Origin of the sequence: Klebsiella sp. Lac1, from assembly GCF_009825425.1 — a bacterium.
GTDB classification, from domain to species: Bacteria; Pseudomonadota; Gammaproteobacteria; order Enterobacterales; family Enterobacteriaceae; genus Klebsiella; species Klebsiella electrica.
Genome location: NZ_VJZJ01000001.1, coordinates 3,077,813 through 3,135,483 on the forward strand (window position 1 = coordinate 3,077,813; position 57,671 = coordinate 3,135,483).

The following is a 57,671-nucleotide window of genomic DNA, read 5'->3' on the forward strand; positions in this document are numbered from 1 at the left end:
GGCGGTACAGTATCAGGTGAAGCAAACCGGTTTCGACCTGCAGCTTGACCCGGTAGATGCGGGGATTTTTGCGAGCCGCACGGCCAGTAACGACTATGACATCGCCTCCAACTTCTTTGTCCGCCCTGAGCCGGATATTTTGCGGACCGTCTTTCATTCCTCTTTCATTCCTCCTCAGGGCAACAACCACGCCCGGGTGAATACGATCGACGATAAGCTGGAACGCGCCGTGGGTGCCGGCGAAGAGGAGCGCAAACGGCTGTACCATGAGATTCAGCATCAGGTCATCGACCAGGCCTATGTCGTCCCGTTGTATATTCCCGCTTTCCAGCTCGGTTTATCCCGAACTGTGCATGGCGTTAACTGGGCCACCAATGCCAAACCGAACTTCTATGATGCCTGGATTAGCCGTTAGTCTTAAGGGAGGTGCTAAGCGCCTTCTGACGATTGTCGCGGTGCTGTGGGGCGCCGCAACACTGACGTTTATCGCCGTGAAGCTCATCCCTGGCGATCCGGTGTCGATTATCATCGGCGGCGGGGATGCGGTTGTCGATCCGGCGTTTCGCGCGGAGTTAATCCGCAAATTTGGTCTCGATCAGCCACTGTGGGTTCAATATCTGCGTTACTGCGGCCAGGCGCTCAGCGGCGATCCCGGTATCAGCTATCAGTTTCGCCAACCGGTAGTGTCAGTGATAGGCGCCGCATTAAAACAAACTCTGCCCCTGGCGCTCAGCGCGCTGGTTCTGGCGTTGACGCTGGCCATCGTTAATGCGCTGGCGACGTCCGGCCGCCAGCGCCGGCTACGCGGGCTGCTGTCCGGCGTGGAGCTGATCCTGCTCAGCACACCGGTATACTGGATAGGTATTCTGCTGCTCACTATCTTTAGCTTTAAGCTGCAATGGTTTCCGGTTACCGGCAACGAAGGCATTGCCTCATTGGTACTGCCTGCTCTCACCCTAAGCCTGCCGCTGACGGCCATATTCAGCCAGGTGCTGCGGGATGGTCTGGAAGAGGCGCTGGCGCAACCCTTCGCCTTGACGGTACGCACTCGCGGCGTCAGCGAAACCAGGTTACGCCTGCTGCATGCCTTACGCCACGGCGCGCTGGCCCTCTCGACGCTCACCGGGACATTACTGGCTGGCGTACTGGGGGGATCGATTCTGACAGAGACGGTGTTTGGGCGCGCCGGTATCGGCCAAATCACGCTTCTCGCTATCGAAAACCGCGACATGCCATTGGTTCTTGGGATAGTGATGTTTTCCGCTTTTCTGTTTGTCGTCATTAACCTGATCCTCGACGCGCTGTATTTGCTTATCGACCCGAGGCTAGGCGTCAAGGAGTCTACCGATGAGCAGTAATTCTCTGAAGCTACCGCAATGCCGACGGGCAGCTTATCGCAGCCCCTGGCTGACGCCGGGTACATTGCTTCCCGCAATGATCGTCGTGCTACTGTTACTGGCGGTATTCTTCCCGGCGTTGTTGACGCCCCATGCGCCAAACGATATAGACTTCGCCGCAGTATTACAGCCTCCCAGCCTTACGCACTGGTTTGGCACCGACCAGCTCGGGCGCGATGTGTTTGCCCGCGTGGTGTATGGCACATCGCTGTCCTTGTCTATCGGCGTCGGCGCCACTCTGCTGGCCTGTGCGGGCGGTATTGTGCTCGGTACGGCCGCTGCGCTGGGGCCACGAATTTCACGCCAGCTGCTGGTACGTTTGCTGGATATTCTGCTCGCCTTTCCTGAGCTCCTGCTGGCATTACTGGCTATTGCCGTATTGGGCCGCGGCCCGGAAAATACGTTGTTTGCCGTCGGCCTGGCCGCTATTGCTGGCTATGCGCGCCTGGTACGCTCTCAGGTATTACAGGTCAAACTGTCCGGCTACGTCCAGCATGCTGTCACCCTGGGAGAATCCCCCCTGACGATCATCGTGCGCCATATTATTCCTAATACCATCCGTCCACTGTTGATTCTGGCGACTATTGGTATCGGACAGGCGGTACTCGCCGCCTCCGCCATGAGCTTTCTGGGTCTCGGGGTGACACCGCCCACCGCGGAATGGGGCGCGCTACTCTCCGAAGGCCGCAACTTTCTGGACAGCGCTCCCTGGGTCAGCCTTTTGCCAGCCAGCGTCATTGCACTCTCCGTCATCTCCATCACGCTCCTGGGGCGTCGTTTGCAAACTCTTCTGGCCAAAGGCAGCCTGTAAATGGACTATCCATCCGCGCTTTCACCTCTGCTACGCGTAGAGGATCTGCACGTCAGCTTCCCGTCAAAGCAGGGCGTAACGGACGCCGTCAAATCGCTCTCTTTTACCGTCAACGCCGGAGAAATCCTGGCGCTGGTTGGCGAATCGGGTTCCGGCAAATCAGTCACCGCGCGAACGCTGGTCGGGCTACCGGGTACAGGGGCTCAGGTTCAGGCTCATGCCATCGAACTGCTGCGTCATGACGGTGGCGTTGATGATTTACTCACCCGCGACAGCAAAACCTGGCAGCGTATACGAGGGCGGGAGATAGGTTTTGTTCTGCAGGATGCCTTGACGTCGCTCGATCCCTTGCGCCGTATCGGGCAGGAGGTCGCCGAACCGATACTGACCCATCGCCTGTTGCCGCGCGTCAAGGTGGCGGAGCGGGTTCAGACGTTGCTGACTGACGTGGGTATTGCCGATGCAAAAAATCGGGCGGCGCAATATCCGCACCAGCTTTCCGGAGGATTGCGCCAGCGCGCGCTGATTGCCTCCGCGCTGGCGGCCGGTCCTCGCCTGTTAATTGCCGATGAACCGACCACGGCCCTCGACGCGACGGTACAAAAACAGGTGCTGAACATATTCAAAATGCTGGCCGAAGCCGGACACGGCATCCTGCTGATTACCCACGATTTGGCCGTCGTGGCCGATATTGCTGACCGCGTCGTTGTCATGCGCAACGGTAGCCAGATTGAACAAGGAACGACGCGAAACGTCTTGTTCGCACCGCAGCATCCCTATACCCGGCGACTACTGGCCGCCGTACCCACCGCCGGCACACGGGGACACTGGCTTTCCGGTCAGGACCCACTCGGCGCGACGCTTCTCCCTGAGCCGTCGACAGCAACAGACGACAGACAAGCGCCTGTGCTGAAGGTTAACGATGTTTCCGTCACCTTCACTTTACCTGACGGTATGCCGTTACGCGCGGTGAATCGGGTTTCATTGGCGGTGGCCCGCGGTGAAACGTTGGGTATTGTGGGAGAGTCCGGCTCGGGGAAAACAACCCTCGGGAAAATGGTGCTCGCCCTGCAGAGTCCGGACGAGGGAGAGATCCAGCTACTGGGCTCCCCCTGGAGTAAGCTCCCCGAGCGCGAACGACGTCCTCGCAGAGCGCGGATTCAGACAATTGTGCAGGACCCGCTGGGTTCGTTCGATCCTCAGTACAGCGTTGAACAGCTGCTTGAGCAACCGCTGCGGCTACATTTTCGCCTCAGCGCCCGTCAGCGCCAGCAGCGAATCGAGGAGCTGCTCTCTCTGGTCGGGCTGAGCCCCGATTTACTGCCGCGCCGTCCAGTCTCTCTTTCCGGCGGCCAGCGGCAACGCGTATCTATCGCCCAGGCACTGGCAAGCGAGCCCGACCTGCTGGTATGTGACGAACCGGTATCAGCCCTGGACGTAACCACTCAGGCCCAGGTTCTGGATCTATTGATCTCTTTGCAGCGCAGACTGCATCTTTCGATGCTGTTTATCTCCCATGATTTGGGCGTGGTGCAGCATATGAGTCACCGGATCGCGGTGATGAAAGCCGGTGAAATTGTCGAAACCGGCACCGTCGAGCAGATATTTCAACAGGCGCGTCATCCCTATACCCGATTATTACTGTCATCGGTGATACGTGAGCCTGTCGCCCCCCAGGTTCATAACAAAACGCCCCCGACCATCAAGGCCGAGGGCGGTTAAGATGTCAAAAACCCGCTATCCGGTGAAACGCAGTACCGCTCCACTTAAGTGAACGGCATTGCGGCAGATGCGGGCTTTGGGGTTTTCATGCGGGCAAATAGCTTATTTGCTTTTCTTGATGTGTTTAATCAAGCGCTTACGCTTACGCATCTGATTCGGCGTCAGGGTATTGCGTTTGTTGGCAAACGGGTTTTCCCCTTCTTTGAACTGGATACGAATCGGCGTACCCATTACGTCCAGCGACTTGCGGAAGTAGTTCATCAGGTAACGCTTATAGGAGTCCGGCAGGTCTTTGACCTGGTTACCGTGGATGACCACAATCGGCGGGTTATAACCACCGGCATGGGCATATTTCAGCTTCACGCGACGACCACGCACCAGCGGCGGCTGATGATCTTCTGCCGCCATGGTCATGATACGGGTCAGCATCGCCGTCCCGACGCGACGGGTCGCGCTGTCATACGCTTCGCGTACGGATTCGAACAGGTTACCTACGCCGCTACCGTGCAGCGCGGAGATAAAGTGGATGCGTGCAAAGTCAATGAATCCCAGACGGAAGTCCAGCGTCTCTTTAACCTGCTCTCTTACTTCCTGGCTCAGGCCATCCCACTTGTTGACCACAATCACCAGCGAGCGGCCGCTGTTGAGGATAAAACCAAGCAGAGAAAGATCCTGGTCGGAAATCCCTTCACGCGCATCGATAACCAGCATCACTACGTTGGCGTCTTCAATCGCCTGCAACGTTTTGATGACCGAGAATTTTTCGACCACGTCGGTAATTTTACCGCGCTTACGTACGCCCGCGGTGTCGATGAGCACGTATTCACGTTCGTCGCGCTGCATCGGAATATAGATGCTGTCGCGCGTGGTACCCGGCATGTCGTAGACCACCACGCGGTCTTCGCCCAGGATACGGTTGGTCAGCGTGGATTTACCGACGTTTGGACGGCCGACAATCGCCAGCTTAATCGGCAGATCTTGCGGATTGAAGTCATCTTCCGGCTCTTCAGCTTCTTCACCGTTCTGTTCCGCTTCAAACTGCGCCCAGTATGCCGCATCTTCATCGACTTCTTCTGACGGGTCGATCGCTTCGGCCCACGGCAGCAGAACGTGCTCCAGCAGGCTGGTCACGCCGCGACCGTGAGACGCAGCGATCGGATGGATATCTCCGAGGCCCAGCGACCAGAAGTCGGCAATCGCCTGATCGGCATCAATGCCGTCGGTTTTGTTCGCCACCAGGAAAGTCGGCTTTTCGCGCGAGCGCAGATGTTTGGCGATCGCGGTATCGGCAGGCATCAGCCCCGCGCGCGCATCGACCATAAACAGCACAACGTCCGCCTCTTCAATCGCCAGCAGCGACTGTTCAGCCATACGGGTTTCAACGCCGTCTTCTGTGCCATCGATACCGCCGGTATCGATACAGATAAATTCACGACCTTCAACTTCAGCACGACCGTACTTACGGTCACGAGTCAGCCCCGGAAAATCCGCGACCAACGCATCACGAGTGCGCGTCAAACGGTTGAAAAGCGTGGATTTTCCAACATTAGGGCGCCCGACAAGCGCGACCACAGGTATCATGTTAAATGCCTCTTACAAATTGCTATGCAACGTCGATTTAACGACGTTTTTAAAAAAGTCAAAACGGCCCCTGTCTGCCAGGAGCCGTTTCTCAATTCGCACTATACCCGTTGTCTCTTAGTGAACTTCGCTGCCGGCCGCGTTGCCAGTCGTTGCGAAGAAACTCAAGAGCCGCGGGTAAGCCGCCACGACTAACGCGTAATTGAATACAGCGTGCCGTCGGTTGCCTGGATCAGCAGTCGACCATCGGCTACTACCGCGTCGGTACGGAAGCCGGAGCTATCCACTTTCTGCTGGGCCACAAAGTGACCATCTTCCGGGTTCACCCAGTGCATATAGCCTTCGCTATCACCGACCACCAGGTTGCCATTATACAACACCGGCGCGGTCAGCAGGCGATGCAGCAGATCGCTCTGCGTCCACAGCGTCACGCCACCTTCGGTGGAGAGCGCCAGGATGCGGTCATTCTGATCGACGAGGTAGATACGGTTGCCGTCAACGATAAAGTCATTCACGGAACCCAGCTCACGTTTCCACATGATCTGGCCGCTGCGCAGATCCAGCGCGGTCAGGTTGCCGTTATACGCCAGCGTGTATGCCACACCGTTGACGATAACCGGGGTCGTATCGACGTCATTCAGACGATCGATTTCCGTCGGCCCGGTCGCCTGGGAGATACGCTGCTGCCAGATAATCTGCCCTTGCTGCATCAACACGGCGCTCACGCGACCGTTATCACCGCCAACGATGGCTGCGCCATAGGCGGTCGCCGGGGCGGATTCACCGCGCAGAGACAGCGCCGGCATATCCAGGTTAACGGTCCACTTCACCGCCCCATCCGCTTCATTCAGCGCCTGCAACTGACCGTTACTGGTGTGCACCAGAACCATGCCGTCGCTGACAACCGGACGAGAAATCGCTTCACCCGCAACGCGAGCCTGCCACGCCACGCTACCATCGCTGGTATTCAGGGCGAACAGCTGCGCTTTTTCGCTGCCGATATAGACATGGCCGCCGGAAACGGTGACGCCGCCAGAGAGCAGCGCAGGCGTGCGAGAGAACCAGCCGTCTTTTTCAGCCAGGTTAACCGACCACACCTCTTTGCCGTCGGCAGCGTTCAGCGCTTTGACGGTACCCTTACGATCGGCCGCATAGACGACGCCGTCGGCAAAAGCCGGATGCAGGTTAGAATAGAAATCGCCGATACCATCGCCAACAGAGGTACTCCAGGACGTGGACGGCGTAAACTGATTTTCCACCGTCGGCAGCGGTGACATTTTCACCACATCTTCTTCGCTGTTAAACAACGAACAACCGCTTAATAAGGTAACGGAAAGCAGCCCTGGCAAAAGTAATTTACGCAATTGCATCGAGTCCCTCTCAGATGGACAGATTATTTATTTTCATACGCATCATTTCGCTGAGCGCAGGTGAAGCATCGCTTTTCACACCCGCTTCCCAGGCCGCGCGAGCGCCTTGCTTATCGCCTTTGTTGAGCAGAATCTCACCACGGAGATCGGCGACAATAGCGACCCAGCCTTCACCTTTAATACCATCAAGGGTTTTCAGCGCTTCATCAGGTTTTTTCAGCTGTAGCTGCACACGCGCAAGACGCATATTGATAACCGACTTCAGGTTATCATCCGATGCGGCGGCCAGGCCCTGCTGAAGCTGCTTTTCGGCATTTTGCAGATCGTTGTTATCGACAAAACGCTGGGCCAGCTCCAGAGAAGCAAACGCGCCGTAGCTGTTTTTGCTATCGGCAGCAAATTTTTCCGCCGAGCTCAGCGCTTCCGGCGTGTTTGATTTGAGCGCGGAAATGGCGTTTTCATAGGCTAAAGAGGATTCTCTCGCCGTATCCTGCTGATGAGAACTCCAGTAGCGCCAGCCAACCAACGCGCCAATCCCTAAAATCACACCGACGGCCAGCGCCTTGCCATTTTCGGCAAAGAAACGCTTGAGCGCATCGACCTGATCGTTTTCGTTGTTATACGTTTCCACGCAGTCCTTCTCCTGACTAATGATTCCCGGGAGATTACCCCAGAAGTGCGCGCAAATGCGCAGCAACGCTATCCTGCGTTACGGTAGTTTGCTCACCTGAGCGTAAATCCTTCACTACCACGTTTCCGTCAGCAATTTCTGATTCACCGACCACCAGAGCAACGCGAGCGCCCCATTTATCCGCGCGGGCAAACTGTTTCTTAAAGTTGCCACCGCCGTGGTTGGTCATCAGCTTAGCGCCGGGCAGCTCATCGCGAACCCGCTCAGCCAGACGCATCGCTGCAGACTGGGTATCGGTTCCGGAAGCCACCAGGTATATATCGACAACAGGATCGGCTTTAAATTCCGGATTGACCGCCTGAACCAGTAAAACAAGACGTTCCAGCCCCATCGCGAAGCCTACGGCTGGCGTCGCACGCCCGCCCAGCTGCTCTACCAGACCATCATAACGACCACCGGCACAGACCGTTCCCTGGGAACCGAGGCTGCTGGTGACCCACTCAAACACGGTACGGTTATAATAATCCAGCCCGCGCACCAGACGCTGGTTGACGGTATAGCGAATACCGGCATCGTCCAGCAGGGCACACAGCCCGGCGAAATGCGCTTTGGAGTCTTCATCCAGATAGTCGCCCAGCGCAGGCGCGTCGTTGAGCAGCGCCTGCACTTCCGGGTTTTTGGAATCCAGGACGCGCAGCGGGTTGGTATACATGCGGCGTTTGCAGTCTTCGTCGAGCTTATCTTTAAACTGCTCAAGATAGGCGACCAGCGCATCGCGGTAGGTCGCGCGCGCTTCCAGCGAACCGATGGAGTTCAGCTCCAGCGCAACGTGGTCAGCGATACCCAGCTCACGCCACCAGCGGGCGGTCAGCATGATCAGCTCGGCATCGATATCTGGGCCCTGCAGGCCAAAGACTTCAACACCCATCTGATGGAACTGGCGATAGCGCCCTTTCTGCGGACGTTCGTGGCGGAACATCGGCCCGACGTACCACAGACGCTGTTCTTGATTGTACAGCAGACCATGTTCGATGCCGGCACGTACGCAGCCCGCCGTCCCTTCCGGACGCAGCGTCAGGCTGTCGCCATTGCGGTCCTCAAAGGTGTACATCTCTTTTTCAACCACGTCGGTCACTTCGCCGATCGCGCGTTTGAATAACGGGGTCTGCTCTACAATCGGCAAACGGATTTCGCTGTAACCGTAGCTGCCGAGCACCTGTTTCAGTGAGCCTTCAATGCGCTGCCAGAGAGCGGTCTCGCCCGGCAGATAATCGTTCATGCCACGGATGGCTTGAATGTTCTTTGCCACGTTTATTCTCTTTATCTATATACAAAAATGAACCCCGACGCCGCGCGTCTGCGGGTTCAATCATACACGGGAAGTGATACACCGCCCCGGATTATTTCTCTTCAACCTGCTGAACATTGATGCGACGCGCTTCATCAAGCATCGAGGCTTTAGCACGGATTCGCGCTTCCAGCTGATCGATCATATCGTCGTTGTCCAGCCTGTCTTTACGCACGCCATCTTCATAGAGGCCGCTTTTTTTATTGCCGCCGGTCACGCCAAGCGTTGAAACCAGCGCTTCGCCCGGACCGTTCACCACGCAGCCGATAATCGAAATGTCCATCGGCGTAATGATGTCTTCCAGACGCTGCTCCAGCGCGTTCACGGTGCCGATCACGTCGAACTCCTGACGCGAACAGGTCGGGCAAGCGATGAAGTTGATCCCGCGGGCGCGGATGCGCAGGGATTTCAGAATGTCGAAACCCACCTTGATCTCTTCCACCGGATCCGCCGCCAGGGAAACGCGCAGGGTATCGCCGATCCCTTCAGACAGCAGCAGCCCCAGACCGATCGCCGATTTCACCGCGCCGCTGCGGGCGCCGCCGGCTTCAGTGATCCCAAGGTGCAGCGGCTGATCGATCTGCTTCGCCAGCAGGCGATAGGACTCGACAGCAAGAAACACATCCGACGCTTTTACGCTGACTTTGAACTGTTCGAAGTTGAGACGATCGAGATGATCGACATGGCGCATAGCGGATTCCAGCAGCGCCTGCGGCGTAGGTTCGCCGTATTTTTCCTGCAGATCTTTTTCCAGCGAACCGGCGTTAACGCCGATACGGATAGGAATATTTTTATCGCGGGCGCAATCAACCACCATGCGGATACGTTCTTCGTTACCGATGTTACCCGGGTTGATACGCAGACAGTCCACACCGTACTCCGCCACTTTCAGGGCGATACGGTAGTCAAAGTGGATATCGGCGACCAGCGGGACGTTGACCTGCTGCTTGATGAGCCTGAACGCTTCCGCCGCATCCATCGTCGGAACGGAGACGCGGACGATATCCGCGCCAACGCGCTCTAAGGCTTTGATTTGGTTTACCGTCGCAGCCACATCGGTGGTGCGAGTATTGGTCATCGACTGTACGGCGATGGGCGCGCCATCGCCAATCGGCACATTCCCAACGTAAATACGTTTTGATTTTCTACGTTGAATCGGAGCCTGGTTATGCATGAAAAATCTCCCGCGTTACCCGTCTGTTACTGCGCCGGTGATGTTTCGGCATTAAGGGTCAGACGCGCAACCTGGTTAGTTCTGATAAAACGACTTAAATCGACGGGTTTACCCAGATACTGAATCTGTACCGCTGCCGGCGCACCAATTTTCAGTTTATAAGGCGCCTGACCGCTCAGGTTCAGATTACCGCCTTTACGTTGCAAACCGCTGAACAGTTTCTTGCCGGTGGCATCGCTCACTTCCAGCCAGCAGTCGGCAGAGAAATTCAGGACCAAATCCTGGGCCGCAGCGGCCGTAGCGGCTGCGTTAGCCGGAGCGGTTGGCAGTGGAGAAGTCGGCGCAGCGGCAGCCGGCGCGCTATCCACATTCGCCTGAGATGGCGCCACAACGGCGTTATTATTAACCGGTGCCTGGGTAGAGGCCGTCGGTGCAGTTGTGGTATCAACCGGCGCGCTGTTGGCGGTGCTGTCCGGCGCCGTGTTGCTGGCACCGGTATCCAACGGAATACTCTGGCTGCTGTCGCCCGCATTCAGCTCAGCGCTTGACTGGTCGGCCATCGAGGTAATCTCTTCCTGCTGGGCCTTATGGTCTTGCCACCACCAGGCGCCGCTGAGGCCAATGACCACAAACAGCACCAGCCAGGTGAAACTCATCAGCCAGCCGTCACGCTTTTTACGGCGTTTTCCCAGCGAGAAACTCTGCATCGGCGCGACTTTCGCCGCACGAATCGGGGCCTGTTTTGCCATCATTGGCAGCAGTTCATCTTCCGGAATGTGCACAAGGCGCGCATAGGAGCGGATGTAACCGCGCAGGAATGTTGAGGCCAGGTCGGCAGGCGCCTTGTCGTCTTCAATATCACGAACCGTGGAAACTTTCAGGCATAAGCGCTCCGCCACCGCTTGCTGGCTGAGTCCGAGTTGTTCACGGGCATGACGTAGACGCGCGCCCGTCGTATTTGCTTGTTGATGGTCTTGAGTGGCTTCAGTGTTCATTCGACAACTACTGGTACGTGAATTTAAAGTTCAGCGCCGGTTAAACCCGCGCCGCGAAACATCTGCTAAACGTCATACGAAAAGTATAAGTCCGTATGACCCACTATCACAGATACTTATCAATATTGAATGCTAAGCGGTTGTAGTGCCGCTACATACTGCCTCAAAGTCGACAAAAACGCACCGTAATTATTGCCCGAATCCGCGTATTTCGCCTGGCGATTAGGCATAAATCCGCAGCGCATGCTTCATGCCATGCGCTGCGTCATTTATCAGACCGTCTTCACATCAATGGCTTCGCCCTGCATGCGTTTACGCAGCGTACGTTTGGTCCGGTCGATAACGTCGCCGGCCAGCTGCCCACAGGCGGCGTCAATGTCATCGCCGCGCGTTTTACGCACGATAGTGGTAAAGCCATATTCCATAAGCACCTTGGAGAAACGGTCGATACGGCTGTTGGAGCTGCGGCCATACGGCGCCCCCGGGAACGGGTTCCAGGGAATCAGGTTGATCTTGCACGGCGTATCTTTTAACAGCGCCGCCAGTTCATGGGCATGCTCGGTACCATCGTTGACGTGATCGAGCATGACGTACTCAATGGTGACGCGACCCTGGTTGGCGTTGGACTTCGAAATATAGCCGCGGACCGAATTCAGGAAGGTCTCAATGTTATATTTCTTGTTGATCGGCACGATTTCATCACGAATCGTATCGTTAGGCGCGTGCAGGGAAATCGCCAGCGCCACGTCTATCATATCGCCGAGCTTATCCAGCGCCGGGACCACGCCTGAAGTAGAAAGCGTCACGCGACGTTTCGACAGGCCAAAACCGAAATCGTCCAGCATGATTTCCATCGCCGGGACGACGTTAGTCAGGTTCAGCAGCGGCTCGCCCATCCCCATCATTACCACGTTGGTGATCGGACGTTGACCGGTAATTTTGGCCGCACCGACGATTTTCGCCGCGCGCCATACCTGGCCGATAATTTCTGAAACCCGCAGATTGCGGTTAAATCCCTGCTGCGCCGTCGAACAGAATTTACACTCTAATGCGCATCCTACCTGCGACGAAACGCACAGCGTCGCACGATCGTCTTCCGGAATATAAACCGTTTCCACGCGCTGATCGCCGACGGCAATCGCCCATTTAATGGTCCCGTCGCTGGAGCGCTGCTCCTCAACGACTTCCGGGGCGCGGATCTCCGCGACTTCCTTCAGCTTGTTGCGCAGCACCTTGTTGATATCGGTCATATCATCAAAGTTGTCGCTGCAATAGTGATACATCCATTTCATCACCTGATCGGCGCGGAAGGGTTTTTCATCCATGTTTTTGAAAAACTCGCGCATCTGCTGACGGTTCAGGTCCAGCAGGTTGATTTTGGCATCGTTGTTCGGCACCGTCAGAGCGGCGGTATCAGGTGTGACAATATGTTCAGACATAATCTATTCCGGCCTCGTTGTTACACGTTATGGCCCCAGGAGGGTTGAAAAAAAGAAACGCCCCTATGAACGAGTGCTCGTCCAGGGGCGTTGCATTGTACAAATTCTGCTGCATCAATACCACGTTTGCACGCGGCAATGATGAAAAAATCTGTTACTGCGTACTTAATCCTCTATGGCTTTTCGATTGTCGAAAAGACGAGGACCAGACTCTCCAAAGTATTTCAGGTCACGGCGAGGCGGCAAGTTCGCGCCCCCCGGGAACATAGATAGCTATGTTCCCGGGGGGTGCGAATGACGCCAACAAAGCAGTGGCCTGAAAGACGCAGGAGATTAGCGAGTGCGCGGGCAAACCTCGCCTTCTGCAAAGAAGAACGCGATTTCGCGAGCCGCAGACTCAACGGAATCGGAACCGTGGGTGCCGTTCTCGGTGAAGCTGTCGGCGTAGTCTGCGCGCAGAGTGCCTGCCAGCGCGTTGTCCGGGTTGGTTGCGCCCAGCAGGTCACGGTGACGCTGAACGGCGTTTTCGCCTTCCAGAACGGAGACCACGATCGGGCCGGAAGTCATGAACTCAACCAGGCCGTCGAAGAACGGGCGACCTTCGTGCTCAGCGTAGAAACCGCGAGCCTGTTCAACGGTCAGGTGCAGCATTTTGGTGCCGACGATTTTGAACCCTGCTGCTTCAAAGCGGGAAAAGATGCCGCCAATAACGTTTTTTGCCACCGCGTTTGGTTTGATGATGGAAAAAGTACGTTCAATAGCCATGATTACCTCTAATAAAATGTTCTGTTGTTGCGCATACGATCGTATGGCCTGGCGCGCATTATAATGAGCAACACCGGCGCTGCCTATGGATGAAGGTAACATTTTGTTAAAATAAGACGAGTTTTAGCAACACATAAAGCAGGGGATTGGGCATTTAGCGCTATTGCAGCGTAAAATTCGCCGTCGCCACCTGGCCACTCTCGTCCATGACCACCAGTTGATAACTGTCGGGCCGCTCCAGCGGCAGCGTCGCACTGGCACCGGCGGCGGTCTGTGGTTCACCATTGAGAAACCACCAGCGCCGCCCTTCGCCACCGGTGGTCTGCAGCGCCAGCATGACCCGCGTCGTTCCCGGTAAACGTTTAATCACCGCCCCCTCACGCACGCCCGACAGCACCAGCGGTGCCACGTCCGTCGCCTGCGGCGGCGGGCAGTCCGGCGAAACCGGGCCTGAACGGGCAGCCCGCCGCTCCGCAGGGGGCAGCCAGGGCTCCAGCGGCAGCGGCCAGACATCGATTATCTTCCGCACGGCGCCGGGACAATCCGCCGCCACCCGCCGCCCCTGCCCATCTAACCAGACAGGGAAGCGAATACCGCGCCCCTCTTCCTGGCCCGGCAACAGCAGCGTCGGCGGCTGGCTGTCATCCAGCAGCCATGTCGCCAGTCGACGTCGGCAGTTACTATCGCCTGGCGCCAGATTCTGCCCGCCAGGCCAGCAAATCGTTGCCGCGCTGACCGTCTGCGGACGCGGGTCGGTAGGCAGACCGCCGCGCCCCGTGGCCGGGCGCGCCAGCAGCATATTATTGACCTGGTTCAGCAGAGGTACCGCGCTGGCAAAACCAAACTGCCCCACCACCGGAGTGCCGTCAGGCCGCCCGGTCCAGATGCCGATCAGGTAGCGGGCATTGACGCCAATGGCCCAGGCATCGCGATAGCCGTAGCTGGTGCCGGTTTTCCACGCCAGCGGAACCACCTGCACCAACGAAGCGTCCGGTACCGGCTGGGCTTCGCCCGCCAGTATTCGCCGGATTATCCATGCCGCGCCCGGCGACAACAGCGGTCTTTCCACCAGCGGGGCGTCCGGCGTCATCCGCAATCGCGCGACCTTGCCATGACGGGCGAAGGCGCTGTATCCAGCCACGATATCTTCCAGCTTTGTCCCCGCCCCGCCGAGGATCAGCGACAGGTTGGGTTCCGCGCCGGTCGGTAATATCAGCGGCAAACCGGCATTGCGTAAGGTGGCGGCGAAGCGCTTCGGCCCGTAGGCTTCAAGCACCTGAACCGCCGGAAGGTTCAGCGAACGCACCAGTGCTTCGCTGGCGCTGACCGGGCCATGAAAACCGCTGTCAAAATTTCCGGGACGGTAGTCGCTAAAACGGCGCGGCACATCCTGTAATAAAGAGGCCGGATGAATAAGCCCGTCATCCAGCGCCATACCGTAGACAAACGGTTTTAAAACCGACCCCGGCGAACGAACCGCCGAGACCATATCGATATGTCCGAAGCGGCTATCGTCGGAAATATCCGCCGAACCGACCCAGCCCCGCACTTTCATATTGGTATGGTCGACGACCACCATCGCCAGCGAGCTACGCGGCGGCAGGCGCGATTTCCAGTTGAGCGCCAGATCTTCCAGCTGCCGCTGGAGCCCGGCATCGAGCGTCGTCACCACTTTCTCTTTGCGGCTGCTCGCCAGTATCCGACGGGAAAAAAGCGGTGCCAGCTGCGGCATCTGTCGTGGAAACAACCATACCGGTTCTTCAATCGCTTCCTGTACCGCCTTAGCGGGCCAGACGCCCTGGCTGCGCATCCGCGCCAGGACTTTATCCCGCGCGGCCTGAGCCCGCTGCGGCCAGCGATCGGGACGTAAACGACTTGGCGCCTGCGGCAGCACGGCCAGCAGCGCCGCTTCGCCATAGCTGAGTTGCGCGGGGGGTTTGCCGAGATAGGCCCAGCTGGCAGCGCCAATCCCCTGCAGCGTCCCGCCAAAGGGAGCGCGGTTAAGATACAGCGTCAGGATCTCGCTTTTTGATAAATGCCATTCCAGCTGCAGCGCGCGCCAGAGCTGGCGCAGCTTGCCGCCGAAGGTGCGGGGATGAGGATCGAGCAGCCTCGCGACCTGCATGGTCAGGGTGCTGCCGCCGGAGATGACTCGCCCGGCGGTCAGGTCCTGCCAGGCCGCGCGAAAAACCGCAAACGGATTTACGCCCGGATGCCGCCAGAACCAGCGATCTTCATACTGGATCAGCGCCTGCAGATAGCGCGGCGACACATCATTGAGAGCGACCGGATAGCGCCAGACACCCTGCTGATCGGCAAAGCGCCACAGCGGCGTGCCATCTTCCGCGGCCACCACCCGGGCCGGTGCCACCTCCTGCAGCGGTAACGGCCACAGACGATCCGCCGCCAGCACCGCCAGCCATAGCATCACGATCAACACCGCCAGCCAGCGCCAGCGGCGTTTTACCTGTCGCAACGCCCGCATTTACGGGGTAACAGTCAGCGGGCCGCTGGCCGCGCCGGTCGCCCGCCACTGCGGAATATACATCGACTCCACCTGCGGCTGCGGAACCTGATATGTTCCCGGCGTGACCGCGCGCGCCAGGTACACCAACGTCACCGGCTGCCCTTCGTTAATCGCCACGGCGGCGACGAAGCGATCGTCACGGAACTCGATATGTTGAATATCCGCCTGCTGCATCTGGCTAAGCAAGTTCTGCACCGCGTCGCCGTTCTCCTGCAGGCTGGCGCTGCTGTTCGCCAGGTTCTGGTTTTCCAGCTCCAGTCCCGCCGGCAGCAGGTCCACCACCAGCGCATCCGGAACGTTGCGTTTGGCGGTGACCTCCAGCTTCACCAGCACCAGCTCGCCGCTACGCAGCGAGGTCAGCGATTTCTGCTGACCGCGGGTGTCAAAGATTTGACGTTCAATACCCAGAACGTTCCCCGTGGCCTGCGGCGCAGCGAGCGGGTATCCGCTGCTGTCAAGACGCAGCCAGAGCGGTCGATCGCCGGTATTGCTGACCTGCAGGGAGGCCAGTTGTTCAGCGCTCAGGTTGCGGGTCTGCGCTTTATCCGCCGAGAGCGGCTGCGCCTGTAGCGACGTTTGCGCCTGCCAGTTGCCGGGTAAATCCTGTAATGTCCGGCCAGCCAGGAACAGCGCGTTAGTCTCCTGGGTTGAAAGCCAGCGCTGACCGTAGGCCTCTTCCGCGAGGTTGCTCAGTAAGGTGTTCTGCGCATCCGGCAGCAGTTGGTTCTCCTCCAGCAGGGCCAGCTTCAGCGCATCGTCGCGCAGCGCGCTACCATAATCGCCCAGCCAGCGATCCGTATCCTGACGCGGCGTGCTCATCGCCAGCGTCAACGCCTGCTCAGCGCGCGGCGCATCGCCCATCGCTTTGAGGGCGATACCCAGTTGCAGCAGAGGCAGGCCAGAACGCGCCTGCTCATGACGGCTCCAGATTTCGCGTAGGGCGCCAAGGGGCGCTTTTTGCTGACGGGCCAGCACCAGGGCCGCATAGGCCTGAGCGGCGAAACGGCTGGCCGCCGCGTCATCGCTGTAGCGAACGGTCATCAGCCCCGGTTCCTGCAGATAGCGCAGCAGACGCTGGTTACCGTTATTCATCGCCTGAGCCGGTACGCTATAGCCCTGCTCGCCTGCTCTCACGAGGAAATCCATGGCATAGGCGGTCAGCCAGTACTCTTCCGGCCCTTCTTTGTCCCACAGGGCGAATCCGCCATCGTCACGCTGCATATGCAGCAGTCGGGAAATACCGATGTCCACCGCCGCACGACGTTTTTCATCGCTGTCGCCGACGATACCCAATGCTTTGAGCTGCGCGGCATTGGTGTAAAGCGACGGGAACAGTCCGCTGGCGGTCTGCTCCAGGCAGCCATAAGGATAGGCTTTCAGGTCGCGAATGTAGCGGGCGAGATTTAGCGGCGGCTTCCCGCTGAACACCAGTTGCCCCTGCAGCGTCGCCGGCGAGAAGCCCTGCGTTTGCCCGACAGGCGCCTGCCAGCTTTCCCCCGGTTGCAGCACCACGCCGTTATTCACGGTCTGCGCCGGGAAGGCCGGACGCACGCCAATTTTCCACTGTTTGCGCATCGGGGTGAAGGTCTCGCCCGGCAGGGTCACGCCGGTAATCGTGGCGTTCACCTGACCATCGCCGAAGCCATCGCGGGCACTCACCGGGACAAACAGCGTGCTGCGCGCGCCGGGCGCCAGCTGTAGCGGAGGAATGGCCGCGCCATCGAGCTGCAGCAAACCGCTGGCGCTCAGCGCGACATTCAGCGTTTGCGGCTTGTCGGTGAGATTACGCAGATCCAGCGCCAGCCGGGTTGCGTCGCCGCTGGCAAGGAAGCGCGGCGTATTCAGATCGGCAATCACCGGCGCGGCCACCACCACTTTCTCGTCGCTGCTGCCAAAATCATCGGCGGTCCACGCCTGCGCCATCACCCGCAGTTCGCCGTTGAAATCGCCAATCGGCAGCGTCACCGCCCCTTCGCCACGCTCATCCAGTACCACCGGCTGCGCCTGCTGGGCAATAATCGTGACGTGGTTAACCGGCGGTTTTCCGCCGCGTTTGAGTTCGTCGCCGTCGCCGCCGAAACGCAGGCTGGCGAGACGCCCCTGCCCTTCAATCACCTGACCGTAGATATCATAAATATCCGCGCCGTAACGTTTCTGACCAAAGAAGGCATCCCACGGATCCGGAGTGGCGTAATCGGTGATGTTCAGCACCCCGCTGTCTACGGCGGAGAGCAGCACATTGACCTGTTTCGGCACTTCCCCCTGCGCCACGCTGGCTTTGATTTTCACCGTCAGCGGCTGATTCGGGCGCATTTTTTGTGGAGCATCCAGCGCCAGCGTCAGGCGCCGATTTTCATCGCCCAGCGGCAGGTGCAGCAGGCCAACCGCCCGTTTCGGCGTCGCCGAGCGGGATTTATCTCCGGGGCGAATCACCAGGGTGCTGAGGTAGAGATCGTGACGGTTCCAGGTTTTATCGACCGGAATCGACAACTCCATGCCATTCGCCGGGACGTCAATTTCCTGCCACCACAGCGGCCCTTCGCTCGATTCTACCATCGCATAGCCTTTCCCCGCCGCCGGGGCGGCGATATGCAGTTTGATGGTGTCGCCGGGTTTATAGGCGGCTTTGTCCAGCTTCATGGTGACCCGATCCGGACGCGCTGCGCCTGTGCCATCGCTGTTATCCTGCCAGCTGTAGCCCGCCCAGAAGCGCACGCTGCTGATGACGTCATCGGGGCCTTTCACTTCCAGGCGGTAGGAGCCCCACTCCACCGGGAAACTCACTTTCGCCGTTTGCCCGGCCTGCAGATCCAGAGATTGTTCGCCTTCCTGCAGATCTTTTTGATCGAACTGCGACTGCCAGCCTTCGCTGTCAGACCAGTTCCAGTAGTAGTCGCGGCGCTCGCGAATCAGCCGCACCTGTAGCCCAGAGACCGCTTTTTTCTCGCCTTTGGCATCGGCATAAACAATCTCAAACGCCGCGGTGCTGTTTTCATCCACCACCGGCTGTTTCACCGTTGTGTCGGTGCGATAGTCGTAGACCTCTTTGAGGGCAAACTCCGGGCGAATGCCTGGCAGCGTATCGGCAGGCCAGATCGGCTGCTGCACGGTGCGGGTAACCGGTCGGCCGCCCGATTCCAGCAGGCTGGCCTGTAAAACCACCTGCAGCGGCGAATGGCTATCCTGCCACTGGCTAGCGGTGGTGACGTCGGCATGGCCTTTTTCATCCAGCGTCGTCTGGACTTCATCCAGGCTGCGGGAGAGGTTTTCTTCGGCAATATCACCAAACTGGAAGCCCGGCAGCGCCGCAACCGCATCGCGCAGCGGGCGCAGGAACAGTTTCCCCTGTAGCTGATTGCCGCTGGCCGGGGCGCCATACAGATAGGCGCCGACGACGCCGAAGTGCACATCGGCATCCGTGGCCAGCGGCGCGTTTTGCGGCGTCAGATTCAGTGCCATCCGCTCAGGCATAAAATCTTCAACGTGGAAATCCCACTCGCGCGGCTGATTGTCGCCGGTACTGGCGCGGATATGCCACATCCCGGTCGGTGCCCCGCTATCAAGCGGCCAGGTAAACTGATACAGACCATTGACCGGTTTGCTGACCAGCGAGCGGATCACCTGCCCGTCCGGCTGCACCACGTCGAATTTCACCGGCTGCTCGGCCAGCGGCTTGCCGTCGCCGTCACGAAGCAGCGCGTTAAGGATGACCGTTTCTCCCGGGCGATACAGATCGCGCGGACCGAACATAAAGAACTGCTTGCTGAATCCCGGGGCGCCGGCAATCGAGAACTCGGCCAGATCCAGAGCGGGAAGTTTGAGATCCAGCAAGGTGGTCTGCCCGTCTTTTCGCGCCAGCAGCAGCGCCGCGTCTTTATCATTAGTTTGCAGAGTCACATGACCCTGGCCGTCGCTTTTTGCCTCGGCGAGGGTTTGCCCTTTCGCATTCAGCAACAGCACATCGATACCAGATTGCGCCGCACCGTCCTCCAGGCTCTGGGTAAAGACATCCAGCCGGTTGTGATAACGGTGCGCCGATACGCCGATATCGCTCAGCGTAAACAGCGTCGCGGCGTTGCTATAGCTGTAGCGCCCCGCCGGGTTCATCACCGCAACGTAGACACCCGGCTGCTGCAACGGCTTAATATCGGCCAGCGGCAGCAGCAGTTTCTCCCGCGTATTGCGCGCCGGATTGAGATCGAAACGCCCGGTATAGACCAGATCGGCCATTTTCAACAGCTCGTCAGACTCCCAGTTACTCAATGAGTTACGGTATTCCCACTGGCTGACGAAAGCGGACAGCGACTCCGGCTTGATACGGAAAAAGTTGACGTCGACATTGTCGACGTTGAGCGCCATGACCGGCAGCCCGGCGATCACTTTGCCCGGCAGCAGCGAGCCGCGACTGGCGAAACCGACGCTCGGGGCAATATCGCGGGTGGTAATGGTTTTTTCAAAATGGCTATCGAAGGTCGCCGCGTTCAGCGCACTCAGCGTCGGGTCAACGGTGACAATCAGTTCGCGTTTCGGCTCAAGATGGCGTAGCCGCAGCGCTTTCAGATCCGGCGACAGTTCCCAGGCGCCATCCACCTTGCCGCTTTTTTTATCGACAAGATGCACGCTGCGTGAGAAATCCTGATCGGGATTAAGCGGTACAGAGAAGGTGAGCACCATCGCCGCCGCGCCGTCCAGCTGGAGTTCCGAGGCGTCCAGCAGCGTCAGCGCTTTACCTTTGCTTTTTTCCGCCAGTGCCGCCAGCTGCGCGCTGTCCGGTTTTGTCGCGCCTGTTTGCGCAGCGGAAGAGTCAGCTGGCGAGACGGCCTGCGGTTTACCGCTGTCATCGCATCCGCTGAGAGAGAGTGCCGTCAATAGCGCCAGCGACAGCGCCGCTAAACGAAATGGTTTCATCCTTTAACCCCTTGGCCAAAACAGCCAGTGCCTGTAGTGAACTCATTATTATGCGCTAACGCTGGAATTACCAACAGCCACCCTGCCAGAATATGACTATCACTATTTTATCCTCCATGACCGCGTCGCAACTTCGTCCTCCATAACTTGTCAGGCACCGAGAAAACGTCGACAATTCATTGATTGATGAATAATAAAACGGAGTCTCCATGTCTACCTCGTTTTTCGTCGCCGCTGACTGGTTAGCGGAACATATTGATGACCCGGAAATTCAGATTATCGATGCGCGAATGGCGCCAGCAGGCCAGGAAGCCCTGCGCGATATGGATGCAGAATATCGCGCGGGCCATATTCCCAACGCCGTATTTTTCGATATTGAAGCGCTCTCCGACCACACCAGTCCGCTGCCGCACATGATGCCGCGAGCGGAAGCCTTCGCCGTCGCAATGCGCGAGCTGGGGGTCTGCAGCGATAAACATCTGGTGGTTTACGATGAAGGCAATCTCTTCTCCGCCCCGCGCGCCTGGTGGATGCTGCGCACCTTTGGCGTCGAAAATGTCTCGATTCTCGCCGGCGGCCTGGCCGGCTGGCAGCGCGATGAACTGCCACTCGAACAGGGCATTGCCGATATTGCGGAAGGCGAATTTGACGGACGCTTCGATCCGCAGGTGATCAAACGGCTGACCGATGTGCTGCTGGTCAGCCATGAGGGATCGGCGCAGATCGTCGATGCGCGTCCGGCCGCGCGTTTTAATGGTCAGGCGGATGAACCGCGTCCGGGGCTACGTCGTGGCCATATTCCCGGCGCGCTTAACGTGCCGTGGAGCGATCTGGTGATTAACGGCGAACTGAAAACCGTGGATGAGCTGAATGAGATTTTCATTCGCCAGGGCGTGAATTTCGAGCGACCGATTATCGCCAGCTGCGGCTCCGGCGTCACGGCGGCGGTGGTGGTGCTGGCGTTGACCACGCTCGGCGTTAACGGCGTGTGCCTGTACGACGGCTCGTGGAGCGAATGGGGCGCCCGCACGGATTTGCCCATCGAACCGGCGCAGTAACCGTGAATATTCCCGGATTGCGGCGTACCGCCTTATCCGGGCTACACCAGGGCACTAAACCGTAGCCCGATGTGATGGACACCTCCCACCTTACGGCATCAGAGTGCCAGACTGAGGTGTTAACTTCAGAGTCCCGGAGGAGGTGTCCATTATGAATATTAAACGTATTGGTCTCGACCTGGCTAAAAATATCTTCCAGATACATGCCGTGGATCACCATGAACAGGCTGTCCTGCGTAAAACCCTGCGCCGTGACCGCATGATGGCCTTTTTCTTTCAGCTCTCCCCGTGCCTTATCGGTATTGAAGCCTGCGCTGCCGCCCACTACTGGGCCCGCGAGCTGACCCGGATGGGACATACCGTGCGCATTATCCCTCCGCAGCGGGTTAAGCCTTATCTCAAAGGCCAGAAAAATGACGCCAACGATGCGGAAGCTATCTGTGAGGCTATCAGCCGCCCGGGAATGCGCTTCGTGGCCGTCAAAACGGAAAGGCAGCAGACGCTGCAGGCAGAGCACCGCGTCCGGGCCAGGCTGATCCGTGCCCGGACAGCCCTGAGCAATGAGATGCGGGGCCTGCTGGGTGAGTTCGGTCTGGTCCTGCCTGTGGGGATAAGACAACTGCGTAAGGCGTTGCCGGAGATACTGTCGCAACAGGAACAGTGGGATGACCGCTTTATCCGCCTGCTGGGAGAGTTGGCGGAAGAGTTGCAGATACTGGATGAGCGGGTCGCCCGGCATGACAGGCGGCTTGAGCAGTCGGCGCGGGATGATATCCGGATAAAAAGGCTGCTGACAATAGAAGGCATAGGTCCGGTGGTGGCCAGCGCGCTGGTGGCGGCGGTTGGGGATGGCAGACAGTTCAAAAGTGGCCGGGAGATGGCGGCGTATCTGGGGCTGGTTCCCCGGCAGCATTCCAGCGGCGGGAAAGAGCGGCTGGGACATATCAGCAAGCGGGGAGACAGCTACCTGCGGACACTGATAATCCACGGTGCGCGAGCGGTGCTGAATGCGTGTCAGAATAAAACCGACAGACGCAGTCAGTGGCTGCAGGCGTTGTCGGAAAGGCGAAACCGGAATATCGCGACAGTGGCGCTGGCGAACAAGAATGCGCGAATAGCGTGGGCGATACTGAGCGGTGAAAAAGAGTACCATGGACAACAGGGTGCCGGTTAACCGGTGTCCTGTTGTCCATGCAGTAAAAGAGCAGTAACCAGCCGTGAGTATGCGGTCAGCAAAGCGTGATGAGTAACAGGTAAGACCGGCATCTGTCATTCCGACTTGTCCGAAGGCTCCCTGGTAAACAAAGCCGCTAGCCCGAATGGAAACAGATGCGCAGATAACATCATGGCCCGGATACGACGGTATCGTAAGAGAGGCCGGATATACGAACGCAACTTACCCCGTTACACAGAATGCAGAGATGGCTTGCATAACGGGAGGTGTCCATATACGGGTAAGGCATAGCCGCTACCCGGGAAAGAGTTAAATAATGCGGTTCTGTTTAAAGTCGCGCAGGAAACTGCCCCAGCGCTTTTCATAAAATGGCGTGATATGGGCAATCATAAAATGGCTGATCCCCTTCTCGCCTTCCACCACCTGACAGATATCAATCGGCTCATCGCCAGGTAACGTATCGGTCGCCACGCTGCCGGTCGCCTGGATAACCTCTTCGATATCACCTTCGGCTTCAATACCGATCAGCAGGTTTGCCGGCGCATCAGCGCTATCTTTAATCGAGCAAAGAAACGCCCGCCTGACGGTCTTCAACGTTTTAAACAGCGTGGTCAACGAGTCAATCATCTGCGCTGGCGGCTCGGCGACTTCAGACAACAGCAGCGACTCGCCGCCTTCGAGCACGGTTTGCGTGCTGAGCGGGCTGCCCTCTTCCCCCAGCAGATGGCGGATCTCATTGGGCATAAACTCTTTACCGGTTGCCAGCTTTGCATTGAGGAACAGCGTTTCGCCGAGCGTCATCGCAAACAGCGTCCGTGCCGGCATCACCACGAACGATTGTTCATCTTCAACCGCCTGCTGCAGCGCTTCCAGAGAAGTGAAAAACGGAATCACCGAGGCGCCATCGTCTTTCTCCCAGTGCTGCAGATCGACGGCACTCTCTTCGACAATCTGCTCGCCTTCCGCCGCCGCTCCCGGAACCCACACGGTGGACTCCAGCAGCGTACGGAAAAATGCCGGGCGGTGGCCCGGCTCGGTCGCCGCCTTTTCCAGCAGGGTTTCTAATTCATTTTTAGTTTCGGACATAGTTTGGCTACTTCACAATTGCCCGGCGGCGCTACGCTTGCGCGGGCCTACGGGTTCTGTAGGCCGGGTAAGCGTAGCGCCACCCGGCAAAAAAAGATTACTCGGCCGTCAGCAGATTCGCTATGGTACGCACGCCGAGGCCGGTAGCGCCGGCAGACCACTGCTCAACCGCCGCTTTACGATAGGTCGCCGAGCAGTCGATGTGCAGCCAGCCCTGATGATAATTTTCAACGAAATGCGACAGGAAACCGGCTGCGGTGCTGGCGCCAGCCGGATAGGCCGCGCTGCCGGTGTTGTTCAGTTCGGCGAAGTTAGACGGCAGTTGACCACGGTGGAACTCGGCCAGCGGCAGGCGCCAGAAGGCTTCATTTTCCGCCTGCGCGCTCGCCAGCAGGCGGTTAGCCAGCGGGTCGTCAAAGCTGAACAGCGCATGGTAGTCGTTGCCGAGCGCGGTTTTCGCCGCCCCGGTCAGGGTGGCCGCATCGATGATCAGCTCAGGTTTCTGCGCCGAGGCGTCAATCAGGCCATCCGCCAGCACCAGGCGGCCTTCGGCATCGGTGTTCATGATTTCCACGGTCTTGCCATTGCGATAGCGAATAATGTCGCCCAGTTTAAAGGCGTTACCGCTGATCAGGTTGTCTGCACAGCACAGATACAGCTTCACGCGTTTGTTCAGGCCGCGGGTAATCGCGAACGCCAGCGCGCCGGTAACCGTTGCCGCGCCGCCCATATCGGATTTCATCGAATCCATAAACGCGCTTTGTTTGATGCTGTAGCCGCCGGAATCGAAGGTGATGCCTTTCCCGACCAGGCAAGCGTACACCGGGGCTTCTTTATCGCCGGTTGGGTTGTAATCCAGCGCCAGCAGCACCGGAGGACGCTCGGAGCCACGGCCAACGGTATGCAGGCCAAGATAGCCTTGCTCGCGCAGGTCTTCGCCTTTTGTAATACGGTAAGTCACGTTGTCGCAGGCGACGCTGCACAGCAGATCGACCGCGCGCTGAGCCAGCTGTTCCGGGCCAAGCTCTTCCGCCGGCGCGTTAATGGTATCCCGCACCCAGTCAATAATCGTCAGCCGATTGTCCAGCTCGCTTTTCTGCGCGTCGTCCAGCGCCGGCCATTCCACCTTGCGGCTGCCCTTCGGCCCTTTGTAGCCGGCCCAGAATGCCCACGCGCGGTCAGTATCCCAGCCTTCGCCGCTCAGCGCGACGTGCTTGATCCCCATCCCGTCGACTTTACGCGCCGCGCGCTGAATCAAACCGAGGTCGTCTTTACCGTTCAGATGCAGGGTGATGCCGTCATTATTAATGCTGTAAGCCGCTTTTTCTCCCCAGCGCGCGTCGGCAGGTTGGGTCGTCAGCGTAATCTTCATGGCTTCGGTCATTTTATCTTTATCCTTATTTGGCAAAGGAGCCGCATTTGGCAAAAGGGCCGCCAAAAGGCAGCCCATATTATTTTTCCGCTGATTCACGCTGCAGGAGAAGGCGCTCAGCCGCTCATTCCCCGGACTCACAGATAACTGTGCGGCGGGAGTGAGCAACCACGACCCACGCATCTGCGGCGTGAAGCATGTTACGGAAATTATTCTGCTTCATCTAACCAGACTAGCAGAATCGCCTCCAGAATTTTTTCATTGGATGCGGTCGGATTGTCATCAAACTCTTCCAGCTCGCAAATCCACTGATGCATATCGGTGAAGCGCACGGTTTTCGGGTCGAGATCCGGGAAGGCGTCATACAGCGCTTCACCAATTTCACGACTATCGGTCCATTTCAGTCCCATATTAATGCTCGCGTGCGTGGTTGATAGTATAACGCGGGATCTCGACGACCAGATCATCGTGGGTCACGCGCGCCTGACAGCTCAGACGGCTGTCGGGCTCCAGCCCCCAGGCCTTATCCAGCATATCATCTTCATCTTCGGTACTTTCGGCCAGCGAGTCAAAACCTTCACGCACGATGCAGTGGCAGGTGGTGCAGGCACAGGATTTTTCGCAGGCGTGTTCAATCTCAATGCCGCTGCGCAGAGCAGCATCCAGAATGGTCTCACCGATCTCAGCTTCCACAACTACGCCATCCGGGCACAGGTCCTGATGGGGCAGAAAAACAATCTTTGGCATATTAAACCTCGTCCACGGATTGGCCTTTCAGCGCAGTACGGACCGACTGGTCCATGCGGCGTGCGGCAAATTCCTGGGTTTGTGTGTCTGTATTTTTAATCGCATCTTTAATCGCGTCGGCGTCATCGCCTGCGGCAACCGCACGCAGCTGCGCCGTCGCTTCATCGATAGCCTGACGTTCTGCGGCGCTTAGCAGCGCGGCATCGGCGGCCAGCGCACTTTCCAGGCTCTCAAGAACGCGCGCGGCTTCGACTTTTTGCTCAGCCAGCATCCGCGCCTTGATATCCTGTTCGGCGTGACTCATCGAATCTTTAATCATGGTGGCGATTTCGCTGTCGGTCAGGCCGTAGGAGGGCTTGACCTGAATGGAGGCTTCGACGCCGGTCGATTTCTCCATCGCGGTGACGCTCAGCAGGCCATCGGCGTCGACCTGGAAGGTAACGCGAATGTGCGCTCCGCCCGCTGGTAGCGCCGGGATACCGCGCAGCGCAAAGCGCGCCAGCGAACGGCAATCCTGCACCAGTTCGCGCTCGCCCTGCATGACGTGAATAGACATCGCCGTCTGGCCATCTTTAAAGGTGGTGAACTCCTGCGCACGCGCCACCGGAATCGTGGTGTTGCGCGGGATCACTTTCTCCACCAGACCGCCCATCGTCTCCAGCCCTAAAGAGAGCGGAATAACGTCGAGCAGCAGAAGTTCGCTATCCGGTTTGTTGCCCACCAGAATATCGGCCTGAATCGCGGCGCCAATGGCCACCACTTTGTCCGGATCGATGGTGGTCAGCGGCGTGCGGCCAAAGAACTCACCGACGCGCTCACGAACCAGCGGCACGCGGGTTGAACCGCCGACCATGACCACTTCCAGCACCTCTTGCGCCGCCACGCCCGCATCTTTCAGCGCACGACGGCAGGCTAACAACGTGCGTTTCACCAGCGGCGCAATCAGCTCATTAAACTGGTCACGGGTAATATCCCCCTGCCAGCCGCCGACGCTAACGCTGACGGAACCGGCATCGCTGAGGGCGATTTTCGCCGCGATCGCCGCATCCAGCAGTTCGCGCTGCAGGCGGTTGTCGCTACGATCGCTCAGCCCGGCCAGTTCGCGCAGATAATCCGCCAGCAGATGGTCAAAGTCATCGCCGCCCAGCGCGGAATCGCCGCCGGTCGCCAGCACCTCAAAGACGCCGCGGCTTAAGCGCAGCACCGAAATATCAAAGGTGCCGCCGCCAAGATCGTAAACCGCGATCACCCCTTCCTGGCCGGAATCGAGGCCGTAGGCAATGGCCGCGGCGGTCGGCTCGTTCAACAGGCGCAGTACGTGCAGACCGGCCAGACGCGCGGCGTCTTTGGTGCCCTGGCGCTGGGCGTCGTCAAAGTAGGCCGGGACGGTAATCACCACACCGTCGAGTTCGCCGGACAGGGCTTCCGTTGCCCGGGCAGCCAGCGCCTTCAGGATGTCGGCGGAAACGCGAACCGGGTTGAGCAAACCGCCGGCGGTCTGAATCATCGGCAGACCATTTTCGCTGGCCTGCAGCTGGTAAGGCAAATGGGGGTAACGCGTCTGGATATCGGCCAGCGAGCGCCCCATCATCCGTTTTACGGAGCTGATGGTGTTAACCGGGTCGAGGGCCGCATTGTGTCGGGCGTCGTAGCCGACGCTCAGGCCAGATTCATGGTAGTTCACCACGGAAGGCAGCAGGTAGCGCCCCTGATGGTCGGGCAGAGTTTCGGCCTGACCGCTACGCACGGTAGCGACCAGCGAATTGGTGGTGCCCAGGTCAATCCCCGCCGCCAGACGACGCTGGTGCGGCGCGGCACTCAGACCAGGCTCACTAATTTGTAATAAGGCCATAATTGCTTCCGAAAATTAAAAATCGAGCAGCTTTTCTTCGAGTTGTTCTGCAACGCTCTGAAGTTTATCGAGAAAACGCAGTTTACGCACGGTATCCGCCGCCGCGTCCCACGTCTCGCTATTTAATTGTTCGACAACCTGCTGATGACGAACGTCGTACATCCCCTTCACGCGTTTAATAAATGCCGCCAGACGTTCTTCATCCTGCGATTTTTCAATCTCATCCAGCTCTTCGCGCAGCTCCAGCTGTTCCATCAGGAAGGCGGTATCGCGCACGGTGTGCTGCTCGCTGGCTAAGTCATAGCCGTGGAGCGAAAGGAGATATTCGGCGCGGGTCAGCGGGTGACGGAGCGTTTGCCACGCCTGATTGATCGTGGCGGATTGCTGCACGGAGGCGAGCTGTTCGGCCGCGCTCGCGCTGGCGAACTTGTCGGGATGATACTGGCGCTGCAAATCCTGGTACCGGACAGCCAGCTGTTCTTGCGAAAGGGTATAACTGACCGGTAACCCGAAGAGGGTGAAATAGTCCATAGTAACCTCAGGGTTAACGAGATAAAGCAAACCCCACTCACGGTTCACCGCGGTGGGGTCCTCTACCCGTGCATGCCGGGCCGCCTCTGCGTGGGCTGTCGTCGTTTACCCGCAGGACCGACTGCTGTCAGCCCCCGGGATTCACGCGTTTACCGCCCTGATGCGGCCTGAAACACGTCGGATAGTGGCGGGATTATACGTTAAAGCTTTCGCCGCAACCGCACTCATCTTTGACATTCGGGTTAGTGAATTTAAACCCTTCGTTCAGGCCTTCTTTGACGAAGTCCAGCTGAGTGCCGTCGAGGAACTGCAGGCTTTTGCCGTCGATCACTACCTTGACGCCTTTATCTTCAAACACGGTGTCTTCTGCCGCCGGCTCGTCAACAAATTCCAGCACGTAGGCCATACCTGAGCAGCCCGAAGTGCGGACACCCAGGCGCAGACCGAAGCCCTTGCCGCGGTTGGCCAGGAAGGAATTAACTCGCGACGCTGCGCTGTCGCTAAGAGTAATCGACATACAATAACCTCTTAATTATTTCGCTTCACGTTTGCTTTTATAATCCGCAATCGCGGCTTTAATCGCGTCTTCCGCCAGGATGGAGCAGTGAATTTTCACCGGCGGCAGTTCCAGTTCATCGGCAATATCGGTGTTCTTGATAGCCTGAGCTTCGTCCAGGGATTTCCCTTTCACCCATTCGGTAACCAGGGAGCTGGAGGCGATAGCAGAACCGCAACCATAGGTCTTGAAGCGCGCGTCTTCAATGATACCTTCATTGTTGACTTTAATCTGCAACTTCATCACGTCGCCGCACGCCGGTGCGCCAACCATGCCGCTGCCGACGCTGTCGTCGCTGTTGTCAAAAGAGCCGACGTTGCGCGGATTCTCGTAATGATCGATAACTTTTTCGCTGTATGCCATGATGAATTCTCCTTATACCCTACCGATTAATGATGTGACCATTCGATGCTGTTCAGATCCACGCCCTGCTTGAACATATCCCACAGCGGAGAAAGATCGCGCAGACGGCCGATGGATTTACGAACCAGATCAATGGTGTAGTCAATCTCTTCTTCGGTAGTGAATCGACCTAAAGAGAAACGGATAGAACTGTGTGCCAGTTCGTCAGTCATGCCCAGTGCGCGAAGCACATAGGACGGCTCAAGGCTTGCGGAGGTGCAAGCAGAACCGGAGGAAACGGCCAGGTCTTTCAGCGCCATAATCAGCGACTCGCCTTCAACATAGTTGAAGCTGACGTTGAGAATGTTCGGCGCGCCCTGCTCGAGGTCGCCGTTGAGGTAAACCTCTTCCATATCTTTTACGCCGTCCCACAGACGGTTACGCAGACCGCGCAGACGCGCCATCTCGGTTTCCATCTCTTCTTTGGCGATACGGTAAGCTTCACCCATACCGACGATCTGGTGGACTGGCAGAGTACCGGAACGCATGCCGCGCTCGTGACCGCCGCCGTGCATCTGCGCTTCAATGCGGATACGCGGTTTGCGACGAACGTACAGTGCGCCAATACCTTTAGGACCATAAATTTTGTGACCGGAGAAGGACATCAGGTCAACTTTCAGCTGGCTCAGATCGATAGGCAGTTTGCCCACGCTCTGGGTGGCATCAACGTGGTAAATGATGCCACGCGCGCGGCACAGTTCGCCGATGGTGGCGATATCCTGCACCACGCCGATTTCGTTGTTGACGTGCATGATGGAGACCAGGATGGTGTCGTCACGCATCGCGGCTTCCAGCTCTTTCAGATCGATAATCCCGTTGCGCTGCGGCGCCAGGTAGGTGACGTCGAAACCTTCACGCTCCAGCTGGCGACAGGTATCCAGAACCGCTTTGTGCTCGGTTTTGCTGGTGATAATGTGCTTGCCTTTTTTCTGATAAAAGTTGGCTGCACCTTTAATCGCCAGGTTGTCGGATTCCGTTGCACCGGAGGTAAAGACGATTTCACGCGGATCGGCGCCGACCAGTTCAGCAATCTGATTACGGGCGATATCAACCGCCTCTTCAGCCTGCCAACCGAAACGGTGTGAACGAGAGGCCGGGTTACCAAAGGTCCCGTCCAGGGTCAGGAACTGCATCATTTTCTCGGCAACACGCGGATCCACCGGCGTTGTTGCGGAGTAATCGAGGTAAATCGGTAATTTCATTGCTCTTTAACTCCGTACATCACTCAATGCAAGGAACCAGGCAACCGGCTTGATGTACGACCGGGGACACGGGATGTCGCAACATTCCGGCCTGATTCTGAAATCTCTTTTTTATCGTTTTACTCTGACCTTTTCAGCCTGCCGCAGCGATGCCGCAAGCTGAAACAGGATGAGTTACGCACGCAGCTTGACGTCAATGGCGTCCTGAGTGCGGGTATTGCGCTGGGATTCATGGCTATGCTGACGACCTGAAACATCGAGGATTTCCTGGTTATTCACCAGTTCACCCAGGGTGATATTGTTCAGGAAGCTGGTCAGACGTTCGCTCAGGTCACGCCACAGCGCGTGGGTCAGGCATTTATCGCCGCCCTGGCAGCCGCCTTTACCCTGACAACGGGTCGCGTCAACCGATTCGTCTACTGCGCTGATCACTTCGCCTACGGCGATGCTGCCCGCTTCTTTACCTAACAAATAACCGCCGCCTGGGCCACGTACGCTGGATACCAGACCATTTTTACGCAGACGGGAAAACAGCTGTTCCAGATAGGACAGCGAGATCCCCTGACGTTCAGAAATATCAGCCAACGGAACCGGGCCCGATTCAGAGTTGAGCGCAACGTCCAGCATCGCGGTCACAGCATAACGCCCTTTAGATGTCAGTCTCATGTCTTACTTAACCTCAAACTCGCCCCTGCCCGGGCTTTTTATTAATATGGGTATTGCATAGCAAGGGCAAGTCTGACATTCCCGAGTAATTTGGTCAACTATTTACTTGACTGTTTTAGTCAGGTATTTAACCATCCGTGCGGTCTCTATTTGCCCACGGCGCTGCGCTACCCTACCGACAAAACCGCAGGCCCGTACAAGCGCCGCCGCCGGGCAGCAACGCACGCAATTACTCTTTATTGTTCTGCTCAATCGACGCCAGCATACCACGCAGGATATTCAGCTCCTGGCTTTCCGGGCGCGCGCGGGTAAACAGACGACGCAGTTTGTTCATCACCTGCCCCGGGTGGCTGGCGCGAATAAAACCGGTGGCCAGCAGGGTTTGCTCGAGGTGGCCGTAGAAACGTTCTAAATCATCAACCAGCGGATACGGCGTCTCTTCGTGCCCGACTGCCGGTTCTTCCTGTTCCTGGGTAGCCAGCCAGGCCATACGCACTTCGTAGGCGATAACCTGCACCGCCATCGCCAGGTTCAGCGAGCTGTATTCCGGGTTTGCGGCAATAGCCACATGATAGTGACATTTCTGCAGCTCATCGTTAGTCAGCCCAACGCGTTCGCGGCCAAAGACCAACGCAACCGGTGCGTGCTGCCCTTCCGCCACGCTCTTCAGACCGCACTCGCGCGGGTCAAGCATCGGCCACGGCAGAGTACGTGAACGAGCACTGGTTCCCACCACCAGGCTGCAGCCGGCCAGGGCTTCATCCAGGGTATCGACGATCTGCGCATTGCCAATCACGTCACTGGCGCCAGCGGCCAGCGCGATAGCCTGAGAATCCGGTTTAACCAGCGGGTTAACCAGCCACAGATTAGTTAACCCCATGGTTTTCATGGCCCGGGCAACGGAACCCATGTTTCCAGTATGTGATGTTTCTACCAGTACGATTCGAATATTTTGCAGCATTATGGTTCTTCGGCTAAAGATTATTCACGCATGCTATCATAAAACGAAGACATAGGCAGAATTCGCTGTTACTATATGCGCCGTTTTTTCCCGTTCTTTAACATCCAGTGAGAGAGACCGATGCATCCGATGCTGAACATCGCCGTGCGCGCAGCGCGCAAGGCGGGTAATTTAATTGCCAAGCACTACGAAACCCCAGACTCCGTAGAAACCAGCCAGAAAGGCAGCAATGATTTTGTGACCAACGTCGATAAAGCAGCTGAAGCGCTGATTATTGAAACCATTCGCAAATCTTACCCGCAGCACACCATCATCACCGAAGAAAGCGGTGAACACGCAGGTGAAGATCAGGATGTTCAATGGGTTATCGATCCACTGGATGGCACCACCAACTTCGTCAAACGTCTGCCCCACTTCTCTGTTTCCATCGCCGTACGCATCAAAGGCCGTACTGAAGTCGCGGTGGTTTACGATCCAATGCGTAACGAACTGTTCACGGCGACCCGTGGTCAGGGCGCACAGCTGAACGGCTACCGTCTGCGCGGCAGCAACGCCCGCGATCTCGATGGCACAATCCTGGCGACCGGCTTCCCGTTCAAAGCGAAACAGCACGCAACAGCGTACATGAATATTCTCGGTAAGCTGTTTACCGAGTGTGCTGATTTCCGTCGCACCGGTTCTGCCGCGCTGGATCTGGCTTACGTGGCCGCAGGCCGCGTTGACGGTTATTTTGAAATTGCGCTGAAACCGTGGGATTTTGCCGCAGGCGAGCTGATCGCTCGTGAAGCGGGCGCGCTGGTCTGCGATTTCACCGGCGGTCACAACTACCTGATGAGCGGCAACATCGTGGCGGGCAATCCGCGCGTTGTGAAAGCCATGCTGGCGAATATGCGTGACGAACTGAGTGAAGCGCTGAAGCGCTAATTCTTCTCCCCTCACCCCGGCACACGGGGTGAGGGTGCTCCTTAAAAGGGTCGTAAGCCCCCGCCGACAGGCGCCGCACTGCTCCACATCACCAGCGCCGCAACCAGTAAAATCACACCGCCGGCCAATGCCAGCGTCGCCCAGGCAACGTGTTGCCACAGCGGTGGCGTCTTATTGCCGCTGAGCTTAACGGCCAGTTGCCGGAAACCATGAACCAGCAGCGCCAGCCCGCTAATGGTCAACGACGTGCCTGCCGCCATCGCCAGTGCCGCCGCAATTCCCCAGTTAAACACGCCGATCACTTTACTAAACAGCAGGACCATAATCGCCCCGGAACAGGGCCGCATCCCCATCGAGAGGATAATGACCAGCCGCGCGCGCCAGTCATCGCCGCTTTGGAGTTGTTCCGGTGCCGGCATATGCTGATGCCCGCATCCGCACTGGGCATGATGAACGTGGTGCGGCGTAAAGGCGGTAAATGTCGGTCGCCGCAGCGCGGCCCGCAGCTTTTTCAGCGCCCGCCAGCACAACAGCAGACCCAGCGCCCCCACCAGCAAATAGCTGCCTTTCTCCAGCCAGAAGCTACTGAGATGCAGTTGCCTGGCCGGCAGTTGCAGGAGGGTTAACACCACCACCACCAGCGCAATCGCCACAACGCCCTGCAGGAGCGAGGCCGCCAGGGTCAGCATGATACTGGATTTAAGTTTTGCCGGATGAGTTGCCAGCCAGGTGGTAATCACTATCTTGCCATGCCCTGGCCCCAGGGCGTGCAGCACGCCGTAGATAAAACTAAACGCCAGCAGCGAGAACCCCGCCGCAGAGGGGTTTTCCGCAACGGCTTTCAGCAGACGGCTCAGCTCAAGATTCAACGCCCGCTGCCAGATGGCGCTTTGCAGCAAGACCTGCGGCCAGGCCTGCCACAGCCAGATCCCCGCGGCTGTCGCCAGCAGCAAAAACAGCGCCAGCGGCCACATCTGGCGCAGGCGCGAAGTGCGTGCGGCGTGAGAGAAAATTACGGACATGTCAGCGTCACCTTCTGCGCAAAGTAGGTTCCCAGCTCCATATCTTCCGGCGGCGCGTCGGCCTTATCGAGAGACTGGGCAAAGGCCGCCATTTTTTCATTCGGTTCCGGCGTGACCACCTTGACCTTGCATGTCGTGCGCAACGCGGCGGGCAGCGTGACATCGCTCGCTTTGTCATAGTGCATATCGACATAATAGGTCGGATCAAAGGTCGACAACGTTAGCGTCTGTCCGGCCAGCGGCTGAGGTTTTGCCAGCGGCAGCGTAAACGTCAGCACCGCCTGGTGCCCATCGCGTTCAAGACCATAGCCATCAGGCCGATTATCAAACTTCACCCGCTGGCCGTTATGCCAGAGCTCGCTGAAGTAATGCTGACCGAGCACGTTGGCCATCACCTCCGCCGCCAGTTTTTTCCACACTTCATCCCCAGGCTTTGCCTGCCCCGCATCGTAGAGCAGGTCTGCCGAAGTGATTTCATCCATCGTCCAGCGCATTTTAAAACCGGTGAGCAGCCCGTTGTCCGCCACGACTTCCGTTTTCAGGCTAATGAAGCTATGCGGGTGCGCCAGCACACTAAATGATAAAACCATGAAAAATGCCGCACTGGTGCATTGTTTCACTCTCTTCATCCGTTCCTCACGCGAAAAATTCTGTGAACTTAGCCAGCAATCCTGACGTAAAGGCGCCGGACTGCCCTGCTCTCCATTTATCCATTAGCTATTCTTAGCAAAAATCCTAACTGGGCCCCACCAGATGATGACCGTCATTGAACCACCATCTGCGCTTTCCAGTCCACAGCGCCGTAGTCAGGTACTGCTGATGTTTTATCTCCCCGGGCAGCCGGTGACGCCAGAACGGCTTAGCCACATCAACCAGGTTGATGAGTCAACGGCCCGGCAGGATATCGCAGAGACCGCACGCGAAATTCAGCGTTACCACCGACTGACGCTTTCGTCGCAGGTGGACGGCAGCTACCGGATTGAAGGTGCCGTCATCGATCAACGTCTGTGCCTGCTGCACGGCCTGCGGCGAGCGCTGCGTTTATGTCCGCATTTTATTGCCCACCATTTTACACCGGCATTAAAAACGCAGCTTAAACTACAGGGCATTGCGCGAACGCTGTATGACGACACCAATCTGCGGGCGCTGGTCAACCGCTGCTCGCGGATGCTCAACCGGCAGTTTGACTGTCGGGATATTCATTTCCTGCGCCTGTATCTGCAATATTGCCTGCTGCAACACCATCTTGGGCTCACGCCGGATTTTACCCAGGAGCAGCAGCGCTGGACGCAGCAAGCGGCGGAGTTCGCGCTCGCCCAGGAGATCGTTCGCCACTGGCAACGCCGGGTCGCCAGCACACCGCACGCCGGCGAACAGCTGTTCCTGACGCTGCTCTTTATGTTGTTGAAAACGCCCGATCCCATCCGCGACAGCCATCGCCAGGACCGGCGGCTGCACCTGGCCATCGACCGCTTAATTCATCGCTTCCAGGATTTAGCAGGACGGCCATTCAGCGATGACCAGGGACTGAGCGATCAGCTTTATATTCATCTGTCGCAGGCGCTCAACCGCAGCGTTTTCGCTATCGGTATTGATAACGCGCTGCCGGAAGAGATTAGCCGCCTCTACCCGCGTCTGATGCGCACCACCCAGGCCGCGCTACGCGAGTTTGAAGCGACCTACGAGATTACGTTTAATCAGGAAGAGGTGGGACTGATTGCGGTGATTTTCGGCGCATGGCTGATGCAGAAAAGCGATCTTCATGAGAAACAGGTCGTGCTGCTCACTCACGACAATCCTGTTCTGGAACAGGCGCTGGAACTTCAGTTGCGTGAACTGACGCTGCTGCCGCTCAATATCAAATACCAGAGCGTGCGGGATTTTGAGAAAGAAGGGGCGCCGAAAGGTGTGGCGCTGGTCGTCACGCCGTATGCCACCGCGCTACCGCTGTTTTCGCCGCCGCTGTTTCACGCTGAAGAGATGTTCAGCGTGAAACAGCGGCAGCATATTTGTAAAATGCTGGAGGATTAGGCAACCGCTTTTGGCCGCAGCACCAGTGCCGGGAGGGCCACCAGCGCCATCACCCAGAATACGCCCTGGTGCAGGTGCTGATAGAGGAAGCCAGCGAAAACCGTCATCACCGCGATACTGCCGCCCATCGCCACGGCGGAGTAGACCGCCTGCAGGCGTATCACTTCGCTGCCCTGGCGCGCGGAGATATAGCGCATCGCCGCCAGGTGGCAGACCGTAAAGGTGCCGCAGTGCAAAATCTGGGTGACGATAAGCCACGGTAATGCCGTGGTCGCGCCCATCAGCGTCCAGCGCAGCAGACCGCACACGGCCGAAAGCAGCAGCAGTTCCCGGGCGCTGAAGCGACTGAAGACTTTTTTGCTCAGCGCAAAGATAACCACTTCCGCCACCACGCCCAGTGACCATAAATAGCCCACGGCAGAGGCCGAGTAACCGGCTTCCTGCCAGTAAATCGCGCTGAAGCCGTAGTAGGCGGCGTGCGCCCCCTGGAGCAGACAGACGCAGGCGAGAAAGCGCCAGCTTTGCCGTATCAGCGACAGCCAGGCCGCAACCCCTGCCCCTTCCTGATGGCGAGACGCCCCTTGCGGCATCACCGAGGGTTTCAGCAGCATCCCCAGCAGCATAGAAGCGACGCCGAGGCTGAGCAGCAGCAGAATAGCCCGATAGTCAAACAGGCTGACCAGCTTACCGGTGAGCGCCGAACCGATAACAAACGCCACCGAGCCCCACAGGCGCACCCGCCCGTAGTCCATAGTTATCTGTTTTTGCCAGGTGTTGGCCAGCGCATCGGTCAGCGGCACCAGCGGAGAGAAAAAGAGGTTGAACCCCACGATCACCACCGTCAGCCAGGCAACGTGGTTCCCGGCCCAAAAGGCCAGGGCAAACAACAGCGCCAGTAGCGCGAGGAGACGCAGGGCGGAAATCAGCCGCGAGGGATCGCTGACCCGCGGCGCGATCAGCAGGCTCCCCAGGAAACGGGCCACCAGCCCGGCACCCAACAACATACCGATGGTTTCCGGCGTTAAGCCTGTCCCTGCCAGCCAGACGCTCCAGAAAGGCAGGAAAATGCCGTAGCTGAAAAAATAGGTGAAGTAACTAAGCGCCAACCAGCGCGTGGAGTGCAAGACCATGATTCCCTCCCGAATGGAGGCGATAGTCTGGCGATAAAGCGCCACGGGCGCAAGGCGAGGATTTATCTATGCCTCACCAAAGAGTACCTGATTTACCGCTATTTTCAGCGACCATGAAACGGTATCGCCCGCCCCTAAGACAACCAGACCGGGCTGCCCTTCCATATTATGCGCGTCAACCGGATGGCTCTGCGGCTCAAGGCAGATAAACGGTTCACCCGGCATCCGGAAAAGCATCAACCAGGGAGTTTGCGACGAAATCGTGACAGACATCACATCTCGTTGAATGCTTGCGACGCCGCCCCAGCCGGAGTAACAAACGTTTAACCAACTATCATCACCGTAATTCGCCTGCGAGAAATCGCCTCCAGCTGGCAGCTCTCCGCGCCAGCTTAGCGGTAAATGCAAGTCGCCTTCCGGCCAGTGTCCGCTCGCCTGAAACTGTACCCGGCTGTGCCTGTCGAAGGCGAAGAATGGGTGAAAACCACCACCGTACGGCATTGGCTCATCCCCACAGTGAACGAGGGTCATAGTGGCGATAAGAGTCTCTTGCTGCAGTTCGTAACGTATCAGTGCCAGATAATCGAATCCGCAGGAATGTTTCTGACGCAATTGCAGTACACAATGACAGGAAGATTGCTCTTTAACTTCCCACGGTTGTAACCAGCCATCGCCATGCAAGAAGAAACGTGCATCCGCATGATGACTGGGCAACCTGACTTCACGTCCACGAAACAGAAAACGATTATCTGATACGCGGTTCGCCATCGGTATCATCGGGAACATGCCGCCGGCAGGATTATCATATAAAACTGCAATCTGGCATTGACGGGCAAACAGGCTTTGTACCTTGCCGCCCAGTGGGTTGACGCGCATCCGAAGATGCGCGTTTTCCAGAAGAAAGCTATCCGCCATTAGCGTATCTGCTCCTGTTTCATCGCCTGCCTACCAGCATGACGCTGCGCCAGTTGCTCTTCCAGCGCTTCCAGAGTTACACCTTTGGTTTCCGGAACATTGCGCAAAATGTAGAGATAGCCTGCTGCGCAAATCACGCCATACAGAATGAAGCTACCTGCGGCTCCCAACCCGGCATTGAGCAACGGGAAGGTATAGGTTAACAAGAAACAAGCAATCCATAATGCCAACGTCCCGAGCGACATAGCCAGGCCACGTACGCGATTGGGGAAAATTTCCGATAGCAGCACCCAGGTGACCGGGGCGAGCGTTAATGCATATATAGCAATCGCCGCCAGCACCAGAATAAGTACAGGTAAGCCCAAAATTCCCAGACCATAGGCTGCACCGATTAACGCGTAAATAATAGTCAGACCAGCCGCCCCCAGCAGCATCAGTTTGCGGCGGCCGATTTTATCGACCAGCGGTAACGCCGCGATGGTAAAGACCAGGTTGATAAGTCCGGTAGCAACGATTGATTTCAACGTACTGTTAATATCAAACCCGGCAGAGGCAAAAATCTCCTGCGCGTAGTTGAAAATGACGTTAATCCCACACCACTGCTGGAACATAGCCAGGACGATGCCAATCACGATGATCGGACGTACCTTAGGCTCCAGCAGAGCTGACCAGGAGACTTTTTGCGTATCTTTACTGAGGGTGTGCTCAATATCACGGATAGTTTCATCGGCGTAGCGCTGATTACCGATACGCATCAGCATTTGATGAGCACGCTGGCTTTTGCCTGCACGTACCAGCCAGCGCGGAGATTCAGGAACAAAAAACATCAGTACCAGAAAGACAACTGCAGGAACGATGCCAGATCCAAACATCCATCGCCAGCCCACCTGCCCGTTCCAGCTGGCACTAATTTCTGCAAGCGTGGCACCGCTCGCTACCGGCTTAGCAATCATCAGATTAACCAACTGAGCCGCCAGCACGCCAATAACAATCGTCAATTGGTTGACCGCCACAAAACGTCCACGCTGTGCTGCGGGGCTTATCTCAGCGATATACATAGGGCTTAGCGCGGATGCCAGACCTATGCCAAGACCGCCGACAATACGCCAGACGACAAACATATCAAAGCTGTGGGCAAGCGCGGTTCCCCAGGCAGACAGCGTAAACAATGTTGCGGCCATAATCAGAGGCAGTTTGCGGCCAAATTTATCGGCGCACCATCCGGAGGCCAGCGCGCCAAACACACAACCCACTAGCGCTGAACTCATTGCCCAGCCGGACTGTGCCGGGTCGGTAATAGAGAAATAAGCTTCGTAAAACGGTTTTGCTCCGCCGATGACCACCCAGTCATAGCCAAACAGTAAACCACCGCAGGCGGCAACCAGACAGATAGTCCAGACGTAGCCCATTTTAAGATGTGTCTGCGCGTTATTCATATCGATTCCTCTTTAAGGGAAACGCAGGGAACAGTAGGGTTGGCGGGACGTACCCGCCAGTTTGAGGTTCAGGAAAAGATGCCGCTTTGCAAGGCATGGTTAATCAGATGCGCCTTATCATGAGCAGGATTGATCGCCAACAGTTGCTGTATTGCACGCTGGTAGTGGGCTATATTCCCCAATCCCAGATGCCCCAACGCTTCAATGAAAAGACAATGCTGTTGATGTTGCTGCTGCGCTGGCATATCCAGGACCACCAGATCAGGTAGCGAAACGGCGAAGAAGTCGGCTTGTGGGACGTCGTCCTGGTGACATTGAGCCCAGGTGATAAAGTTCCGGAAATGCTGCACGGCCTGCGCTTCATTGCCACACTGGCGCATTGCCATTCCCTGCCAGAAGAGATAATCAGCGGGTTGATCGTTATAGTAGCGTCCGGCATCCAGCGTAGTACCGCCCTGGAGCGCGCGGTGGTAGTATGCCGTCGCTTGCTGAGTTTCCCCGCTTTGCGTCGCGCAATAACCGAGCAGATACCAGATGTCGTTATCTGTCTGCCCCGGTAGTCTCCCCTCCCCAAGGTTATAGGGGTAGCACAACGCCTCCTCCAGGTGTTGAATAGCCTGCGGCAACGTCCGGCTCTCAATTGCCTGTAAGGCACTGTGCAACTGATTAAGTAGATACTGGCCGGTCACTTTGCCCTCCCCACCTTCCCAGGGATGAAACATTCGTGTGCGCAAAATATGTGCGGCATCGGCATAACGCCCGCAACTGTTCCACAAACTAAGTAACTCAGCAGTAAGATCATCACGCTTCAGGGCGACAGAACGGTTCTCCTCCAGATGACGTAATCGCTCGCGAACGGAGGTGCCGGTCAGCTTACTGAGATAATCAAGTTCGAACCGAAAACGAGCATTTTCAGGTTCGAGAACGACCGCCTGGCGGAGTCGAGCCATTGCCTGCACCGAATCATGTTGTTTGTTCCAGGCATACACACCAAGCAAACGATGCGCTGGCGCATAATTCGGGGCTTGCTCCAGGGTCTCATGCCAGCAAGCAACCGCCTCGTCGTAGCGTCTTTTGCTATACCAGAAGCACCCCAACAGATAACGGGCAAAAGCACTGTCATCCAGTTTCTGCAACATCTGGACTTCATCGAGCGTATTAGGGAAGCGTACCCGTAACGTGTGGCAGTGCTGGGCCAATGAGATAAAGCGCTGGCGCTCGCTGGCTACCTCGCTTAATGCCGCTCGCCACAACATTGGAATGCCCTCCTGACAATCGAGGATCGCTAACACCGTTTTTGCGCTCTGTTTCTGCCCGATAGAAAGCAACCATCCAGCAAGCAGACTGGCATTAATACCTCTACGACCAGTCACCCGCAGCAGGCTATCGCGCGCCTCATCGTCCTGATTGATCATCCAGCGAACACAATGCAACGGGTAGCTTAGTGGATATTGTTCAAGACATACCGATATGTAATTCAGGGCCTCACTGCCGCGTTGTAATTCCGCCAACGCCAGTGCTTTAAGCGCCATTGCCATATGATTACTGCCATTAAACCGGAGGCTAATGTCCACTTTTTCTAACGCCTCTGCGATATCACCGCGCTTCATTGCCAGTCGCGCAAGCGACCAGTAGGCCGCATCACGACAATTTCCACTCCACGAAGCCTTGTAATAGTGATCCCATGCATTGGTTTCATCGCCCTGTCTTTCCAGAGCGCTAGCGAGCAACATGCTGGCTTCACCATCCCGAGGGTTTTTATTCAGACGATGGGCGCGCAGCAGCGCAGCCCGGGCACATTGCTCCGCCAACGACCAGTCAGCAGCGTTAAGCGCCAACGTGCCGAGGGCAACATTATTGCGATAATCCTGTGGATCAAGCGCTAGCGCCCGGCGATAGTAATCGGCAGCATAGCGGCTGGCATGGTTGTACTGCTCCAGGTGCTGGCCTATGAAATAAAGCTCATCCCCGTTATCGATCGCTTCCGGCATAGCTGGTGCCATTGCAGGATCGGGTAATGGCGTTTGCTGCGCCTGATGCTCCTGATACTTCAGTAATAGTTCGCCTTCCCTGTTTTTTACCTGCAGAGTTAAGCGCGCGGCGTCCTTCTCCTGCAGAGTTTGCAACCAGCTTTCACCGGGTTTTAACGTTAGCTGAGTTTCATAAAGAGGCTGCTCATCCGCACTCAGCTCCACAACAATATTTTCCAGTGGAGCAATCGCATAAATCCCTAATTGCAGCTGTTGAGCTTCACGAACAAGTTTGAGAGCAAGTCGCGTATTCGCATTTTGCACATTTCCCAGCTCACTGTAAGGAAGGAAATTTTGCACAAAAATTTTCTCTTCATACGGGTCAAGCCAGGTGAAATCCGGTTGGTTATCGGTAAATACACCGGTCATCAGTTCAATATAGGGGCCATTATTGTCGGTCAGATTCCGATCCCACGCCTGACCGAAATCACCATGGCCCCAGCTCCACTGTTTTTTGCCTGGCGAGACATGGTGGTCGGCGACATGCAAGAGCCCGCCGCGTTCATCATGATGAAAAGCACCGACAAAGTCGTAATCCGATTTTTCCGCCATATAGGAAGTCGGTACGGGGACATTCTTATAGCGGGAAATATCCACCCCAGCCGAGTAATCAACCTTATAATAAGTGCCCGTGGCAACAGGGAATGCAGAGACATCGCGCTTGCCATGGTCGAAGACGGCGGTCACATCGGGAGGGAACACGCTCTGATGTGCATCGCCGCCTTTGACTGCCGGATTGGCCCACCACAAGAAATGCCGCGGCGTGGCATTGCCGTTAAAAACCTTACCTGTAATTTCGATTAGTGCGCGGTCGGGATAAAGGGTAAATCCAGTCATAACCTGCAAACCACGCATAGGTTCCGCCTCCCCCATCCATACGGTTTGCGTACCGTCTTGCCCCTGCTGGATCGTAAAATCAACGGGCATAAACGTTGTCGGCCGATGGTGTTGGGGCCAGTTAAACTCAATACCGCCGGAAATCCATGGACCAAGTAACCCCACCAGTGCAGGCTTCACAACCTCGTTGTAGTAGACAAAATCACGTTGCTTAACCTTATCGTAGGCACGATGGATACGTCCGCCGAGCGCCGGAAGGAGCATGATGCGAATAAAATCATTTTCCATCCATACCGCATGATAATCACGCAACTCACGCTCACCGGTTAACGTATCAATCACGCCATAGGGGTACACACTACCCGAAGAACCTTGATAGACCCGTTTCTCAAGGAACATCGGGTTAGGATCCTCCGCCCCCGTTGTCCACGTCGGTAATGTAATCGTTTCCTGCCAGACCTTAACCGCGCCGTACATATCGATCTCCACTAAATGAAATGAAGTAAAATATTCAATACGTCGAGTTTATATTCCTGTTTAGCTGTTAAAATGCACAACGCTCACGCAATATAGTTAAGAGAGTTAAGTGTATGCAGCGAACTGGTTTCAATAATGTTCAGGTCAGGCAAGTCAATAAATCTATCTTTCTTGCCCATCTGTGGCGGGAAAAACAGCTTAGCAAATCGCAACTCTCGCAGCTCAGCGGGTTATCCATTCCGGCCGTGAGTAATATTCTCGAAGAACTCCTCGGTGAAGGCTTGATCAGCCACTCCAGCGAAAAAATGAGTCGCAGAGGCGTAAATAGCGGAAGTTTTCAGATTCCATTGCAACGGGCGTGGACGCTTTGCATGAACATCACGCCAACTAGCATTGAGTACCAGCTTGCTGATGCGCGCTTGCTGGCCGTAGACGGCCACCAGCATATACGGATTGATGCCCCCACCCCGCAGGCTCTGCTCATCGCAATTATCGAATGCTGGCGACACATTCATCGTCAATATCCGGAACGCACAATCAATCTCGCGCTGGGTGTTCATGGTCAGGTGGATCCCGTGACCGGCGTCTCTCAAACCATGCCGCAGGCGCGCTGGAAGAGTCCAGTTGAACTAAAATACTTGCTTGAAGAAGAACTCGGCGTTCAGGTAAGAGTCGACAACGACTGCGTCATGCTGGCGCTGGCGGAAAAATGGCAAAATGAAGGACAGTATCGCGACTTCTGCGTGATCAACGTCGATTACGGTATTGGCTCGTCATTTGTCATCAACGACCAGGTCTGGCGCGGTAGCCTTTATGGCAGCGGCCAGATTGGACACACCATTATCAATCCTGATGGCGTTGCCTGTGACTGCGGGCGCTATGGCTGCCTGGAAACGGTGGCCTCGCTCAGCGCATTGAAAAAACAGGCGCGGATATGGCTTAAAACGCAGCCCGATCTCGCCGATAATCCCGATGCGCTGACCATCGATGCCCTGATCGAAAAATGGCAGCAGGGTGATTCCCGCCTTCATACCTGGGTGGAAGACTCCGCAAACGCCATCGGGCTCAGCCTCTACAACTTCCTGAATATATTAAATATAAACAATATCTTATTGTACGGCCGCAGCTGCGGATTTGGTGAAGCGTGGTTGAATACCATCATCAGGCAGACAGGCTTTAACCCTTTCGATCATCGCGACACGCCGCGCACCAGAGCAACGCAAATCGGCTTCGGACAGCTGAGTCGTCAGCAACAACTGCTTGGCATTGGCTATCTGTATGTGGAAGAGCAACTGCAGACATTACGTTGATCGCGATGGTCAAAGAATCAGCGGCAATTTATAACCATGGCGGCCACATCTGGTCCTGAAAGACAAAACGCCCGATGACGTGCATCGGGCGTTACAACGCTGAAAAGTGCCAACCGGCGACAAACCAGTCAGGATGCCATCAAACAATGGGAGCTATAACCGCTCACAGCGCGTTTTCACAATATCAATAAAATCACGCAGCGCAGGCTTCAGCTCACCTTTTTTCCATACCATCAGCAGGGCAATGGTCGGCACCTCGCCGGCCAGCGGCCGGAAAACGACCTGCCCGGTGTTAAAACTCTGCATATAACCGGGGATCAGGGACACGCCGAGCCCCATGCCAACCATGTTCATGGTGACCAGAATATTGGTCGCCATCTGCACCACGTTGAGCTGGCAGCGCTGCTCTGTAACCCATTTATCTACAATAGCGGCCAGCTCGCCGGAATAAGCGGGGTCGGTGCTGACAAAATTAACCCCGTTTAGCTGCTCTGCGGTGATTTCACGTTCCCGCGCCAGCGGGTGTGTGGCAGGCATCACCACGACCAGCGGTTCGTGGAAAAGCGCGAGAGACTCAATTTTCGGGCTATAGACAGGATGACGCATCAACCCCACATCCAGCTCGCCGCTGAGTAGTTTCTCTTCCTGCTGAGTGGTGATCAAACTGACCAGCTCGATGTGGGTTTCCGGCTGGCGCAGACGGAGTAGCGGCATCACCATCGGCAACAGATTGACCTCTGCCGAAGGTACAAAGCCAATGACCAGATGATTGTTCTGTATAGCGGCGCTACGCGCGCGGATTTTCGCCTGTTCGGCCTGATCGAGAATGGCCCGCGCATCAGCAAGAAAACTCTCGCCTGCGGCGGTCAGGGTCACTGTACGCTTATCTCTTTCCAGCAACGAGACGCCCACGCACTGTTCCAGGTCGCGGATCTGGCTGCTGAGGGACGGCTGCGATGTGTGCAGTTTTTCCGCTGCGCGGGTGAAATTCAGTTCCTGAGCAACCGCGACAAAGTAGCGAAGGTGTCTCAGTTCCATCCCCCCTCCTTGTCATAGATAAAACGTCTCAGCTGGTAGAAATTAAGTATTTTACATAACAACAACCAATTAGCAACATAACAAAGACACAAGAACCAGAAGGTCAATACCTCTTACCCACGAGATAATGATATGACCACGAAAACACCTGTAGACATCTACTCACTGATCGACACCCATAACGGTAGCGTGACCCCGCTTATCTATACCGACCCTGATATTTATCAACTGGAGCTTGAGCGTATTTTCGGTCGCTGCTGGCTGTTTCTGGCGCACGAGAGCCAGATCCCCAAAGCAGGCGACTTTTTTAACACCTACATGGGCGAAGATGCGGTAGTTGTCGTTCGTCAGAAGGATGGCAGCATCAAAGCATTTTTGAACCAATGCCGCCACCGCGCAATGCGCGTAAGTTACGCCGATTGCGGCAACACCAAAGCGTTTACCTGCCCATATCACGGATGGTCGTACGGTATCAACGGCGAACTGATTGATGTGCCGCTGGAGCCGCGCGCCTACCCGCAAGGGCTGTGTAAATCCCACTGGGGCCTGAACGAAGTGCCCCGCGTTGAGAGTTATAAGGGGTTGATTTTCGCCAACTGGGATACATCTGCCCCCGCGCTGCTGGAATACCTTGGCGATATGAAATGGTATCTGGACGGGATGCTCGATCGCCGCGAAGGCGGCACCGAAATTGTCGGGGGCGTACAGAAATGGCTCATCAACTGCAACTGGAAATTCCCGGCAGAACAGTTCGCCAGCGACCAGTACCACGCCCTCTTCAGCCACGCCTCCGCCGTACAGGTGCTGGGCGTAAAAGATGATGACAGCACCAATCATCTCGGCGCTGGCCAGACCGCGCGCCCGGTGTGGGAAACGGCGAAAGATGCGCTGCAGTTCGGTCAGGATGGTCACGGCAGCGGCTTCTTCTTTACTGAGAAACCGGATGCTAACGTCTGGGTCGATGGCGCAGTCTCCAGCTATTACCGCGATACCTACGAGGAAGCTGAACAGCGGCTGGGCAAGGTGCGTGCCCTGCGTCTGGCGGGTCACAACAATATTTTCCCCACCCTCTCCTGGCTGAACGGCACCGCTACGCTGCGCGTCTGGCATCCGCGCGGGCCGGATCAGGTCGAAGTGTGGGCTTTCTGCATCACCGACAAAGCGGCGTCTGATGAGGTCAAAGCCGCCTTTGAAAACAGCGCTACCCGCGCCTTTGGTCCGGCAGGATTCCTCGAGCAGGACGACTCAGAGAACTGGTGTGAAATTCAAAAACTGCTGAAGGGCAACAAGGCGCGTCACAGCAAGCTCTGTGTACAAATGGGCCTCGGTCAGGAAAAGCGCCGCGAAGATGGTATTCCGGGCATCACCAACTATATCTTCTCGGAAACCGCCGCGCGCGGGATGTATCAGCGCTGGGCCGATTTGCTCTCCAGCGAAAGCTGGCAGGAAGTGAACGAGAAAACCGCTGCCTGGCAGCAGGAGGTGATGAAATGAGCGCCCCGGTCTCTTTAGAACTGCATCATCGCATCGCCCAGTTTTTGTATCTGGAAGCCTCACTGCTGGACGACTGGCGCTTTCGCGACTGGCTGGCTCAACTCGACGACGAGGTAGTCTATACCATGCGCACGACGGTGAATGCGCAAACCCGCGATCGTCGCAAAGGCAAGCAGCCGCCGACGACCTGGATTTTCAACGACAACAAAGATCAGCTTGAACGTCGCATCGCCCGTCTCGAGACAGGAATGGCGTGGGCGGAGGAACCGCCGTCGCGCACCCGCCATATGGTCAGCAATATTCAAATCACCGAAACTGACCAGGCCGATGTGTTTGCCGTGCGCGTCAACTACCTGCTGTATCGCGCCCAGAAAGAGCGCGACGAAACCTTTTACATTGGAACGCGCATTGACAAAGTGCGACGCCTGGATGGCGAACAGTGGCGTCTGCTGGCACGCGAAATCGTGCTCGACCAGGCGGTGATCACCTCCCACAACCTGAGTGTATTGTTCTGATGAGCCGTGTATTTGCCTGCTCCACCGAGGAGCTGCCGGAGGGTGAAGCGCTCCGGCTGGAAACATCCCCTGTCATTGCCCTGTTTCACGTTGGCGGGGAATTTTATGCCATTAACGATCGTTGCAGCCACGGCAACGCATCAATGTCCGAGGGATATCTGGAAGACGATGCGACCGTGGAGTGCCCGCTGCACGCCGCCAGCTTTTGTCTGAAAACCGGTAAAGCCATGTGCCTGCCCGCCACCGATCCCGTCGCCACTTACCCGGTTTATGTCGAAGGCGGTGAGGTATTTGTTGATATCCCGGAGGAAGCGCAATGAGCGATTTAAAAGATGAAGTGATTTTTATCACCGGCGGCGGCTCCGGTTTGGGGCTGGCGCTGATCGAGCGTTTTATTGAAGAGGGCGCGAACGTGGCCACACTGGAACTGTCCGCCGCCAAAGTCGCCAGTCTGCGTCAGCGTTTCGGCGAGCATGTGCTGGCGGTGGAAGGTAACGTCACCTGCTACGCCGACTATCAGCGTGCCGTCGAGCAGATCCTGATCCGATTCGGCAAGCTGGACTGTTTCATCGGCAACGCGGGCTTATGGGATCACAACGCCTCGCTGGTCACGACCCCCGCCGATGCCCTGGAGAGCGGCTTCCACGAGTTGTTTAACGTCAACGTATTAGGTTATTTACTGGGCGCGAAAGCCTGCGCACAGGCGCTGATTGCCAGCGAAGGCAGCATGATTTTCACCCTGTCGAATGCAGCATGGTACCCCGGCGGCGGCGGCCCGCTCTACACCGCCAGCAAACATGCCGCCACCGGGTTAATTCGCCAGCTCGCCTACGAACTGGCACCGAAAGTGCGCGTGAACGGTGTCGGGCCATGCGGGATGGCGAGCGACCTGCGCGGCCCGCAGGCCCTGGGACAGAGCGACACCTCGATTATGCAGTCGCTAACAGCGGAGAAAATTGCCGCCATTCTACCGCTGCAATTTTTCCCTGCCCCGGCTGACTTCACCGGACCTTACGTCATGCTGGCGTCGCGGCGCAACAATCGGACGTTAAGTGGCGTGATGATCAATGCTGATGCCGGCCTGGCAATTCGTGGCATCCGCCACGTTGCCGCCGGTCTGGATCTCTAAGGAGACACCATGAATAATGAAATCATTGCCATTATTGGCGGCGGTCAGGCCGCCGCGATGGCGGCGGCGTCTCTACGCCAGCAGGGGTTCAGCGGCGAACTGCATCTCTTTTCGGATGAGCCGCACTTGCCCTATGAGCGCCCGCCATTGTCGAAAGCAATGCTGCTGGACGATAGCCCGCAGCTTCAGCCGGTGCTTGCCCCCGAGTGGTGGCCGGCGAATAACGTGCAGTTACATTCAGGAGTGACGATTCGCCAGCTTGATCGCCAGGCGAAAACGGTGCTTCTGGCAGAGGGTCAAACCTACCGCTGGACGAAACTGCTCATCGCAACCGGCGCGGCAGCGCGCCCGCTGCCGTTGCTGGACAAGCTGGGCGACCGTTGCTTCACGCTGCGCCATGCCAACGATGCTGCACGCCTGCGCCCTGTACTGGAGGCAGGAAAATCGCTGGTGATTGTTGGTGCGGGAACCATTGGCCTGGAGCTGGCCGCCAGCGCCACCCTGCGCGGCTGTCAGGTCACGGTGATTGAACTTGGGCCGACGGTAATGGGCCGCAATGCCCCACCGCCTGTGCGCGACTACCTGATACATCGCCACCAGCAAGCCGGCGTGCGTTTGCTGCTCAACAGCGCTATTGAACACATTGAGGCGAGCGACAACCTGACGCTGACGCTACAGAGCGGCGAACAACTTCAGGCCGACGCCGTGATTTACGGTATCGGTATCGTCGCGAACGACGCCCTCGCCCGTGACGCCGGGCTGGAAACGGCCAACGGCATTGTGGTGGACGAACGCTGTAACACCTCCGATCCTGCTATTTTCGCTGCCGGAGATGTGGCCTTGACGCGTCTGGCCGATGGCACCCTGCATCGCGTTGAAAGCTGGGAAAACGCCAACGTTCAGGCGCAAATCGCCGCGGCAGCCATGTTGGGGCAGGAGCTACCTGTCGCGGCGCCGGGCTGGTTCTGGACCGATCAATTCAGCGACAATTTGCAGTTCGTCGGGGATATGCAGGGTGAAAGCTGGTGTTGTCGGGGCGACCCTGAGCAGAAAAAAGCGATTTGGTTGCAGTTACGTGGCGGTAAGTTAGTCGGGGCCGTTGCGCTCAATCAGGGGCGCGAAGTGCGCGTACTGCGCAAGCTGATTCAATCGGGCAAACCGCTTTCAATTGAAGCATTGACCGATGAGAGTATCGCGCTTAAATCTCTGTAAGGCCGGGTTAAAAGGTCGCGCTGCGACCTTTTGCGTATTTGACAAACATAACGGTACATAGCATGGCAGAGTGCCTCATTGTGTATTACGTTTAAATCACGCACCTTCACAACGGATTGATTATGAACACGCTACGCTATTTCGACTTTGGCTCTTCCCGTTCTGTTCTGCTGCTGATCGCCCGTATTGCCGTCGTGCTGCTGTTTATTATATTTGGCTATCCCAAACTGATGGGCTTTAGCGGTACGGTACAATATATGGCCTCCTCCGGCGCTCCGCTTCCGACGCTATCGGCTATTATCGCGATTTTGATGGAGGTTCCGGCGGCGATCCTGATTGTCCTCGGTTTCTTCACCCGCCCGCTGGCGGTTATCTTTATTTTTTACACGCTCGGCACGGCCGTCATTGGCCATCATTACTGGGATATGAGCGGTGATGCCGTACTTCCCAATATGATTAACTTCTACAAAAACATCAGTATCGCTGGAGCCTTCTTGCTTCTGGCCATCACGGGTCCGGGCGCTATCTCCCTCGACCGTCGTTAATCTCTGCACGCCGAACGTAAAAAAGGCCGCACTGGCGGCCTTTTTCTCTACGCTTGCGTCGTTAAACGTTACGCATAAACCGGGAAGCGCGCGCAGATATCCAGCACTTTCCCCTTCACGCTCTCAATGACCGCTTCGTCATTGATGTTGTCCAGCACGTCGCACATCCAGCCAGCCAGCTCTTTTACTTCCGCTTCTTTAAAGCCGCGACGGGTGACCGCCGGAGAACCGATACGGATACCGGAGGTCACGAACGGGCTCTTCGGATCGTTCGGTACGCTGTTTTTATTGACGGTGATGTTAGCACGGCCCAGCGCAGCGTCAGCTTCTTTACCGGTCAGGTTTTTATCGACCAGATCCAGCAGGAACAGGTGGTTTTCAGTCCCGCCGGACACCACTTTGTAGCCGCGGCTCAGGAACACTTCCACCATCGCTTTGGCGTTTTTCGCAACCTGCTGCTGGTAGACTTTGAACTCTGGCTCCATCGCTTCTTTCAGCGCCACCGCTTTACCCGCGATAACGTGCATCAGCGGGCCGCCCTGAGCGCTAGGGAATACGGCAGAGTTCAGTTTTTTGTACAGCTCTTCGCTACCGCCCTTCGCCAGGATCAGGCCGCCGCGCGGACCCGCCAGGGTTTTATGGGTCGTGGTCGTGACAACGTGAGCATGCGGAACCGGGTTCGGGTAAACGCCTGCGGCAATCAGACCCGCAACGTGGGCCATATCAACGAACAGGTATGCGCCGATGCTGTCAGCGATTTCACGCATTTTTGCCCAGTCAACGATACCGGAGTAAGCAGAGAAACCACCGATGATCATTTTCGGTTTGTGTTCCTGAGCCTGCTTCGCCATGTCTGCATAGTCGATTTTACCCGACTCATCGATGCCGTAAGGAATGATGTTGTACAGTTTGCCGGAGAAGTTAACCGGGGAGCCGTGAGTCAGGTGACCGCCTTGCGCCAGGTTCATACCCAGAACGGTATCGCCCGGTTGCAACAGCGCGGTGTAGACCGCGAAGTTAGCCTGAGAGCCGGAGTGCGGCTGCACGTTCGCGTAGTCAGCGCCAAACAGTTCTTTTGCACGGTCAATCGCCAGTTGTTCAACGATATCAACGTATTCGCAACCGCCGTAGTAGCGCTTGCCCGGATACCCTTCGGCATATTTATTGGTCAGCTGAGAACCCTGAGCCTGCATAACACGCGGACTGGTGTAGTTCTCGGAGGCGATCAGTTCGATGTGCTCTTCCTGACGTACTTTTTCCTGCTCCATAGCCTGCCACAGTTCGGCATCATAATCGGCAATGTTCATTTCACGCTTTAACATCCGCATCTCCTGCTCAGCTAACAATAAATTACAGCTCTAAAAGGGGGCCTTTTTGGGCGACGGCCCACAGTATAACCGAATCGTTCTGTGATAACAGGTCTTGACAAATGATTTTACGCAAACGATTGGCTACCCATGACACAAGGCTTTGAGCAATAACGACTCAACGATTATCAACGGATTTCTTTTCAGGTTTGTGATGCAAATTGTTCATGTTGTTAGCGCGACGGGGAAAAGCGTTAAGGAACCATTTACAGTGCAGGGTTATTTTTATAAGATGCATATAAAATACATCATTTAAATAACATCAAAGGAAGCTGCTATGCTCGACGCCCAAACCATCGCAACGGTTAAAGCCACTATTCCCCTGCTCGTCGAAACAGGACCTAAGCTGACCGCCCATTTTTACGATCGCATGTTTGCCCATAACCCGGAGCTCAAAGAGATCTTCAACATGAGCAACCAGCGTAACGGCGATCAGCGTGAAGCGCTGTTTAATGCCATTGCCGCTTATGCCAGCAATATCGACAATCTGCCTGCCCTGCTGCCTGCCGTCGAGAAAATCGCGCAGAAACACACCAGCTTCCAGATCAAACCAGAACAGTACAACATTGTCGGCGGCCATCTGCTGGCGACGCTCGACGAGATGTTCGGTCCGGGCCAGGAAGTGCTTGACGCATGGGGAAAAGCCTACGGCGTGTTGGCCAATGTTTTTATTCATCGTGAATCTGAAATCTACCAGGCTAACGCCAGCAAAACCGGCGGCTGGGAAGGCACGCGCGCGTTTCGTATCGTGAAGAAAACCCCGCGTAGCGCCCTGATTACCAGCTTCGATCTGGAGCCGGTAGACGGCCAGCCGGTGGCGGATTACCAGCCGGGCCAGTATCTGGCGATTTGGCTGAAACCGCAGGAGTTTGCATATCAGGAAATTCGCCAGTACTCGCTGACCCGCAAGCCAGACGGCAAAGGCTACCGAATTGCGGTTAAACGCGAAAACGGCGGCCAGGTCTCAAACTGGCTGCACAACGCGTCGCAGGAAGGGGATATCGTGCATCTGGCTGCGCCGGCGGGAGACTTCTTCCTCGTCGTTGAGCCAAAAACGCCGGTGACGCTTATCTCCGGCGGCGTCGGCCAGACGCCGATGCTGGCAATGCTCGACACGCTGGCAAAAACGCAGCATACGGCCCAGGTGAACTGGTTCCATGCGGCGGAAAATGGCGATGTCCATGCGTTTGCCGACGAGGTTGCCACGCTCGGCGCCAGCCTGCCCCAATTCACCTCCCATATCTGGTATCGCACGCCGACCGAAGCCGACCGCCAGGCGGCACGCTTTAACAGCGAAGGTCTGATGATGTTATCGGATCTGGCTGACACGCTGCGCGACCCGCAGATGCAGTTCTATCTGTGCGGCCCGGTAGCCTTTATGCAACATGCGGCGAAACAACTGGTGGCGCTGGGCGTTAATCGCGACAACATTCACTACGAATGTTTTGGCCCACATAAAGTGATATAACCCGTCCTCCCGATCGGCCATGCCGATCGGGAGTGGTTCAGCCACGTTCAGGGAGCACCATACTGCTCTCGTCCCCACTGCAACGCGGTATTAATCAACCGCTCCAGCAACTGCTGCGCCTGCTGCGCTTTCTCCGGAAGATAAGCAAAGCTCTCTTCATCCATATAGCTGCACTGAGCCATTTCCAGCTGTACCGCATGAATATGGTTCGCGGGATCGCCGTAGTGGCGGGTGATATATCCGCCTTTAAAGCGGCCGTTAAGTATCCGGCTGTACTGCGGGAACGCCTCGCAGCCTGTCAGCAGCGCCTGACTGAGCTGCGTCGAACAGCTGGCGCCGTCCGCCGTACCGAAGTTCAGATCCGGCAGGCGCCCTTCGAACAAGCGCGGCACCACGGATTTAATCGAGTGCGCATCCCACAACAGCGCATAGCCAAATTTCTCACGCAGGCGCGCCAGTTCAGCGGCCAGCGCCTGGTGATAAGGCTGCCAGACGTGTTTTAAGATAGCCTCTTTCGCCGCCGCGTCAGGCGCGCCGCCCGGCACAAACAGGGCTTCGCCGTCAAAAAAGATATCGGTAAACAGTCCGGTCGTCGCCGTGCTGTAGAGCGGTTTATCATCGGCCGGGCGATTGATATCCACCACATAGCGGGAATAACGGGCACATAGCGTGCTGGCCCCCATGTCGGCGATGGTCTGATAGAGCACAGGAATATGCCAGTCGGTATCTTCCAGACGTTTCGCCCTCGGCGTGAGTCCCTGGGCGACTTCGGGGGTTAATAACGTTCCCGGATGGGGCATACTGACCAGCAGCGGCAGGTTCCCCTGCCGGAAATCAAACGCCTTAATCACAATAAACCTCCTTACCTTGATAAATCACCTGTTTCGAAAGGGAGCCCCCCAGCCAGTAGCTCAGCTCCGCCGGATGGGCGATATCCCACGCCACAAAGCTGGCCTCTTTTCCGGCTTCCAGAGAACCGCAAACCGCATCCAGCCCCAGCGCCTTCGCTCCGTTAAGCGTCACCCCAGCCAACGCCTCTTCCGGCGTCATGCGAAACAGCGTACAGGCCATATTCATCATCAGGCGCAGGGACAATACCGGCGAGGTGCCGGGATTTAAATCGCTGGCGAGGGCAATCGGCACCCGGTACTGGCGCAGCAGATCCAGCGGCGGTAGCTGTTTCTCACGCAGGAAGTAATAGGCGCCCGGCAGCAGTACCGCCACCGTCCCATGGCGAGCCATCGCGGCGATATCTTCTTCGCACAAATATTCCAGATGGTCCGCCGACAGCGCGTGGTAGCGAGCGGCCAACGCCGCCCCATGCTGTCGCGTCAACTGCTCGGCATGGAGCTTCACTGGCAGCCCAAGCTCCCGGGCCTTCTGAAAGACCCGTTCCACCTGCGAGGGCGAAAACGCCAGGTGTTCGCAGAACGCATCCACCGCATCCACCAACCCTTCCTGATGCAGGTCCGGCAGCAGTTGTTCGCAAATAGAGTCAATCCAGGCATCTGCCCGATCCTGATACTCGACGGGCACCGCATGGGCCGCCAGACAGGTACTGCGCACGGTCAGCGGCAATGTGTCGCCTAAACGGCGGATCACCCGCAGCATTTTACGTTCGTTAGCCAGATCCAGGCCGTAGCCGGATTTAATTTCCAGCGCCGTTACGCCGTCCCGGCACAACGCCCCGATACGCTGCCTCGCGCTCTCCAGCAACTGGCTTTCGCTGGCCTGTCGCGTGGCGTTGACCGTACTGGCGATACCGCCGCCGGCGGCCGCGATCTCCGCATAGCTCGCCCCGTTAAGACGCATTTCAAATTCCCGGGCCCGGTCGCCGCCAAACACCGCGTGGCTATGACAATCCACCAGCCCCGGCGTGACCACCCGGCCCTGCAAATCCACCCGCTGCGCGACGGGTAGGTCCGGCAGTTCCGCCCGCTTGCCGACCCATAACAGCGCTGCGCCGTCGGTCAGCATCGCGCCATCGTCAAGCAACTGATAATGACCCGCGGCCATGGTGGCAATCCGGCAGTGGTGCCAAAGGGTATACATGGCGTTCTCCTTTAACGACTGATGGCGGCGCCGGCCGCCGCTGCGGACTGCGCTTTGCGCAGGACATAGTAGAGCGCCGCCGGAAGCGCCAGGCCGATGAGCCAGGAGATATCGATACCGCCCAGCATCTTCACAAACGGGCCGGAATAGAATCCACTATCAATAAACGGCGTCTGTACCGCCACTCCGACGAGATAAACCCCGATCCCCGTCACGTTCCACGCCCGGTATTTCCCGTTCGGATCGTTCAGCGCCTCCATGTCTATCGCCTGGTGATTAAAGAAATAGTAATCCACCAGGTTAATCGCGCTCCACGGTGTAAAGAAAGTCAACAGGAATAGCAGGAAGGATTTAAACGCCGACAGGAAAGAGTGCTGCCCAATAATTGCGATACCGGTCGCCAGGGTAATAATCACCGCCAGCACCAGCAGACGCACCGACTGGCTCACGCGCACTCGCTGCTTCCCGCAGCTGTATACCGTCGCCAGGCACATCAGGCTACCGTAGGCATTCAGGGTATTGATAGTCAGTTTACCAAACGCGATGCTCAGATAGAGCAGCGTGGCTATTGCGCCAGTGCCGCCGAGGCCAACGATATAGTCCACCTCATGACCGACCAGTTTTCCCTGAGAGAGCGCGGCAGCCAGCACCCCGACGGTCATGGCGATTTGCGCGCCAATGACCGAACCGCTCCCGACGGCGAAAAAGACCTTCCCGGGAGAGGTGCTGCGCGGCAGATAGCGGGAATAATCGGCAACATAGGGGCCAAAGGTGATCTGCCAGGAGGCCGCAAGGCCGGTGGCGGTTAAAAACGTACTCCAGCTAAAGGGCCGGACACTCAGCAGCTCGTCAATAGCCGGAAAAGAGCTGATTTTCCACAGCAGATAGAGAAACGCGATAATCCCCACCACGCTCGCCAGCTTGCCCAACAGGTGGATCAAGCGATAGCCGACATAAGCGATAACCAGCGTGGCGGCAGCAAAAAGCAGAATGCCGCTGGTTTCCGTGGTATGGAAAACCGCCGAAATCGCCTGACCGGACAGCACCGCCCCGGTGGCGATAAAACCCAGGTACATCAGGCAGACCAGCAGAATCGGCAGGCAGGCGCCGTAGACGCCGAACTGCACCCTACTGCTGATCATCTGCGGTATCCCTAACTGCGGCCCTTGCGCGGCGTGCAATGCCATCACAATCCCGCCAGCAATCTGTCCCAGCATCAGACCGGCCAGCGACCAGAAAACATCCCCGCCGAATACAATAGTTAAGGCGCCGGTGACCATGGCGGTGATTTGCAGGTTAGCCCCCAGCCACAGGGTGAACTGGCTAAAAATGCTACCGTGGCGTTCACTGTCAGGGATGGGCTCAATCGAGCGTGTTTCGATGTATGTGGTGTTGTTATTCATGGCAGCACTCCGGTCAGGGCGAAGGGGATACATTGCCCCCTTCGCCGGAGAAATTAATCCGCAATCATTGGCAGGTTGAGTCCTTGCTCTCTGGCGCATTCAATCGCGATGTCGTAACCCGCATCCGCATGGCGCATCACGCCGGTGGCCGGGTCGTTGCTCAGCACCCGGGCGATGCGTTCCGCCGCTGCATCGCTGCCGTCGCAGACAATGACCACGCCGGAGTGCTGGGAGAAGCCCATCCCTACGCCGCCGCCATGGTGCAGAGAAACCCAGGTCGCGCCACTGGCGGTATTCAGCAGCGCGTTCAGCAACGGCCAGTCGGACACTGCGTCGGAGCCGTCCTGCATCGCTTCGGTTTCGCGGTTAGGGCTGGCAACGGAGCCGGAGTCAAGATGATCGCGGCCAATCACTACCGGTGCCGACAGCTCACCGCTGCGGACCATTTCGTTAAACGCCAGGCCCAGACGGGCGCGTTGCCCCAGACCGACCCAGCAGATGCGGGCCGGCAGCCCCTGGAAGCTGATGCGCTCTCTGGCCATATCCAGCCAGTGGTGGAGGTGTTCGTCGTCGGGGATCAGCTCTTTGACTTTCGCATCGGTGCGGTAGATATCCTCCGGATCGCCGGAAAGCGCCGCCCAGCGGAACGGGCCAATCCCCCGGCAGAACAGCGGACGAATATAGGCGGGAACAAAGCCTGGGAAGTCAAACGCGTTTTCCACCCCCATCTCTTTCGCCATCTGGCGGATGTTGTTGCCGTAATCGAAGGTGGGAATGCCCTGCTGCTGGAAGGCGAGCATGGCTTTAACGTGTTCAGCCATTGAGGCTTTCGCCGCGTGGATAGTCTCCACCGGGTGGGACTGCGCGCGAGCGCGGTAGTCTTCCCAGCTCATGCCCAGCGGCAGATAGCCGTTAAGGGGATCGTGTGCGCTGGTCTGGTCGGTCACCATGTCCGGGCGCACGCCGCGTCTTACCAGCTCCGGTAAAATTTCCGCGGCGTTGCCATGCAGCGCGATGGATACCGCTTCTCCTTTTGCGGTATAGCGGGCGATGCGGGCCAG

Annotated in this window: 49 protein-coding genes (2 of these 49 running past the window's edge); 16 read left to right on the forward strand and 33 right to left on the reverse strand. The window is 57.2% G+C overall.

What is annotated here, in order from left to right:
• The 4 genes in view from FNY10_RS14955 to FNY10_RS14970 are tightly spaced (each overlapping or abutting the next) and all read left to right on the forward strand, a layout consistent with a single transcriptional unit that may run on beyond the window.
• A protein-coding gene (locus tag FNY10_RS14955; RefSeq protein WP_227699438.1) for an ABC transporter substrate-binding protein crosses the window boundary here: on the forward strand, positions 1-415 show its end. Its footprint begins 1,139 nt before the window's first position; the window shows 415 of its 1,554 coding nt (coding positions 1,140-1,554); its start codon lies off the left edge, out of view; the stop codon is at positions 413-415.
• Entirely contained in the window at positions 393-1,358 is a 966-nt protein-coding gene (locus tag FNY10_RS14960) for an ABC transporter permease (RefSeq protein ID WP_160702992.1), read from the forward strand. The genes FNY10_RS14955 and FNY10_RS14960 overlap by 23 nt, the downstream gene beginning before the upstream one ends.
• Complete coding sequence (locus FNY10_RS14965) at positions 1,348-2,208, forward strand: ABC transporter permease (RefSeq protein WP_131048783.1); 861 nt, start codon at positions 1,348-1,350, stop codon at positions 2,206-2,208. Before FNY10_RS14960 ends, FNY10_RS14965 begins: the two co-directional genes overlap by 11 nt.
• A complete protein-coding gene (locus FNY10_RS14970) occupies positions 2,209-3,930 on the forward strand; it encodes an ABC transporter ATP-binding protein (protein ID WP_160702994.1) in 1,722 nt (573 codons plus the stop codon). It abuts the gene before it with no gap.
• Positions 3,931-4,032: 102 nt separating this feature from the next.
• On the opposite strand, the gene der is transcribed toward FNY10_RS14970, so the two are convergent.
• The 10 genes from der to FNY10_RS15020 all read right to left on the reverse strand — a co-directional run bounded on the left by der (position 4,033) and on the right by FNY10_RS15020 (position 20,668).
• On the reverse strand, positions 4,033-5,511 hold the full coding sequence (gene der, locus FNY10_RS14975) for a ribosome biogenesis GTPase Der (protein WP_100683307.1): 1,479 nt from the start codon (positions 5,509-5,511) through the stop codon (positions 4,033-4,035).
• A 191-nt stretch (positions 5,512-5,702) separates the two neighbouring features.
• The gene (gene bamB, locus FNY10_RS14980; RefSeq protein ID WP_131048781.1) at positions 5,703-6,881 is read right to left on the reverse strand and encodes an outer membrane protein assembly factor BamB; all 1,179 of its coding nucleotides are present in this window, start codon (positions 6,879-6,881) and stop codon (positions 5,703-5,705) included.
• Between the two features lie 10 nt (positions 6,882-6,891).
• Positions 6,892-7,512 (reverse strand): YfgM family protein, encoded by a 621-nt coding sequence (locus FNY10_RS14985; RefSeq protein ID WP_100683309.1) that lies wholly within the window; start codon positions 7,510-7,512, stop codon positions 6,892-6,894.
• A 34-nt stretch (positions 7,513-7,546) separates the two neighbouring features.
• On the reverse strand, positions 7,547-8,821 hold the full coding sequence (gene hisS, locus FNY10_RS14990) for a histidine--tRNA ligase (protein WP_100683310.1): 1,275 nt from the start codon (positions 8,819-8,821) through the stop codon (positions 7,547-7,549).
• 91 nt (positions 8,822-8,912) lie between these two features.
• Positions 8,913-10,034, reverse strand: coding sequence for a flavodoxin-dependent (E)-4-hydroxy-3-methylbut-2-enyl-diphosphate synthase (ispG, locus tag FNY10_RS14995; protein ID WP_100683311.1), 1,122 nt, complete (start codon positions 10,032-10,034; stop codon positions 8,913-8,915).
• A gap of 26 nt (positions 10,035-10,060) precedes the next feature.
• A complete protein-coding gene (gene rodZ / locus FNY10_RS15000; protein ID WP_141963937.1) occupies positions 10,061-11,029 on the reverse strand; it encodes a cytoskeleton protein RodZ in 969 nt (322 codons plus the stop codon).
• Positions 11,030-11,301: 272 nt separating this feature from the next.
• A complete protein-coding gene (locus tag FNY10_RS15005; RefSeq protein WP_160702996.1) occupies positions 11,302-12,468 on the reverse strand; it encodes a bifunctional tRNA (adenosine(37)-C2)-methyltransferase TrmG/ribosomal RNA large subunit methyltransferase RlmN in 1,167 nt (388 codons plus the stop codon).
• Positions 12,469-12,801: 333 nt separating this feature from the next.
• Positions 12,802-13,233, reverse strand: coding sequence for a nucleoside-diphosphate kinase (gene ndk, locus FNY10_RS15010; RefSeq protein ID WP_100683314.1), 432 nt, complete (start codon positions 13,231-13,233; stop codon positions 12,802-12,804).
• 160 nt (positions 13,234-13,393) lie between these two features.
• On the reverse strand, positions 13,394-15,718 hold the full coding sequence (gene pbpC / locus FNY10_RS15015) for a peptidoglycan glycosyltransferase PbpC (protein ID WP_160702998.1): 2,325 nt from the start codon (positions 15,716-15,718) through the stop codon (positions 13,394-13,396).
• Entirely contained in the window at positions 15,719-20,668 is a 4,950-nt protein-coding gene (locus tag FNY10_RS15020) for an alpha-2-macroglobulin family protein (protein WP_160703000.1), read from the reverse strand.
• A gap of 209 nt (positions 20,669-20,877) precedes the next feature.
• Between FNY10_RS15020 and sseA the strand changes: the two genes are divergently transcribed.
• Both sseA and FNY10_RS15030 read left to right on the forward strand, forming a co-directional pair.
• Entirely contained in the window at positions 20,878-21,726 is an 849-nt protein-coding gene (sseA, locus tag FNY10_RS15025) for a 3-mercaptopyruvate sulfurtransferase (RefSeq protein WP_131048777.1), read from the forward strand.
• A gap of 151 nt (positions 21,727-21,877) precedes the next feature.
• The gene (locus FNY10_RS15030; RefSeq protein WP_160702067.1) at positions 21,878-22,900 is read left to right on the forward strand and encodes an IS110 family transposase; all 1,023 of its coding nucleotides are present in this window, start codon (positions 21,878-21,880) and stop codon (positions 22,898-22,900) included.
• Between the two features lie 309 nt (positions 22,901-23,209).
• Here the strand turns inward: FNY10_RS15030 and sseB are convergent, their stop codons facing one another.
• The 11 genes from sseB to trmJ all read right to left on the reverse strand — a co-directional run bounded on the left by sseB (position 23,210) and on the right by trmJ (position 32,275).
• Positions 23,210-23,986 (reverse strand): enhanced serine sensitivity protein SseB, encoded by a 777-nt coding sequence (gene sseB, locus FNY10_RS15035; RefSeq protein WP_160703002.1) that lies wholly within the window; start codon positions 23,984-23,986, stop codon positions 23,210-23,212.
• Positions 23,987-24,083: 97 nt separating this feature from the next.
• Positions 24,084-25,370: an aminopeptidase PepB gene (pepB, locus tag FNY10_RS15040; protein ID WP_141963929.1), complete on the reverse strand. Its 1,287-nt coding sequence runs from the start codon at positions 25,368-25,370 to the stop codon at positions 24,084-24,086.
• Between the two features lie 197 nt (positions 25,371-25,567).
• Entirely contained in the window at positions 25,568-25,768 is a 201-nt protein-coding gene (gene iscX / locus FNY10_RS15045; protein WP_100683320.1) for a Fe-S cluster assembly protein IscX, read from the reverse strand.
• A gap of 1 nt (position 25,769) precedes the next feature.
• Complete coding sequence (fdx, locus tag FNY10_RS15050) at positions 25,770-26,105, reverse strand: ISC system 2Fe-2S type ferredoxin (protein WP_004866372.1); 336 nt, start codon at positions 26,103-26,105, stop codon at positions 25,770-25,772.
• A 1-nt stretch (position 26,106) separates the two neighbouring features.
• Complete coding sequence (hscA, locus tag FNY10_RS15055; protein ID WP_160703004.1) at positions 26,107-27,957, reverse strand: Fe-S protein assembly chaperone HscA; 1,851 nt, start codon at positions 27,955-27,957, stop codon at positions 26,107-26,109.
• A gap of 15 nt (positions 27,958-27,972) precedes the next feature.
• Positions 27,973-28,488 carry a co-chaperone HscB gene (gene hscB / locus FNY10_RS15060; RefSeq protein ID WP_032686491.1) on the reverse strand — a complete coding sequence of 172 codons (516 nt, stop codon included), beginning with the start codon at positions 28,486-28,488 and terminating at the stop codon, positions 27,973-27,975.
• Between the two features lie 193 nt (positions 28,489-28,681).
• Positions 28,682-29,005: an iron-sulfur cluster assembly protein IscA gene (iscA, locus tag FNY10_RS15065; RefSeq protein WP_004866380.1), complete on the reverse strand. Its 324-nt coding sequence runs from the start codon at positions 29,003-29,005 to the stop codon at positions 28,682-28,684.
• A 15-nt stretch (positions 29,006-29,020) separates the two neighbouring features.
• Positions 29,021-29,407: a Fe-S cluster assembly scaffold IscU gene (gene iscU / locus FNY10_RS15070; RefSeq protein WP_004866383.1), complete on the reverse strand. Its 387-nt coding sequence runs from the start codon at positions 29,405-29,407 to the stop codon at positions 29,021-29,023.
• A gap of 26 nt (positions 29,408-29,433) precedes the next feature.
• Positions 29,434-30,648: a cysteine desulfurase gene (gene iscS / locus FNY10_RS15075; RefSeq protein WP_047663380.1), complete on the reverse strand. Its 1,215-nt coding sequence runs from the start codon at positions 30,646-30,648 to the stop codon at positions 29,434-29,436.
• 174 nt (positions 30,649-30,822) lie between these two features.
• A complete protein-coding gene (gene iscR / locus FNY10_RS15080; protein WP_041146727.1) occupies positions 30,823-31,314 on the reverse strand; it encodes a Fe-S cluster assembly transcriptional regulator IscR in 492 nt (163 codons plus the stop codon).
• Positions 31,315-31,543: 229 nt separating this feature from the next.
• A complete protein-coding gene (trmJ, locus tag FNY10_RS15085) occupies positions 31,544-32,275 on the reverse strand; it encodes a tRNA (cytosine(32)/uridine(32)-2'-O)-methyltransferase TrmJ (RefSeq protein WP_100683324.1) in 732 nt (243 codons plus the stop codon).
• A gap of 120 nt (positions 32,276-32,395) precedes the next feature.
• Here trmJ and suhB point away from each other — a divergent pair, with 120 nt between their 5' ends.
• On the forward strand, positions 32,396-33,199 hold the full coding sequence (gene suhB / locus FNY10_RS15090; protein ID WP_131048772.1) for an inositol-1-monophosphatase: 804 nt from the start codon (positions 32,396-32,398) through the stop codon (positions 33,197-33,199).
• A 41-nt stretch (positions 33,200-33,240) separates the two neighbouring features.
• On the opposite strand, the gene FNY10_RS15095 is transcribed toward suhB, so the two are convergent.
• Both FNY10_RS15095 and FNY10_RS15100 read right to left on the reverse strand, forming a co-directional pair.
• Positions 33,241-34,221, reverse strand: a complete 981-nt coding sequence (locus FNY10_RS15095) for a nickel/cobalt transporter (protein WP_160703006.1) — start codon at positions 34,219-34,221, stop codon at positions 33,241-33,243.
• A complete protein-coding gene (locus tag FNY10_RS15100) occupies positions 34,212-34,850 on the reverse strand; it encodes a DUF1007 family protein (protein ID WP_100683327.1) in 639 nt (212 codons plus the stop codon). Before FNY10_RS15100 ends, FNY10_RS15095 begins: the two co-directional genes overlap by 10 nt.
• Positions 34,851-34,974: 124 nt before the next feature.
• Here FNY10_RS15100 and csiE point away from each other — a divergent pair, with 124 nt between their 5' ends.
• Positions 34,975-36,252 carry a stationary phase inducible protein CsiE gene (gene csiE, locus FNY10_RS15105; protein WP_160703008.1) on the forward strand — a complete coding sequence of 426 codons (1,278 nt, stop codon included), beginning with the start codon at positions 34,975-34,977 and terminating at the stop codon, positions 36,250-36,252.
• Here csiE and FNY10_RS15110 read toward each other — a convergent pair.
• From FNY10_RS15110 to FNY10_RS15125, 4 genes are all read right to left on the reverse strand, one after another.
• Positions 36,249-37,382, reverse strand: a complete 1,134-nt coding sequence (locus tag FNY10_RS15110) for a 3-phenylpropionate MFS transporter (protein WP_160703010.1) — start codon at positions 37,380-37,382, stop codon at positions 36,249-36,251. The two genes, csiE and FNY10_RS15110, sit on opposite strands and share 4 nt — an antisense overlap.
• Positions 37,383-37,448: 66 nt before the next feature.
• Entirely contained in the window at positions 37,449-38,297 is an 849-nt protein-coding gene (locus FNY10_RS15115) for an aldose 1-epimerase (RefSeq protein WP_160703012.1), read from the reverse strand.
• Positions 38,297-39,733: a sugar porter family MFS transporter gene (locus tag FNY10_RS15120; protein ID WP_100683331.1), complete on the reverse strand. Its 1,437-nt coding sequence runs from the start codon at positions 39,731-39,733 to the stop codon at positions 38,297-38,299. The genes FNY10_RS15115 and FNY10_RS15120 overlap by 1 nt, the downstream gene beginning before the upstream one ends.
• A gap of 68 nt (positions 39,734-39,801) precedes the next feature.
• Positions 39,802-43,077: a DUF5107 domain-containing protein gene (locus FNY10_RS15125; protein WP_160703014.1), complete on the reverse strand. Its 3,276-nt coding sequence runs from the start codon at positions 43,075-43,077 to the stop codon at positions 39,802-39,804.
• 113 nt (positions 43,078-43,190) lie between these two features.
• Here FNY10_RS15125 and FNY10_RS15130 point away from each other — a divergent pair, with 113 nt between their 5' ends.
• Positions 43,191-44,387: an ROK family transcriptional regulator gene (locus FNY10_RS15130; protein WP_160703016.1), complete on the forward strand. Its 1,197-nt coding sequence runs from the start codon at positions 43,191-43,193 to the stop codon at positions 44,385-44,387.
• 153 nt (positions 44,388-44,540) lie between these two features.
• Here the strand turns inward: FNY10_RS15130 and hcaR are convergent, their stop codons facing one another.
• A complete protein-coding gene (gene hcaR / locus FNY10_RS15135) occupies positions 44,541-45,425 on the reverse strand; it encodes a DNA-binding transcriptional regulator HcaR (protein WP_100683334.1) in 885 nt (294 codons plus the stop codon).
• A gap of 132 nt (positions 45,426-45,557) precedes the next feature.
• Here hcaR and hcaE point away from each other — a divergent pair, with 132 nt between their 5' ends.
• The 6 genes from hcaE (at position 45,558) to FNY10_RS15165 (ending at position 50,320) form a co-directional block, all read left to right on the forward strand.
• On the forward strand, positions 45,558-46,919 hold the full coding sequence (gene hcaE / locus FNY10_RS15140) for a 3-phenylpropionate/cinnamic acid dioxygenase subunit alpha (RefSeq protein WP_131048759.1): 1,362 nt from the start codon (positions 45,558-45,560) through the stop codon (positions 46,917-46,919).
• Positions 46,916-47,434 (forward strand): 3-phenylpropionate/cinnamic acid dioxygenase subunit beta, encoded by a 519-nt coding sequence (hcaF, locus tag FNY10_RS15145; RefSeq protein WP_131048758.1) that lies wholly within the window; start codon positions 46,916-46,918, stop codon positions 47,432-47,434. Before hcaE ends, hcaF begins: the two co-directional genes overlap by 4 nt.
• On the forward strand, positions 47,434-47,754 hold the full coding sequence (gene hcaC / locus FNY10_RS15150) for a 3-phenylpropionate/cinnamic acid dioxygenase ferredoxin subunit (protein ID WP_100683337.1): 321 nt from the start codon (positions 47,434-47,436) through the stop codon (positions 47,752-47,754). Before hcaF ends, hcaC begins: the two co-directional genes overlap by 1 nt.
• Positions 47,751-48,563 (forward strand): 3-phenylpropionate-dihydrodiol/cinnamic acid-dihydrodiol dehydrogenase, encoded by an 813-nt coding sequence (gene hcaB, locus FNY10_RS15155; protein ID WP_100683338.1) that lies wholly within the window; start codon positions 47,751-47,753, stop codon positions 48,561-48,563. Before hcaC ends, hcaB begins: the two co-directional genes overlap by 4 nt.
• A 9-nt stretch (positions 48,564-48,572) precedes the next feature.
• Positions 48,573-49,775 carry a phenylpropionate dioxygenase ferredoxin reductase subunit gene (hcaD, locus tag FNY10_RS15160; RefSeq protein ID WP_160703018.1) on the forward strand — a complete coding sequence of 401 codons (1,203 nt, stop codon included), beginning with the start codon at positions 48,573-48,575 and terminating at the stop codon, positions 49,773-49,775.
• Between the two features lie 122 nt (positions 49,776-49,897).
• Positions 49,898-50,320 (forward strand): DoxX family protein, encoded by a 423-nt coding sequence (locus FNY10_RS15165; RefSeq protein WP_100683340.1) that lies wholly within the window; start codon positions 49,898-49,900, stop codon positions 50,318-50,320.
• A gap of 68 nt (positions 50,321-50,388) precedes the next feature.
• Here FNY10_RS15165 and glyA read toward each other — a convergent pair whose 3' ends face one another.
• Positions 50,389-51,642 (reverse strand): serine hydroxymethyltransferase, encoded by a 1,254-nt coding sequence (glyA, locus tag FNY10_RS15170; protein WP_100683341.1) that lies wholly within the window; start codon positions 51,640-51,642, stop codon positions 50,389-50,391.
• Between the two features lie 322 nt (positions 51,643-51,964).
• On the opposite strand from glyA, the gene hmpA reads away from it, so the two are divergent.
• Positions 51,965-53,155 (forward strand): NO-inducible flavohemoprotein, encoded by a 1,191-nt coding sequence (gene hmpA / locus FNY10_RS15175; protein WP_160703020.1) that lies wholly within the window; start codon positions 51,965-51,967, stop codon positions 53,153-53,155.
• Between the two features lie 47 nt (positions 53,156-53,202).
• Here the strand turns inward: hmpA and hutG are convergent, their stop codons facing one another.
• The 4 genes in view from hutG to hutU are tightly spaced (at most 53 nt apart) and all read right to left on the reverse strand, a layout consistent with a single transcriptional unit that may run on beyond the window.
• Positions 53,203-54,006 carry an N-formylglutamate deformylase gene (hutG, locus tag FNY10_RS15180; protein ID WP_131048755.1) on the reverse strand — a complete coding sequence of 268 codons (804 nt, stop codon included), beginning with the start codon at positions 54,004-54,006 and terminating at the stop codon, positions 53,203-53,205.
• Positions 53,999-55,207, reverse strand: a complete 1,209-nt coding sequence (gene hutI, locus FNY10_RS15185) for an imidazolonepropionase (protein WP_160703022.1) — start codon at positions 55,205-55,207, stop codon at positions 53,999-54,001. Before hutI ends, hutG begins: the two co-directional genes overlap by 8 nt.
• A gap of 11 nt (positions 55,208-55,218) precedes the next feature.
• On the reverse strand, positions 55,219-56,610 hold the full coding sequence (locus FNY10_RS15190) for a cytosine permease (RefSeq protein ID WP_160703024.1): 1,392 nt from the start codon (positions 56,608-56,610) through the stop codon (positions 55,219-55,221).
• Between the two features lie 53 nt (positions 56,611-56,663).
• Positions 56,664-57,671: the 3' portion of a urocanate hydratase gene (gene hutU / locus FNY10_RS15195; RefSeq protein WP_100683346.1), read on the reverse strand. 669 nt of this gene lie beyond the right edge of the window; 1,008 of the gene's 1,677 nt are visible here — the last part of the coding sequence; its start codon lies beyond the right edge, outside the window; the stop codon is at positions 56,664-56,666.

What these genes read in the sequence shown, in the direction of transcription:
- FNY10_RS14960 (WP_160702992.1), top strand. Translation starts at nt 393, where the DNA reads ATGATGCCTGGATTAGCCGTTAGTCTTAAGGGAGGTGCTAAGCGCCTT.
- FNY10_RS14965 (WP_131048783.1), top strand. Translation starts at nt 1,348, where the DNA reads ATGAGCAGTAATTCTCTGAAGCTACCGCAATGCCGACGGGCAGCTTAT.
- FNY10_RS14970 (WP_160702994.1), top strand. Translation starts at nt 2,209, where the DNA reads ATGGACTATCCATCCGCGCTTTCACCTCTGCTACGCGTAGAGGATCTG.
- der (WP_100683307.1), bottom strand. Translation starts at nt 5,511, where the DNA reads ATGATACCTGTGGTCGCGCTTGTCGGGCGCCCTAATGTTGGAAAATCC.
- bamB (WP_131048781.1), bottom strand. Translation starts at nt 6,881, where the DNA reads ATGCAATTGCGTAAATTACTTTTGCCAGGGCTGCTTTCCGTTACCTTA.
- ispG (WP_100683311.1), bottom strand. Translation starts at nt 10,034, where the DNA reads ATGCATAACCAGGCTCCGATTCAACGTAGAAAATCAAAACGTATTTAC.
- rodZ (WP_141963937.1), bottom strand. Translation starts at nt 11,029, where the DNA reads ATGAACACTGAAGCCACTCAAGACCATCAACAAGCAAATACGACGGGC.
- FNY10_RS15005 (WP_160702996.1), bottom strand. Translation starts at nt 12,468, where the DNA reads ATGTCTGAACATATTGTCACACCTGATACCGCCGCTCTGACGGTGCCG.
- ndk (WP_100683314.1), bottom strand. Translation starts at nt 13,233, where the DNA reads ATGGCTATTGAACGTACTTTTTCCATCATCAAACCAAACGCGGTGGCA.
- pbpC (WP_160702998.1), bottom strand. Translation starts at nt 15,718, where the DNA reads ATGCGGGCGTTGCGACAGGTAAAACGCCGCTGGCGCTGGCTGGCGGTG.
- FNY10_RS15020 (WP_160703000.1), bottom strand. Translation starts at nt 20,668, where the DNA reads ATGAAACCATTTCGTTTAGCGGCGCTGTCGCTGGCGCTATTGACGGCA.
- sseA (WP_131048777.1), top strand. Translation starts at nt 20,878, where the DNA reads ATGTCTACCTCGTTTTTCGTCGCCGCTGACTGGTTAGCGGAACATATT.
- FNY10_RS15030 (WP_160702067.1), top strand. Translation starts at nt 21,878, where the DNA reads ATGAATATTAAACGTATTGGTCTCGACCTGGCTAAAAATATCTTCCAG.
- sseB (WP_160703002.1), bottom strand. Translation starts at nt 23,986, where the DNA reads ATGTCCGAAACTAAAAATGAATTAGAAACCCTGCTGGAAAAGGCGGCG.
- pepB (WP_141963929.1), bottom strand. Translation starts at nt 25,370, where the DNA reads ATGACCGAAGCCATGAAGATTACGCTGACGACCCAACCTGCCGACGCG.
- iscX (WP_100683320.1), bottom strand. Translation starts at nt 25,768, where the DNA reads ATGGGACTGAAATGGACCGATAGTCGTGAAATTGGTGAAGCGCTGTAT.
- fdx (WP_004866372.1), bottom strand. Translation starts at nt 26,105, where the DNA reads ATGCCAAAGATTGTTTTTCTGCCCCATCAGGACCTGTGCCCGGATGGC.
- hscA (WP_160703004.1), bottom strand. Translation starts at nt 27,957, where the DNA reads ATGGCCTTATTACAAATTAGTGAGCCTGGTCTGAGTGCCGCGCCGCAC.
- hscB (WP_032686491.1), bottom strand. Translation starts at nt 28,488, where the DNA reads ATGGACTATTTCACCCTCTTCGGGTTACCGGTCAGTTATACCCTTTCG.
- iscA (WP_004866380.1), bottom strand. Translation starts at nt 29,005, where the DNA reads ATGTCGATTACTCTTAGCGACAGCGCAGCGTCGCGAGTTAATTCCTTC.
- iscU (WP_004866383.1), bottom strand. Translation starts at nt 29,407, where the DNA reads ATGGCATACAGCGAAAAAGTTATCGATCATTACGAGAATCCGCGCAAC.
- iscS (WP_047663380.1), bottom strand. Translation starts at nt 30,648, where the DNA reads ATGAAATTACCGATTTACCTCGATTACTCCGCAACAACGCCGGTGGAT.
- iscR (WP_041146727.1), bottom strand. Translation starts at nt 31,314, where the DNA reads ATGAGACTGACATCTAAAGGGCGTTATGCTGTGACCGCGATGCTGGAC.
- trmJ (WP_100683324.1), bottom strand. Translation starts at nt 32,275, where the DNA reads ATGCTGCAAAATATTCGAATCGTACTGGTAGAAACATCACATACTGGA.
- suhB (WP_131048772.1), top strand. Translation starts at nt 32,396, where the DNA reads ATGCATCCGATGCTGAACATCGCCGTGCGCGCAGCGCGCAAGGCGGGT.
- FNY10_RS15095 (WP_160703006.1), bottom strand. Translation starts at nt 34,221, where the DNA reads ATGTCCGTAATTTTCTCTCACGCCGCACGCACTTCGCGCCTGCGCCAG.
- FNY10_RS15100 (WP_100683327.1), bottom strand. Translation starts at nt 34,850, where the DNA reads ATGAAGAGAGTGAAACAATGCACCAGTGCGGCATTTTTCATGGTTTTA.
- csiE (WP_160703008.1), top strand. Translation starts at nt 34,975, where the DNA reads ATGATGACCGTCATTGAACCACCATCTGCGCTTTCCAGTCCACAGCGC.
- FNY10_RS15110 (WP_160703010.1), bottom strand. Translation starts at nt 37,382, where the DNA reads ATGGTCTTGCACTCCACGCGCTGGTTGGCGCTTAGTTACTTCACCTAT.
- FNY10_RS15115 (WP_160703012.1), bottom strand. Translation starts at nt 38,297, where the DNA reads ATGGCGGATAGCTTTCTTCTGGAAAACGCGCATCTTCGGATGCGCGTC.
- FNY10_RS15120 (WP_100683331.1), bottom strand. Translation starts at nt 39,733, where the DNA reads ATGAATAACGCGCAGACACATCTTAAAATGGGCTACGTCTGGACTATC.
- FNY10_RS15125 (WP_160703014.1), bottom strand. Translation starts at nt 43,077, where the DNA reads ATGTACGGCGCGGTTAAGGTCTGGCAGGAAACGATTACATTACCGACG.
- FNY10_RS15130 (WP_160703016.1), top strand. Translation starts at nt 43,191, where the DNA reads ATGCAGCGAACTGGTTTCAATAATGTTCAGGTCAGGCAAGTCAATAAA.
- hcaR (WP_100683334.1), bottom strand. Translation starts at nt 45,425, where the DNA reads ATGGAACTGAGACACCTTCGCTACTTTGTCGCGGTTGCTCAGGAACTG.
- hcaE (WP_131048759.1), top strand. Translation starts at nt 45,558, where the DNA reads ATGACCACGAAAACACCTGTAGACATCTACTCACTGATCGACACCCAT.
- hcaF (WP_131048758.1), top strand. Translation starts at nt 46,916, where the DNA reads ATGAGCGCCCCGGTCTCTTTAGAACTGCATCATCGCATCGCCCAGTTT.
- hcaC (WP_100683337.1), top strand. Translation starts at nt 47,434, where the DNA reads ATGAGCCGTGTATTTGCCTGCTCCACCGAGGAGCTGCCGGAGGGTGAA.
- hcaB (WP_100683338.1), top strand. Translation starts at nt 47,751, where the DNA reads ATGAGCGATTTAAAAGATGAAGTGATTTTTATCACCGGCGGCGGCTCC.
- hcaD (WP_160703018.1), top strand. Translation starts at nt 48,573, where the DNA reads ATGAATAATGAAATCATTGCCATTATTGGCGGCGGTCAGGCCGCCGCG.
- FNY10_RS15165 (WP_100683340.1), top strand. Translation starts at nt 49,898, where the DNA reads ATGAACACGCTACGCTATTTCGACTTTGGCTCTTCCCGTTCTGTTCTG.
- glyA (WP_100683341.1), bottom strand. Translation starts at nt 51,642, where the DNA reads ATGTTAAAGCGTGAAATGAACATTGCCGATTATGATGCCGAACTGTGG.
- hmpA (WP_160703020.1), top strand. Translation starts at nt 51,965, where the DNA reads ATGCTCGACGCCCAAACCATCGCAACGGTTAAAGCCACTATTCCCCTG.
- hutI (WP_160703022.1), bottom strand. Translation starts at nt 55,207, where the DNA reads ATGTATACCCTTTGGCACCACTGCCGGATTGCCACCATGGCCGCGGGT.
- FNY10_RS15190 (WP_160703024.1), bottom strand. Translation starts at nt 56,610, where the DNA reads ATGAATAACAACACCACATACATCGAAACACGCTCGATTGAGCCCATC.